Source organism: Desulfobulbus elongatus DSM 2908 (assembly GCF_000621145.1).
Classification (GTDB): domain Bacteria; phylum Desulfobacterota; class Desulfobulbia; order Desulfobulbales; family Desulfobulbaceae; genus Desulfobulbus; species Desulfobulbus elongatus.
This window is the reverse complement of the sequence record NZ_JHZB01000024.1, coordinates 1-57,671: the sequence shown is the minus strand read 5'-3', so window position 1 is coordinate 57,671 and position 57,671 is coordinate 1. Positions and strand designations below refer to the sequence as shown.

Genomic DNA, 57,671 nt, shown 5'->3' with positions numbered 1-57,671 from the left:
CGCCATCATCACCGGCAAGACCGAGCCGGTGGGCATGCTGGTGGCGGCCGGGCCCGGTATCGCCCCGAAACACTACCGCATCGGCGACCATTACCACATCATCTACGGCAGCCTCGATCACCTGGGCACGGAAACCTTGGCCCTGGACGAGCAGGATCTGGAAGAGGCCATCGCCGCCTGCCGGGAACAGGGCGTGACCTGCTTTGGCGTGGCCTCCAAGTTCTCGCCGCGCAACCCGGCCCACGAAAACCGGATGGTCGAGGCCCTGGCCGGCACGGCCGATTTCATCTCCTGCGGCCACCTGGTTTCCGGCCAGCTCAACTTCGGGCGCCGCATCCACACGCTCTACTACAACTCCGCGGTCTGGCGGACCTTCCGCGCCTTTACCGCCGCCCTGACCGCCAGCCTCAAGGGATTCCGGCTCGAGGCCGAAGTGAACATCCTCAAGGCCGATGGCGGCACCATGCCGCTGGCCCGGGCTCAGGAGATGCCGGTGCAGTCGATCTTTTCCGGCCCGGCGGCCTCGGTCATGGGCATCCTCGCCACCTGCCCGGCGGACCAGGACCTGCTCATGCTCGACATCGGCGGCACCACCTCGGATATCGCCCTCTTTGCCGGCGGCGAGCCGCTGCTGGAACGGGAGGGCATCGCCATCCAGGAGCGCCCCACCCTGGTGCGGGCCATCCACGTCGAATCGATCGGCATTGGCGGCGATTCCCTCATCCAGATCACGGACGGCCAAATCACCACCGGCCCGCAGCGGCTCGGCCCCTGCATGGCCGCCGGCGGGCCGGCACCGAGCCTGATGGATGCGCTCAATGTGGCGGGCATGGCCGCCTTCGGCGATGTCGACCGTTCCCGTCAGGGGCTGGCAGCCTTGGCCGCCGACAATCAGATGGCACCCGAACAGCTGGCCCAGCAGGCGATCGAGGCGGCCCTCGATGCCCTGACAACGAAGATCGATGCCCTGATCCGGACGGTCAACACCAAGCCGGTCTACACCATCCACGAAATTCTCACGGACCGGGCAATCGCCCCTGCCCGGTTGATCGCCATCGGCGGCCCGGCGGCGGTGTTCAGGGATCTGCTCGCCGACCGCCTGGGGATGGAGGTGATGGTACCGCCGCTGCACGGGGTGACCAACGCCATCGGCGCGGCCCTGACCCGCACCACCAGTCACCTCGCCCTCACCGCCGACACCGCCCGCGGCCGCCTGTCCGTGCCGATGCTCGGCATCTTCCGTCCGGTCGCCAGGGGATTCAGCCTCCAGGACGCCACCGCCGAAGCCAGGAAACTGCTCGCCGCCGATCTGGCCGAAACCGGCGTGACCATGGCTGCCGACGAAATCCAGATCACCCAGGCCGACGCCTTCAACATGGTGGACGGCGGCTACACCAGCGGCAAGAATATCCGGGTGGTGGCCCAGGTGCGGCCGGCGGTGATCGCCCGGCTGGACGACACGACGACGACGGTCCGGATTGCCGGTTCGCCGTGAATCCGGCCTCCTCCACCTCCGCATTTCCTCATCGCACAGGTCATCCCATGCTGAAAGCCACCACATCCCTCGGCGTCATCTTCTTTCCGGCCTTTGACTGGGCCATCTCGCCCACCCATCCCGAACGGGAGGAACGGCTGCTCTACACCCAGGACCAGTTCCGGGAGGAAGGGCTGTTCGACATCGAGGGCATCAGCGAACACCGCCCGCTGTTCGCCACCGACCAGGACATCATGCGGGCCCATTTCTGCTTTCCGTCCGTGGAGGCGATCTGCACCGAATCGCACCGCATCTCGGCCGGCGGCGCCATCCAGGCCGCCCGGCTGGTCCTGGAGGGGGAAACCCGGCGCGCCTTCGCCTTGGTCCGCCCACCCGGCCACCATGCCATGAAGGTGGTGCACGGCAACCGCGGCTTCTGCAACATCAACATCGAGGCAGTGATGATCGAGTGGATCCGCGAGCGCTACGGCCGCAAGCGGATCGCCATCGTCGACACCGACTGCCACCACGGCGACGGCACCCAGGACGTCTACTGGCACGACCCGGACGTGCTGTTCATCTCCCTGCACCAGGACGGCCGCACCCTCTACCCCGGCAGCGGCTTTCCCTACGAGAACGGCGGCCCCCGCGCCCTGGGCAAGACCATCAACCTGCCCCTGCCGCCGCGCACCTCGGACGAGGGCTATCTCTACGCCATCGAACAGGTTGTGCTGCCGATTCTGGCCGATTTCAAGCCCGACCTGGTCATCAATTCCGCCGGCCAGGACAACCACTACTCCGACCCGATCACCAACATGCAGTTCTCGGCCCAGGGCTACGCCCGGCTCAACGAGCTGCTCAAGCCGGACATCGCGGTGCTGGAAGGCGGCTATTCGATCAAGGGGGCCCTGCCCTACGTCAACCTGGGCATCTGCCTGGCCATGGCCGGCTGCGAGTATTCGGGGGTGCGCGAGCCGGACTACAACAGCGCCGCCCTGCGCGAATCGCCCGAGACCATGGAGACCATCAGGCAGACCTGCGGTTACGTGCTCGACACCTACTTCCACCCGCCCATGGGCGATTTCGAGAAAGAGGGCGACTCGTTCATCCGCGAGCGCAAGATCTACTACGACACCGACGGCATTCTGGAAAAGCAGCGGGAAGAACTGAAGGACTGCGACCAGTGCCGCGGCCTGCGGCTGATCAAGACCAGCTCCAGCCATCTCCTCCCCTGCCTGGGCGTCGAACTGCCCATCGACTGCTGCCCGGCCTGCGAGCGCGAAGGCTACGAGGCCTTTGCCCGTTCGGGCAAGGAGTTTCTCGTGAGCCAGCTTCTCGACCAGAAAAACAAGCAGTTCCGCTACCTGCCCAAGAAATGAGGGAGAATACCGAGATGCGTCCGGATTGAAGTCTGTTTTCTTGTTTTCCTTCGTTGCGCCAACGTCACCACTCTCGCCGCCCCTCGTTGATCCGCCATGTCGAAACCCCTGGACGCCGTCCTCAACCGTATCCTCACCTCCGCCCAACTGCCGACCCTGCCGGCCACGGCCGTCCGGCTGCTGGAGCTGACCGCCCGGGACGACACCACGTTTCCCGACATCGTCGACTGCATCACCCGGGACGTGGCGCTCTCCGCCAAGATCCTCAAGGCCGCCAACTCCTCCTTCTACAGTTTCCAGCGACGGATCGTCTCGATCAACCAGGCGGTGGCGCTGCTGGGCACCAATGCGGTGCGGAGCCTGGTGCTGAACTTCACCTTCCTGTCCCTGGGCGAACAGCCCGACAACAGCCTGTTCAACCTCGAACTGTTCTGGGAACGTTCCCTGGTGGGTGCCACCGCGGCCAAACTGCTCGCCGCCCAGGTGCCCGGGATCGATGCCGACGAGCTGTTCACCATCGGTCTCCTGCAAAACATCGGTCAACTGATTTTTGCCGTGACCATGCCGTCCCGCTACAACCACATTCTGGAGCAGTTGGCGGTCAACGGCCAGGACGCCGTCGAAACGGCGCTGGAAGAGGAGGTGCTTGCCCTGGCCCACACCGATTCGGGGGCCGAAGTGGCCAAGGTCTGGGGCCTGCCCCCCGCCATTCTGGCGGCCATCCGCCACCATCACGATCCCGACGCCTATGCCGACGGCAACCCGCACGAGCGGGTGATCGTCAACATTGTCTTCCTGTCCGACCTGGTCACCAGAATCTTCTACTCCTGCGCCCCCGAACGCCATTACAGAAAACTCCTCGACGCGGCCGGCCGCCTGCCCGGGCTCGACGATCCGGCACTCAAGAACATTCTCGCCGTCATCCACCGCGAGATCGACAGGGCGGCCCATTCCTTCGAGGTGCGGGTCAATCCGGTGCGGCCGGTCCCGGAAATCCTCCAGGAAGCCAACATCCGGCTCAGCCTGCTCCACCTCAGCTACGAGGAGATGAACCGGGAGCTGATCCGGGCCAAACAGGAACTGGAATCGGTCCGGCGGCGGTTGACCGAGAGAAACCTGCTCCTGGAACGACTGGCCAATATCGACGGTCTCACCGAAATTCACAATCACCGCTATTTCCAGACCTTTCTCCAATCCGAAATCAACCGCGCCCGCCGCAACCGGGGCTCCCTCTCCCTGCTGCTGGCGGACATCGACCACTTCAAGCAGTTCAACGACGTCTACGGCCATCAGACCGGCGACTTCATCCTCAAGGAACTGTGTCTGGTCGCCAAGAACATGCTCCGGGAATACGATCTGATGGCCCGGTACGGCGGCGAGGAATTCGCCTTCGTTCTGCCGGAAACCTCGGCCGACACGGCCATGGACGTGGCGAACCGCCTCCATCGCGCCATCGCCGACCACGATTTCTTCGACGGCCAACGCCATTACCGCGTGAGCATCAGTCTCGGCGTGACCAGCGCCGTGCCCGCCGGCGTCGACGGATTCAACCGGAACGACTTCATCGGCCAGGCCGATCAGGCGCTCTACACCGCGAAAAACAAGGGCAGAAACCAAGTGGTTCTGTACCAGCCCCGGACCCGGCCGGCGGCATGAACGCATGATGAGCGGTCAGGCGCCCGGCCACCAGTAAACCACCCCATCCGCGATGCGAACGATACTGACCCTTCTGGCTATCTTCCTGGCCGGCGCCGCCGGTGCGAGTCTCTCCTTCCACGGCCCTGTGCCCGGTCTTCTGGCCGGCGCGGTGGCCTATCTCCTGATCGAGGTGGTCGCCCTGCGCCGCCGGATCAACAGGCTGGAGACGTCGCTTGCGCAGATACCCCGGCCGGAGCGGCAAACGCCGCCGCCGGAATCGGCGCAGGCGTCCTGGCGAGAAGAGCGAGCCGACGATCGTGTCCAGCCGTCCGCCGTGTCCCTGGAACCGCTGCCCGGAGAGCAAACGGCGGCCCCGGCGGATGCCGCACCCGCGGCGGTCCCCCCGATGCCCCCCTCAGACCGCGTGCCCGACCTGCTTGCCCGGCTGTTGCATTGGCTTACCGGCGGCAATCCGGTCCTCAAGGCCGGCATCGTGGTGCTGTTTTTCGGCGTGGCCTTTCTTCTGAACTACGCGGCCCAGCGCAACCTGCTCCCCATCGAACTGCGGCTCGCCGGCGTGGCCGCCGGCGCCCTCGTCCTGCTGCTGCTCGGCTGGCGATTGCGGCACGGGCACGCCCTGTACGGCCTGGGTCTGGAGGGGGCCGGTATCGGCATTCTCTACCTGGTGGTCTTTGCCTCGGCCAAAGTCTACCACCTGCTGCCTCTTCCGCTGGCCCTGGCGGTGATGATCGGGCTGGTCGGACTGTCCTGCGCCCTGGCCGTCCTCCAGAATGCCAGGGGACTGGCCGTTGCCGGCTCGGTCGGCGGTTTTCTCGCGCCGGTTCTGATGTCCTCCGGCGGCGGCAGCCATGTGCTCCTCTTCTCGTACTATGCCTTCCTGAACGGCGGCATCCTCGCCATCGCCTGGTTCAAGGCCTGGCGGGAGCTGCATCTCACCGGCTTCGTCTTCACCTTCGGCGTGGCCGCCCTCTGGGGCACCTCGGCCTACATTCCCGCCCATTTCGCCACCACCGAACCCTTTCTCATCCTGTTTTTCGTGATGTACTGCCTGATCGCCGTGCTGTTCGCCCATCGTCACCCCCTACACCTGCGCGGCGTTATCGACGGCCCCTTGGTGTTCGGCCTGCCGATCGTGGCCAGCGGCCTCCAGGCCTGCCTGGTCATCGATGTCCGCCATGGCCCCGCGTTCAGCGCCCTGGCGCTGGGCGGCTGGTACCTCGGCCTGGCGCGCCTGCTGTGGAACCGGATGGGGGCGGGCATGCGGTTGCTGACCGAGGCCTTTCTCGCCCTGGGCGTGGTTTTCGCCAGCCTCGCCATTCCACTGGGGCTCGATCCCCATTGGACCACCGCGGCCTGGGCCCTCGAGGGCGCCGCCCTGGTGTGGGTCGGGATCCGGCAGCATCGGCGGTCGGCCCGGATCTTCGGCCTGCTGCTGCAACTGGGAGCGGCGCTCGCCTTCATCGACTCGCCGGCGAACTCCGGCGCCATTCTCTTCGCCAACCGGTTGTTCCTCGGCTGCGGCCTGCTGGCGGCGGCGGGGATACTCTCGGCGTACTGGCTGGACCGACATCAGGGACGGCCATTCGACTGGGAAGGGCCTGCAGCCCGGGTTATCCTGGCCTGGGGATTGGCCTGGTGGCATGTGGGCGGGTTCGCGGACCTGGACCGCCATGTCGACGGGCAGGCGCTCTTCCCGGTCTTTCTCCTGTTCTCGGGCACCACCGCGGCGGGCTTGGGCGCGGCTGCCCGCTGGTTCAGGTGGTCCCGGCTCTTCACCGCGCTCCTGCTCCTGCTGCCCCTCATGCTGCTCGCTTTCTGCGCCCAGGCCATGGACTGGCACGGCAATCCGCTGCTGACGGGCTGGGGCTGGCTGGCCTGGCCGCTGGCCATGGCGCTTCAGTACGGCCTGCTCTTCCGCTTTCAGGACGACCTGCCCCGGAATATCCTCCCCCTCTGGCACCAACTCACCCTGTGGCTGCTGCTGGCCGTTGTCACCGTGGAGGCCGCATGGCGGGTCGACCACCTGCCGGGCCTCGCCGGGACATGGTCGCTGGCCTGCTGGGGCCTTGTGCCGGTCGCGTTCCTTTCGCTCCTCGAATGGCAAGGAGACCGCCTCGTCTGGCCGGTGGCCCGTTTCGCCCGGGCCTACCACGGCATCGGCACCGACGTGCCCCTGGCGCTCCTGTTGCTGTGGCTGTTCGCCTCCCTTGCCGTGAGCGGCGATCCGGCCCCCCTGCCCTACCTGCCCCTGTGCAATCCGCTGGAGCTGGCCGAACTGGCCATTCTCCTGCTGGCCGCGTTCCGGGGCGTCCGGGCGGCCCGGAAAGGCAACGCACCGCACTGGTGGCTCCTGGTGGTGGCCGCCCTGGCGTTTTTCTGGCTGAACGCGGTCGTCGGCCGGAGCGTCCACTTCTTTGCCGGGGTGCCCTACCGTCTCGACGCCCTGTTCGCCTCGTCGATCATGCAGGCGGGCATCGCCGCGCTGTGGTCGGTGCTCGCCCTGGCCCTGACCATCCGGGGCGCCCGAAGGGGACACCGGCCCCTCTGGCTGGGCGGCGCCGGCCTGCTCGGCCTGACGGTGATCAAACTCTTTCTCGTCGATCTTTCGGGCACCGGCGCCATCGGCCGCATCGTCTCCTTCCTGGTGGTCGGCCTGCTGATGCTGGTGATCGGCTTTTTCGCCCCCCTGCCTCCCCGCGCCAAGGAACCGTCGCCATGAACCGTGCCGTGCCCGCTTGCCTGTGTCTTTTCGCCCTCGTTTGTCCGTCGTGGGCCGCCGCCCTCGTTCCGAACGACTTTGCCGCCGGTTTCGCGCTTCCGGGGGCCGATGGTACGGGCATCCACGTGGTCGAATTGCCGCCGGCCGTCTACGAGAAGGCGCAACGCCCGGATCTCGCCGATGTCCGGGTGTTCAACGGTGCCGGCGAGGCCGTGCCCCACGTGGTGCGCGGAGTTGCCGGGGAGGACCGGGCAATCCGGCGGGCCGTGCCCTTCTTTCCCTTGCCCGGCGTCCGCTCGGCGCAGACCGGCGACCTGTCGCTCCGGGTTGCCCTGCAGCCGGACGGCACGGTGCTCGCGGTGGACGCCGGCACCAGGACCCCGGCCCCTCCGGCCGGCTCGTATCTGCTCGACACCGCCCGATGGAACGGCACCGGCCCCTCGGCGCTCGAACTGCACTGGCGCAGCCCGTCCACCGGTCTCCTGACCCTGTCCCTGATGCACAGCAGCGACCTGGTGCACTGGTCGCCCCTGGTCGACCGGGTGGTGCTGGCCGATCTCAGCTACCAGGGCAGCCAGGTCGTTGCCCGCCGCATTTCGCTCCCCGGCAAGCCGCTACCGTATATTCGCCTGGATTGCATCGACTGCCGGGAGCCTTTGCTCCTGCGGGAGGTCGTCGGTCTCACCGGTCCGCCCGTTGCCGACGAAGAGTGGCAATGGGCGCGGCTTCGGGCGGACCGGGCCACGGAGGAGCAGGGGCAACGCATCATCGCCTATCGCCTGGAGGCAAAAATGGCGGTGACGGCCGTGCAACTGCGGTTTCCCACGGCCAATTCCCTGCTTCGGGCCGTCATCGAGGCCCGCTCCGCGAACGACGGTCCCTGGCGGCAGGTGGTCCGGGCCGACTTCTATCGTCTTGACCGGGAAGGCACGCCCCTGGTCAATCCACCGGCGACCTGCCCGCCGATCCCGGCTCCGGAGTGGCGCATCCGGGTCGTCGCCGACCATGCCGGCCTGGAGGGCAAGGGACCCCTGCCGGAACTGGACCTCGGTTGGCGCCGGCAAGAGATCCTTTTCCTCGGCCGGGGACAGGGACCGTACCTCCTGGCCTTCGGCAGCGCCAGGGCCGCCGGGGCCGATTCCGGCCAGGACACCCTGGTGCTGGCCGCGTTGCGGCAGACCGGCACCGAAGCCCATGTCCGGCGGATCGTGCCGGGCGCGCCGGTCTCCCTCGGCGGCGACCGGGCGTTACAGCCGGATGCCGCCGCCTCCTGGCAGCAGATCCTGCTGTGGCTGGTCCTCGTCGCCGGAGTGGGCCTTCTTGCCGTCATGGCGCGAAAACTCCTGCGCGAGTTGCCCGCCCGGACCGACTGAATGCCGCCGATCGCCGTAGACCCGCCCTATCCCTTCGCGTCCAGCACCTCCCGGATCTTGGCCGCCAGATCCTCCGTCGAGAAGGGTTTCGCCAGAAAACTGACGCCCTCGTCCAGGACATGCCGGTGCGCGATGACGTTGGCCGTATAGCCCGACACAAACAGCACCTTGACCGACGGACAGAAGAATTGGATCTCCCTCGCCAGCTCCCTGCCGTTCATCTCCGGCATGATGACGTCGGTGATCAGCAACCGGATGTCCCTGGCATGCCACCGGGCCAGTTGCAGGGCCTGTCTCGGTGAGGTTGCGGCCAGCACGGCGTAGCCCAGATATTCGAGGATGTTCCGGTTGAGCGTCAGAATCGTCTCGTCGTCCTCCACCACCAGGACCGTTTCGTTGCGCCCGGCGAGGTGCACGTCCGGCGGCGCGGTTTCGTCATCCCGTGCCGCCGATCCCTCGGCCCGCGGCAGATACAGGCGGAAGGTCGTGCCTTCGCCCGGTTCGCTGTACACATTGACGAACCCGTTGTTCTGCCTGACAATGCCGTACACGGTGGCCAGGCCGAGGCCGGTCCCCTCGCCCATGCCCTTGGTGGTGAAGAACGGCTCGAAAATCTTGTCGAGGATATCCTTTTCGATGCCGCAGCCGGTGTCGCTCACCGCCAGCAGGACGAAATCACCGGGGATGAAGCCGGCGCGTTCGGCGCAATAGGCGGCGTCAAAGGTCACCGTGCCCGTTTCGATGGTGATCTTGCCGCCGCGGTTCTTCATCGCATCGCGGGCATTGACGCACAAATTCGCCAGGAGCTGATCCACCTGCGACGGGTCCATGAGCACCGGCCACAGATCCTTCCCCGGCAGCCACTGCAACTCGATGTTTTCGCCGATGAGCCGTTGCAGCATTTTCAGCATGCCGCCCATGGTCCCGTTCAGGTCGAGCATCTTGGGGGCGATGGTCTGCTTGCGGGCAAAGGCGAGCAATTGCCGGGTGATCTCCGCCGAACGCCTGGCCGCCAAAACGATCTCCCGAAGGCTCGCATACACCGGGTCCGCCTGCCCCACCTTCCGGGAGGCGAGTTCCGCGTAACCGAGGATGACGCTGAGCATGTTGTTGAAATCGTGGGCAACTCCTCCGGCCAGCTGGCCCACGGACTCCATCTTCTGCGACTGGTTCAGCTGTTCGCGCAGCCTGTCCCGTTCCTCCTCGGCCGCTCTGCGCTCGGTGATGTCGCGGACCACGGCCGACATCCCCTCCGGGATTCCCTCGTTGTTCACGATGAGAAAGGTGCGCAGCTCGACGGGAAAGACCGTGCCGTCCCGGCGCCGGTACTCCTTTTCATAGAGGCTCGAGCAGCCCTCGTGCATGAGCTGCTTCCTGATGTGTTCCTTTTCAAAGGCCAGCCACTGCCCGGGGGTGATGTCGCGCACGTTCATCCGCTTGAGTTCGTCGACCGAATAGCCCAGCATGGCCCCGTAGGCATCGTTGCATTCCCGGAGGTTGCCGCGCAGGTCGGTGACCACGAAGGCATCCATCATGCTGCGGTACAGCGTCCGGTACCGCCGCTCGCTGGCCAGCAGCGCCTCCTCCACCGTTTTCTGCTCGGCGAGCCGCCAGATGTCCTCGGCGATCTGCACGATGATGTCGGCGTCCTTTTCCGTGAACGGCTCCTGCTTGTCCGCCGCCCCGAGAACCGCAACGACCCGGTTGTTTCTGAGCACGGGCGCCAGCACGTCCCGGACGGTCCCGAATCGGCGCGTCCCGCCGTTGGCCGCCCGGCTCGGTGCCGGCTGTTCGCGGATGACCGGCCGTTCGTGGTGGAGGATGTCCGGCCAGTGCCCGTCCGGCCCGCTGATGTCCTCGAATGCCGCCCATGAACCGGTATGGCCCGCTGCCGTTTCCTTCGGGGTCGGGAGCCGCCGGATGGCCAGCGTTCTCCGCTCCGGCTCGGCGGTCTGGAGGAACACCAGGGGGCTGGTCACCAACAGCGCCGTCTCGTGCAGGGCCTTGATCAGGAATTCGTCCAGGCTGTGCGTCTCGGCATATTCCCGCAGGTGCAACCGGGTACCGACAAGTCGATGCATCCTGCGCTCCTCCATCTGGTCGCGAAAAATCAGCACGGCGCCGATGGCCGCTCCCCGGGTATCGAACATCGACGCAATCGACACCATCACCGCCCGTTCGGCGCCGTTGCGGGTCCGCAACAGGACCTGGCTGTATCCCTCCACCAGGCCGCCCCCCTCCGGGACGAAAGGAACCTGTTCCTCCCGCGCCGGCAGGGTTGTCCCCGCCACCGTGGGAAAGACCTCGGCCAGGGGTCGGCCGCAGGCGGTCTCGTGCGTCCAGCCGGTGAGGGCCTCTGCCATGGCGTTGAACAGTTCGATCCGGCCGGAACCGTCGGTGACGATGATGCCGTCGCCGATGGCCTGCAAGGTGATCCGGTGGCGTTCCAGGCTGTGGCGCAGCCGGGCCTCGGTTTCGTACAGGGCCTTGTAGTACGCCTTCTGCCTGTATTGCCAGGCAAACAGGCCCAGGCCGCCGCCGCCCACCGTCAGGACGGCGAAGGCCAGCATGAGCAGGGCGGCCCGAAAGCGCCAGACGCCGAAGATCTCGGCCGCTTCTTCCCTGACGATGACCACCCAGTCGGAATCGGGAACCGGCGCGATGGCCGCCAGCGAGGCGATCCCGCGGTCGTCCGGTCCCTCGACGACACCGACATGGCCGGCGAGAGCCGTGGCCGCGAGCGAACCGGGTATAGCTGCCGGCGGGCCGCCGCCTTCGCCGCTCCGCCGCACCAGCAGCGCTTCCATGGTCGGGGTCGGCGTGACCCGGAACCTGAGCATGGAAGACACCCCCTGGGCACCCTCATAGACCATCACCGCCGCGCCCACGGGAAAACGGGGCGGGCGCTCCGCGCTGAACAACGGCACCACCAGCTCGATCCGGGGTTCCGGGACGGCGGGATCGGCGGGCACTTCCACCAGCACGGGCTGTTCCCGGTGAAAAGCCGCGGCAAGGGCGGCCCCCCGCTCCCGTCGTTCGTCGCCCCGGCCGCCGAGGCGGATGCGACCGTCGCCGTCGACCAGCAACAGATCGGCACAGACGCCCTGCTGCTGGATGGGACGCAGGAGACGCGACAGCGTTTCCGTCCGGCCCTGGTCCGGAGCGCTCAGCAGCCGCACGGCCTCTTCCCGCACGACAGGGTTTTCGGTCAGCAGAAGCGCGTCGCGCAGCCGAGTCGCCCGCCAATCCGCCAACTGGTTCGCCTTGAGAAGGGCGACGGCTTCCAGCTGCCGCTCCGCCCGCACCTTGGCGGAGTTCCTTTCGGCGTGATAAAACCACCAGCCGCAGGCCAGCAGGACGACCAGGGGCAGCAGGACCACCACCGCCCTGACGACGGCGGCCAGCATACGTTTCGGGACCGTCATCGGCAAAACCCCGATGCGTCAGATCTTGAACCCATCGACGATCTCCTTCAAGGTCGCCGCCAGCTTTTGCAGATCCGCGGCACTGGTCTTCACCAGTTGGCTGCTCGCGGAAATCTCGCTGGAGGCCGTGTTGACCGTGGTGATGTCCTTGGTGATCGAGGCCGCCACCGCCGAACTCTGGCTGACGTTTTCGTTCACCTCGCTCATGCCCTGCGATGCCTGGGCAATGTTATTGGCGATTTCCTGCGTTGCCGAACTCTGTTCGTCGACCGCAGTCGAGATCACGGTGACGATCTCGTTGATATTGTGAATGACCTGCGAGATGTGCTTGATTTCCTCGACCGTGGTGCCGGTGGTCGACTGCATCTCCCCGATCTGATTCTTGATGTCGAGGGTGGCGGCGGCGGTCTGCTTGGCCAGTTCCTTGATCTCGTTGGCCACCACGGCAAACCCCTTGCCGGCCTCCCCGGCCCTGGCGGCCTCGATGGTGGCATTGAGCGCCAGCAGGTTGGTCTGTTCGGAGATCTCGGTGATCGCCTCGGTGACCCTGCCGATCGCCTGGGCCGCCCTGCCCAGCTCCGCCATCTTAGCCGAGGTCGAATTGGCCTGTTCCACGGCGGCCAGGGAAATGGCGTGCGCCTTCTGGGCATTGTCGGCGATCTCGCTGATGGTCGCCGTCATCTCCTCGGCGGCGCTCGCCACCATGGAGGTGTTGGTGGTCGACTGTTCCATGGCGGCGGCCACGTTGTTGAGGTTGACGGTCATCTCCTCGGCGGCGGCGGCCACGCTGTCGGCCCGCCGGGACGTATCCTCGGAATTGGTGGAGAGATCGGCCGCCACCTTGGCCAGGTCGTTGGAGGAGGCGTCGATGGAGCGGGTGTTCTCGGCAATCCTGCCCACGATGTCCTGGAGTTTCTCGATGAAGAGGTTGAACCAGCGCGCCAGCTCGCCGATCTCGTCCCTGGAGTTGACGCGCAACCGCATGGTCAGGTCGCCCTCCCCCTCGGCGATGTCCTCCAGCCCGGCCACCGCCCGTTTCAGCGGCACGGTGATGCTGCGGGAGAACAGGAGCACCCCGCCGCAGACCAGGGCCACCGTGACCAGGGTGATCAGCAGGATGGAGGTGCGGATGGAACGGGTCGAGGCCAGGAACTCGGCCGCATCCTGGGTCACCGCGATGCTCCACCCCTTGATGGCGACCGGGGCGTATCCCGCGATCTTCGGCACGCCGGTGAACACGTAATCCTGGGCGCCCTTGCCGCCGGCCACCATCTCCCTGGTAATGGCCTCCATGCCGGCCAGGGTCTTGAGATCCAGCTTCTGCTCCAACTCCTTCTTGGGATGGGCGATGATGAGGCCGTTCTGGTCGCACATGAAGGCGTAGCCGGTGGAACCGACCTTCACCGACGACACGTGGCTGATCAGCGGCTGTGCCTTGAGCGACAGGCCGAAAACCCCGAGGAACTCGCCGGCATAGGAAAAGATGGGCGCGCAGAGGACGTAGATGACATCGCCGGTCACCTTGGAGAAGACGATGTCGCCGATCACCGCCTTGCCGCTGCTCTTGGCCTTCTGGAAATACGCCATGTCCGCCAGGTTGACGCCCTTGTACTCCTCGCCGCCCGCCAGTTCGCCGGTGTACATGTAGCCCTTGTCATCGGTGACGAATATGCCGAGATAGCTCTCGTCCAACTGCTTGAACTTGGCCTTCATCTGCTGCCGCAGGGTGGCGATGTCCGCGGCCGCGCCGCTCAGGCCCAACTCCTTCACCTTCTGCCCGATCAGCCGGACATTGGTGTCGACGGCGTGGGCGGAGGCGGTTTTTGCCTGGGCGTCGAGGGTCGAGGAGATGACCAGCGCCAGTTTTTCCGCCTGGGACGCGGCATTGTCGCGGGAAATGGCGGTCAGGGCGGTGGCCGATTTGGAGACCGCCAGGAAACCCACCACCATGAGTGGAATAACAACCGCAAGACACCCACCTGCAATCAGCCGAAAACCAATCGATCGAATGTTCATTGTTCCTCCTTGTTCGTGTTTATTCCTGCGTTCACTGCACGTCTCACATCCTTCCAGTTTCTTCCCCCGCCCCGGGAACCGGACCGGTGTCGACAAAGGCGAGAAAATCGTCGACCGGCAACGGCCCGCTGTAGACATACCCCTGGATCTGTTCGCAGCGGTACCGCCTGAGCCATTCGAGCTGCGCCTCGGACTCGACCCCCTCGGCCACCACGTCGATGCCGAGATTGTGCGCCATGAGCATGATCGTCTCCACCAACTGGGCGTCGCTGGGATCGTCCGGCAGGTCGCGGATGAAGGAGCGGTCTATCTTCAAGGTCCGGATCGGGAACCGCTTGAGATAGGAGAGCGAGGAATAGCCGGTGCCGAAATCGTCGATGGCGATGCCGATGCCGATCTGCACCAATCTGTTGAGGGTTTTCACCGTGTTCGCCAGGTTGGTCATCATGGCGGTCTCGGTGATTTCCAGTTCGAGCCGCGATCCCGCGATTCCGTATTTCAGCAGCATGGCGGCAATCCGCTCCACCAGGTTGCCCTGGATGAATTGGAGCGGCGACAGGTTGACCGCGATGGTGAGATCCGCGCGCCCGCGGGCGCCGAGGGCGTTGAGCACCTGGCAGGCGTATTCCAGGATCTGTTCGCCCAGGGGAACGATCAGGCCGGTCTCCTCCGCCAGGGGAATGAATTCGTTCGGGTTGACGATGCTGCCGTCCTTTTTCCGCCAGCGCACCAGGGCCTCGGCCCCGACGACCGTGTTGGCGGAGGGGTTGCATTTCGGCTGGAAGAACACGATGAACTCCCGGTCCAGCACGGCCTGGCGGAGATCGTGTTCCATCTGCTGCCGCGTGGAGATGCGCTCGCTCAGTTCGGAGGTGAACAGGCAGTAGTTGTTTTTGCCCCGGGCCTTGGCCTGATACATGGCGATGTCGGCATGCTTGGTCAGGGTGCCGGGGTCGCCGCCGTCATCGGGATAGAACGCCACCCCTATGCTCACGGTGACGAACAGGTCGCTGCCGGCAACGGTGAACGGCAGGGCGAAACTGTGGAGCAGCCGCTTGACCAGCTCGATCACCACCGACTCCGAGGCCACCGCGGCCACCAGGACGAGGAACTCGTCGCCTCCCAGGCGGGCCACGGTGTCTTCCTCCCGCAGGTTCGCCGCCAGGCGGTTGGCCACCTGCAAAAGAAGCCTGTCGCCCCACTCGTGGCCCAGCGTGTCGTTCACGTTCTTGAAATTGTCGAGATCCAGGAACAGCACCGCCAGCTTGGTGCCGCCCCGCTTGACATGGGCGATGGAGACCTTGATCCGGTCAAAGGCCAGCAGGCGGTTGGGCAAGCCGGTGAGGGCGTCGTGATAGGCCTGGTGGGCGATGTGCTCCTCCTGCCGTTTCATCTCGGTGACGTCGTGAAAAACGCCCACGTAATGGCTGCGCCCCCCCGCCTGATCGTCGATGGCACTGATGCTGAGAACCTGTGGATACACCTCGCCCGACTTGCGCCGGTTCCACATCTCGCCGGTCCACCGCCCCTTGTCCAGCAGGGCCTGCCAAAGGTACTCGTAGAACTCCCGGCCATGCCGCCCCGACTGCAACACCCGGCAGTTGCTCCCCCGGACCTCGTCGGCGGCATAGCCGGTGATTTCGGTGAAGGCGCGATTGACGGCGAGAATGTTCGCATCCGCGTCGGTGATGACGATCCCCTCCAGGGCATGCTCGACCGCCTGGCGGTAGATGAGCAACTGCTGCTCGGTCTGGATCCGCTCCCTGATCTCGGCGAGCACCTTGAGATTCGATTGCCGGAGCCGGTCGAGGTGGGCGTTGAAGTGGCGACCGAGAAGACCGATTTCGCCCAGGGCTTGCTCGTCGGCGACCACATCGACTCTGTCCTCGGTGGCGCCTTGCATCTGCCGGGTCAGGCGGGAAAGGGGGGCGGTGATCATCGAGCCGAGGGAGAGACTCAACCAGACCGTGCAGACCAGGGCACCCGCGACCGTCAGGCAGATGATCCAGCCGAGCCTGACCAGGGGCGCGAGCATTTCATCGACGTAGACCGTCGAGGCCACGATCCACTGCAGGGCGGGGATGTAGTCGAAGAAGACTATTTTTTTCTTGCGCTCGCTGGTTTCCTGATCCTCCCACTCATAAAAGAACGCGCCTTTTTTCAGCGCGACAATGCGCGCGAACACCGACGTGATCATCTCGTTCTCAAAGGTGCGGACATTGCCCTTGAGCCAGGGGTGCAGGAGAAGCTCGCCGCCGGTGCTGACGATGAAGGCGTAGCCGGTTTCGCCGAACCGGTGCGATTTCAGGCCCAGGCGGAGGTCGTTGACCAGAAAGCCCAGGTCCTGCCGGTCGCACGAGACCGAAACGATCCAGTCCCACGGGGCGAAATGCAGCATGTACAGGGCTCTCGGCCGGGGCCGGGGGTCGCCCGCGTCCTGCCATTCGTCTTCGAGATAGCCGTTTTTCCGCAGCATCTGCTGCCGGACGACCCGGTGTGCCGACAGATCGGCCCGCCGAAGGGCCGGTTCGGGATGGACCTGCACGATGCCCCGGCTCGACAGGGCGGAGACGACGACATGGCCGCCACCGCCGGACTGCCGGAGCAGCAGTTCCTCGCCCCGCGTCCGTGCCTCGGCGGCGTCGAGCCGGCCCGACCGCACCTGTTGTTCCAGGCCGTCCAGCAAGGCGAGGTTGACCTCGGCCAGCGTCCGCAGGTGGTTGCGGACCGCCATGGCGGCGGCGTGTTCGACGACATCCCTGACCGAGGTGGTGGCGATGGCCAGCTTGTCCATCATGGTGCGCTGCACCATGTCGGCAACAAGGGCGTAAATGACCGCGCCGGACACGATGAGGGTCATTGCGACGGCCGCGGAAAAAACGCCGGCCAGGTGGTATTTGATGGACCAACGCCGGGGCAGGATCGACATCGGCGGAATCCGTCAGTACGGGCAGGCGGGGAAAATGCCGGCAACGGCGGAACGGCCGGGGGCAGCGGCTTGCCGGTTCACGTCAACGCCGCGTCCAACCGCGCCGAACGCGGCGGCAGGGACGCCGGGAGAACGGTCGGCATCGGCCGGCCGCGTACCCGTGCCGCTCTGTCCCCCTGGTCCGCTACCGGCATGCATCACACCCTTGCCCTCCCCTCGGAACATTCGGCCGCCCTGTGCCGTTGCGGACAAGACCGCCGACAAAAACGAATAATCGTACCCGTATAGCAGAAAGCGTGCCGATAAAATAAACAATGATTCCGGATCATTGATAAGCAGGGGCAGCGGAAGTTGTCCATAGAAGGACACCATGTCCAAATCCGGACAAAATCCAAACCTCAGTAAAACAGCTTTCGCGTGGTCCTGAGCAGCCGGGCGGCTGCCGATTTGTTGTTGCCGGTCCGTTGCAGCGCCCACTCCAGCAGCCGGTGCACCACCGCTTCATGGGAGAATTCATCGGCGGTGAATTCGAAATGCAGGGTGATTGTGTCGGAGGCGGCACCGGCAGGCGGGGCGGCCTGCTGCTGGAGACGGAGCTGTTCGGGCTGAATCGGGCCGCCGTTGTTGACAATCGTGGCATATTCCAGGCAGTTGCGCAGTTCACGCACATTCCCCGGCCAGTCGTGCCGCATGAGCAGGTCAATGGCCGCGTTGGACAGTCCGGCCGGGGTCTTGCCCTGGTCATGGCGAAAGGCGTCGAGAAAATGGTCGACCAGGCCGGGAATGTCCGCCCTGCGCTGGCGCAAGGGGGGCAAGGTCAGGGGAAAGACATTGAGCCGGTAAAAGAGGTCGGTGCGGAACCGCCCCTGCCGGGACAGCTCCTTCAAGTCGCGATGGGTGGCCACGATGATCCTGAAGTCCGCGGCCTGCGGCAGATCGGATCCCACGCTTTCAAACACCTTTTCTTCAAGCACCCGGAGCAGTTTCGCCTGGAGGGCAAGGGGCATGTCGCCGATCTCGTCGAGGAACAGGGTGCCGCCGAGCGCGCGGCGGCACTTGCCTTCCCGCGGACTGTCCGCGCCGGTGAACGCCCCCTTGACATGGCCGAACAGCTCGCTTTCGAGAAACGGCTCGGGAATGGCGGCGCAGTTCACGGGAATGAAGGCGGCGGCAGCGCAGCCGGAAGCGATGTGGATGGCCCTGGCCAGCACCTCCTTGCCGGTGCCGCTTTCGCCGTAAATGGCCACCGTGGTCCGCGGGAAGGAGGCCACCTGATGGGCGGCGTTCAGCACGGCGCCCATGGCCGGCGTGACCGATTTGATGTTCTGAAAGCTGAACTGCTCGTTGAACAGGCTCTCCATCTGGTCGCAGCGTTGCCGCAGGCGGAGGCTTTCCAGATGCCGGCCGATGGTCAGCAGCAGCTCGTCGCGGTGGATCGGCTTGAGCAGGTAGTCGTCCGCGCCCTCCTTCATGGCGGCCACGGCGGTTTCGACGCTCCCGTGGGCGGTGAGCACCAGAAAGGGGAGCCGGGGCACGCGGCGGTGCACCTCGCGCAGCAGGGTCACCCCATCCATCTCCGGCATGACCAGATCGGAAAGCACCAGGTCGATGCCGGTCCGCTCCAGCATTGCCAGCGCTTCCCCGCCGTTGGCGGCGCTGTGGACCGCATAGCCGGCATCCCTGAGGTACGTCTCCAGCAGGAAACGGAAACTGGGCTTGTCGTCGACAATCAGAATGGTGGCCGCGGGCGCCTTCACGGTGATCCTCCCCGTCAGACGCCGGCTTCGGCGCAGCGGCCGGCGGCCCGCAATCGCGCCACCAGGGCGCGGAGTTCCGAAAACGGAAGAAACGGCGCTTGAACGTACAGACTCGCGGCGAGTTCGGCCGGGCGCTTGTCCTGCAGTGAGCCGCAAAGACCCTTCAGGCTGTGGGCCACCGCCTGGCAGAGATCGCGGTCCTCGGCCAGGAGCGCCCGGTCGAGGCGGTCGAGTTCCCGGACCATGTCTTCGCGGAGCAGGCCGAGATACATGTTCATCCGCACCGGATCGGGACCGAGACCGGCACGCACGTTGTCGGCCGGCGCCGGCGGGGATCCTTCCTCCGGGGTAGCCGGCAGCCCTTGGGGCGGCTCCGGTTTGCGGCAATGGGTCTCCAGGCTGCGCGCGAGCAGCCGGGGATCGAGCGGCTTGAACAGGACGGCCTGCATGCCGGCCGCCAGGCACCGCTCCGTGGTCGTCGTCTCGGTATCGGCGGTGAAGGCGACGACCGGCGTCCGCTCCCGGTGCGACGACCGTTCCTCCTCCCGCAGGCGGCGGGTCAGCTCGATTCCGTCCATATCCGGCATCCGGATGTCGAGCACCACGGCGTCATAGCGGTGCCGGCTCAGCAGATCCAGGGCGTGTCGGGCCGTTGCCGCCTCGGTGACCGCATGCCCCCACAGCCGGAGCGTATCGCGGAGGTGGAGCCGGTTGTAGACATTGTCTTCCACCACCAGCAGGGCGAGCGACCCCACCGATGCGACCTCGACTTCCCGGCCCTGCGGCGGCACGGCCGGCAGGAAGGGGAGTTCCACCGTGAAGCAGCTGCCCCGGCCGAACCGGCTGGCCACCTCGATGCGGCCGTGCATCAGTTCCACCAGCCGCCGGACGATCGCCAGCCCCAGCCCGCTGCCGCCATATTTGCGGGCCGTGCCCGGATCGAGCTGCAGAAAGGGCTGAAACAGCAGTTCATGACCGGACTCGTCGATGCCGATGCCGGTGTCCCTGACCTCCAGGCGGACCATCAGGCCGCCCTCCTGCTCCGCCGGCCCCGCCCCCCGCACGGTCAGGCACACCTCCCCGGTTTCGGTGAACTTGATGGCGTTGCTGAGCAGGTTGGCCACGACCTGGCGGAAGCGGATGGGATCGCCACTGACCCAGGCCGGCACACTGGCCTCCCTGTGCACCAGGAAAGCGAGCTGCTTGCGGGCGGCGATCGGCGCGTACTGCCAATGCAGCAGGTCGATGGCGTCCGGCAAGTTGAACGGAATGCTCTCGAGATGGAGCTGGCCGGCCTCGGCCTTGGACGTGTCGAGGATATTGTTGACCAGATCCATCAGCAACCGGGAGGACTGGTCGAGGATGTCGACGTATTCCTTCAGCCGGGCGACATCGGTTGTCTGCCGCGCCAGGGCGCTGAAGCCGACCATCGCATTCAGCGGCGTGCGGATCTCGTGGCTGATCATGGCCAAAAACTCGGATTTGGCCTTGTTCGCCTTTTCCGCCGCCTCGCGGGCCGCGTCCAGTTCGACCTGGTACCGCTTGAGTTCGGTGATGTCGATGGCGTTGCCGACGAACCATTCGATGGAACCGGCTTCGTTGTGGCAGGGATTCAGACTGGAAAAGTGCCAGCGGACGGAGCCGTCCCGATGGATGACGCGATTCTCGATGCCGCCGGCAACCTCGGCGTCCGTCAGCAGTTTCCGCTGAAAGGCCGCGCATGCCGGCACGTCCTCCGGATGGACGATCACCCGGAAATGCTTGCCGACAATGAACTCGGGCGCATAGCCGAGCAGTCTGGTGAAGCTGGGCGACACATAGGTCACCACCCCGTCGGGCCGGATGGTGTAGATGATGCCGTGGCTGTCGCGCACCAGGGAACGGTACATTTCCCGCGTTGCCCGCAACTCCCGTTCGGCGCGCTTTTCCTCGGTGATATCCTGGACAATGAAGACGGTGGCTTCGGGGAGGCCGACCCGGTCAAACAGCGGCGCCGCCATGATCCGGCAGTCGCTGCCGAAGGGAAGAAACCGCGTCTCGCGGGTGCACGGTTTCTCCTGGTTGAGAAGGTCGTGCAGGAAATCCGTGTCAGGGGACAGGGCGGTACCGCAGAGCAGTTCGCAGCAGCGGCGGCCGAGCGCTTGCCGCCGGGTGATGCCGAGGCAGTCGACAAAGGTCTGGTTGACCCGGGTGATGCGCTGTTGGGTATCCACCACGAACAGCATGCTGGGCGAGGCGTCGATGATCCTCTCCAAGTTCCGTTCCGAGGCCTCGGCGGCGAGCCATCCTTCCTCGGCCTGCCGATACCATTGCGCCAGCAGCCGGTTGGCGCAAAAGGATTCCCGGCGGGAGCGCTGCCAGTTGGTGGAGACCACCCAGCCGATCAGGTTGGCGAAGCTGTAGGCGCTCACCACCGACAGGGACGTCATAGACCCCACGGCCACTTTCTTGGCAAAGAATATGGTCAGGCTGCCCAGGCTGAACAGCAGGGGCGGCACGGCCCGCAACAGGGCCCGGCTCGGCTGGAGGGCGTACAGGCCGATGATGACCACCGGTTCGACGATTACATGTCCGATATAGGTCTCGGGCCGGGAAAGGGTGATCAGGTTACCGGCGATGGCGCAGGCGATCGCCCAGAGAAAGGACCAGCGGTCGAATCGGGCGGGATCGTCGGTCCGCCGGACAACCGCGATGGTCCACAGCGACAGGCCGATCAGCGCAAACCGCAGGCCGAGAATCCAGGGAAAGGCGGCGGTGCCCCGCAGAAACAGGTGATCGGCCCGCAGCCAGAGCAGATTGAAGCCCACCCCCACGCTGAGCAGGAGCACCAGTATCCGGACATCGGTCCGGAGGAAATGGAGTCGGCACTGCCTGCCGTCTCCCGGGGAGGCGGAGTCGAGCAGGGGGGAGAACCTGGCGATTTCGTTCTTCAAACCATTCACTCGGGCAAACTCCGACCGTTGTGCTCTCGGCGATGGGCATCCGCACGTCCCTTGGGCCACCGCGCCAGCGGCAAATGGCCTAAAATAGTCGGGCCAAGCAACAATGCAAGGACTTATTTCGTCCCGATCCATTGCGGGCAATCCCGGAATTTTATCGGGATACCCCGCTCGGTTGCGCACACTCCCACCCCGTTCCACTCCCGACCGCACCGATACCGCGGCCGGCCGGCGGCCATGGCATGGATACGCATTTGTAATAACAAAAAATCATTACGAACAAAAATGAAATGCGCTGCCAGAACCGTTGCAATCACTGACTTCTTGACTTTGGTTGCCAAGCCGCCGACCGAGCGTCACTCCGGCGGGGTCCGGCGCCAAAGGGACATTGTGGTACGACAATTGCTTCAGGGGCGAGATGAACACATACTCCCTTCAGGTTCTCTCGACATATCGATCCAGCATGCATACCAACGATGCCGCAACGAGACAGAATGCCGCAACCGTGTACCGGCACCTTTTCGACAACGCGGTGGAGGGGATTTTCCTCACCACGCCGGACGGTCGCTACCTCGATGTCAATCCGGCCCTGGCCAGGATTTACGGCTTCACCTCGACCAACGACCTGGTCGCGCATTTCAAGGACATCAAGCGGCAGCTCTATGTCGAGCCCAAGCGCCGCGACGAGTTTGTCCGCCTGCTGGAGCGGGACGACAAGGTGATCGGCTTTGAATCCAGGGTGCGCAAAAAGGACGGCGAGGTGATCTGGATCACCGAGAATGCCCGCGCCGTGTACGGCGACAACGGCCTTGTCAGCTACTACGAGGGCACGGTGATGGACATCACCGACCGCAAGCGGACCGAGTCCGATCTCGAAGTGCAACGGGCCTATTTCTCGCAGCTTTTCGCCAATTCCCCCCAGGCCATCGTCATCATCGACACCCGCCGCAACGTGGTGAACTGCAACCGGGGCTTCGAGAAACTGTTCGGATACCGGGCCGTGGACATCATCGGCTTCGGCATGCGCGCCCTGATCGTCCCCGAGGAACTGCTGGCCGAATGCGAAACCCTGCGCAACGCGATCCTTGCCGGCGAAACCGTCCAGTGCGAGACCGGCCGCCGCCACCGCGACGGTACCCTGATCCCGGTGGACATGATCGGTTTTCCCATCCGGGTCGGCGGGACGATCAACGGCATCATCTACATCTATCAGGACATTTCCGAACGGAAATCGTTCGAGGCCCAGATCACCCACCAGGCCTTCCACGACGCCCTCACCGGCCTGCCCAACCGCACCCTGTTCGGCGAGCGGCTCGAACGGGCCCTGGAACGGTCGCGGCGGCGGCCGGAACTGTTCTATGCGGTGCTGATGATCGATCTCAACAAATTCAAGGCGGTCAACGACCACCTGGGGCATGCGGCCGGCGACCAGTTGCTGATCGAGGTCGGCAAGCGGCTGTCGGGCTGCGTCCGCGCCGTCGACACCGTGGCCCGCCTGGGGGGCGACGAGTTCGCCATCATCCTGGAAGAATTTTCCACCGCCACCGAGGTGCGCAAGGTGACGCGGCGCATGCACACCATCCTCTGCCGCCCCTTCTCGCTGCTGGGCAACGATGTCACCCCCGGCGCCTCCATCGGCATCGTGCCCAGAATCGACGGCTACACCTCGGCCGAGGACGTGCTCCGCGACGCCGACATCGCCATGTACAAGGCCAAGCAGCAGGGCAAGGGCATGGTGCTGTTCGACAAGCGCATGCACCAGGAACTGGTCGAGTCGATCAACCTCGAAGCCGAGCTGCGGGAGCTGCTGACCAAGAACAACTGCGCCGACCTCACGCTTCATTATCAGCCCATCGTCAATGTGGCCGACGAGCGGCTGGTGGGCTTCGAGGCCCTGATCCGCTGGGACCATCCCCTGCGCGGCATGATCCCGCCCGACCGCTTCATCCCGCTGGCCGAGGAAACGGGACTGATCGTCGACCTGGGCAAATGGGTGATCAGCGAGGCCTGCAGTCAACTGAAAAAGTGGCAGGAATCCCTGATCGCCGCCCGCGACCTGACCATGAGCGTCAACGTTTCCTGCCGCCAGTTCGTCAAACCCGGCCTGGTCGAGCACGTGGCCGAGATGCTGCAACAGAACCGGCTGACGCCCTCCTGCCTCAAGATCGAGGTCACCGAATCGGTGCTCATGCACGATGTCAGCCGCACGGTCACCGAACTCAACCGGCTGCGCGGCCTCGGAGTGCAGATCGCCATCGACGATTTCGGCACCGGCTATTCCTCCCTTTCCTATCTGCGCCGCATGCCGATCGATCATCTCAAGATCGACCGTTCCTTCATCAGCGGTTTCGACCACACCCGGGAAAACGACCAGATCGTGCAATCGATCATCTCCCTGGCCCGCAGCCTGGGCTTGACCGTCATCGCCGAGGGGGTGGAAAACCGCGAGCAGCTCGACCGGCTGCGGGCGCTCAACTGCGACAAGGCCCAGGGATTCATGTTTTCCCGGCCCGTGGACGACCGACGGGCCCTGGAACTGATTCGGCAATTCCGCCTCGACTGACACTCGTCCCATCCCGGAACACCCATCCCATGTTCAATATCCTGCGTACTGCTGAAAAAAAACGGCGGGCGGAATGCGCCCGCGCCATCGCCGACGATCTGGCCGGCCGTTGGGATCTGGCCCGCTCCTTCACCCTGCCGGGAACCGGGCCGGCCAATCTGCTGGCCGACGCGCTCGACCGGATGTTCGGCCGGCTTCGGTCCTTCGTGCTCGACCTCACCCGCCGCAACATCGAAACAGCGACCGTAGCCCCGCTGACCCATGCCATTGCCGGCAAGGTCAAGCATTCCTCGGAAGCGCTCTCCCGCAGGGCCGAACAGATCGAAGGCACCTGCCGCCGGCTGGCCGAGGGCATCGGCGCCTCCGCCGACAGCGCCAATCACGCCCTGGACCAATCGGCCCTGATCGTCGACGAGATCGGCCGGAGCGGCACTCTCACCGATCAGGCCCTGGAGCGGATGCATACCATGGAGCAGGACGTCGACCGGCTGACCGAGGCCATCGCCCAGTTGGACCGGCAGTCGCGTTCCATCGGTTCGATCATCGAAACCATTTCCGACATCGCCGACCACACCGGCCTGCTTTCCCTCAACGCCTTCATCGAGGCGGCACGGGCCGGGGCGCACGGCGCCGGCTTCGGGGTCATCGCCCACGAAATCCGGCAGCTTTCCCAGGAGACCTCCAGGGCGGCCCAGGAGGTCAAGGATTCGCTGCTGGCGATCAGCGAGCTGATCGGGGAAACCGTCGGCGCGGTGGCACGGGTGCAGGATGGCGTCGCCTCGAGCGTGCAGGGCAACCGCGACGCCTCGGCCGCCCTGCAGCAGGTCAGCCGGGAACACCGGCGGTTCCACCATCAATTGGAATCGGTGATCAGCGCAGTGGCGGACCAGAAACAGGCGGTGGCCCTGTTCGCCGACGATCTGGCGCGGATCACCGCCATCGGCAGGGAGGGGGAAAGCGACAGCGGCAAGCTGGCGGAACTGGCGGAAAAGGTCAAAACCCTCACCGAACAGCAACTGTTGGCCACCGGCCTCTTCATTCTGCCCCAGTACCGCAAGGCCGAGGCCGCCGTGATCGCCGCGGCCGAGGATGCGGATATCCGCGCCCCCGGCGGTCGCACCGATCAGGCCCTGCAGCGCCATCTGCAGCGCCTGTCGTACCTCGAACTGATGTACCTGACCGACGCCGCCGGCGTGCAGATTTCAAGCAACGTCCAGCGCCGGGGCACGGCCGCCGCCTGCGATCAGGGTTCCAGGGGAAAAAACTGGAGCCGCAAGGATTGGTTCCGCAAGGTGCGGGACACGGGGACGTCCTATATCTCGGACATCTACAAATCGGACGCCACCAACACCTTCTGCCTCACCATCTCGGTGCCGGTGTACCGGGACGGCACATGGGTCGGCGTCCTCGGCGCGGACATCAACTTCGAGGATCTGCTCACCATTTAACTCCCGCCGCTTGCCATTTCTCGCCGACACGGGCGACCGTGACCGTCAAGCCATCACCCTATCTGGTGCCGCACCTCTGCCCGGCTGATCGGGATCGACCGATTCCCGGCTTTTCCGCCATCCGCTGTGCGGCAATCGCCCCCCAGCCGCCCGCCCTGGCCTCGTGCGAACCCATCGCCGCGATCATCTTCCGCCGGGTCCTGTTCCGGCAATCCCCGTCATGACTGTAACTCGGCGGCTGTCCGCCGATCATCGCCGCCGACGTGCCCTTCGCCATGACACCCCCTCCGGCGGTGTGAAGTACCGGCCAATCTGCGGCGTTCCGCGTGCCACCGACGTCGATCCCGTTGGGTGTCCGCCTGTTTTGTCTATTCTTTTTCCAGGGCTAGACGTTGACGGTCTGTTGCCCCGATGATAGGGTAGGTTCTCCAAGGGCTTTTCTTTTCAGGGCCTGCTCGTACTCCTTGCGCTTCCGTACAATCTCCTGCTTGATCAGTCGCCGCAGGGGGCTGCGTGAAGCCGGCCCGAAACACTCGTCAACCCGAAGACCGAGATATCCGGCGATGCCTTCGCGTATATGCCGGTTTTCCCTCGTTCCCTTGACGGTCTTCTGTACCGAGTGCATGTTGCAGCCGAGTTGCTCCGCAAGTTCGCGCATGAGGACACCGCGCAGCTTGAAAAGGTGTTGCAGGTCGTTCATGGAAATCGCCCTTTACTGATGCAATCAAAACAGTTGGAAATGCGGTCAGGGAGAGAGTGTCGACCATCCCGTCGCCGTGGTCCTGGTGACGGCCCCCAACCCGGTGCTCGTTGCCGTCGGTTCAGCCATCGAGCATATCGTTCGACTCCTCGGCGGGGACGACTTGGTCACACGTTCCGCGCCACGGGCGACGGGGGCGGAACCATGCGTTGGAAGGGGGCGCCTCTTCTTGTCCGTGTTGCTCACATTGCGGAAAAACAGGACTCGCTCGCCTGCATGCTGAAAAAGACGAGCCGTTTGATGCGAGGAACATCCTCCTTGTGTCCGGCGCTTTTCAAAAGACGGAAACAGGGGCGACATTGGTGCGGATACGCCCATCGGACAGGGATTGACGGTAACCTGCCGAGCAGTTGCCAACTGCCACAATGCAGTCCTTTTTCACCCTGCTCCGGCTAAATTTTCAGTTTTGATAGCCATTTGATACATCTGCCATGAATTATTTGCAAGGAAAAATTAAGTTGCCGTGACAAGAATAGACCTTGGTATCGACTTCTCTCGAGTGAGGGAACGAATCGAATGTGAAATGAAGGGGTTGAAGCCATCAAAATGGGCTGAGAAAGTCGGGGTCTCGCGGAACGTCGTGGCAAATATCCATGGGGGCACCCAGCAGAAGCCCTCGCTCGAATACATAGCAGCTGTATCGAGGTCGACCGGCCGGTCAATGAATTATCTGCTCTGGGGGGAGGAAGAAGAGGAGGAAGGGAGCGGCGTGGGGGTGATGCCCGCCGTGGCGTCAGCACGCACGGCAACCGTCCTCGATCCGCTTGGCATAGCGCGGAGCATGGAACTGCTCGCAAAAATCTATGCGGCCGACGACGCGGTGTACATCAGGGCGATCAGCGCCAATCTCATGGCCTTTGCCGATGCCGTGGAAACCAAGGCCAGGGCCAACGATCTGGAAAACAGGATGCGGGAAATGGAAAAGGACCTGGCCGACATGAAAGGCTTCCTCGCCAAACTGAAACAGGAGGAGGCGAGTGAAAAAGCCCGCCTCAGGGGACAGTCATCCGGAAAGAGGGCCGCGTGATCTATGTCCGCTTCTAACACTCTGTCGACGAACCGCCAGAGGATGTCCGGGGCGGTCGGCGCGGCTTCCGTTCCCCTGCGGGCGGGGCGGGCTCCATCTGTTTTCCCGCATGGCGGCACCGGCCGCGACACATCCGCCGGCGCAGGAGAACGGTCGGAAACAACCATCAGGCATACGTCCGTGGGGCGGACGCATGCTTAGAAATACACATCCCGGGTTTTGCCGCTCCGGATGGCATTGACGTTGCGCCGGGCCTTTTCGCGGTGTTCCGCCTTGGGCACCTTGTCCAGTTCCCGGTCCACGAGGGCATACCCGACCTCCTTGACCGCGGGCGAGGCGTAATCCTCCAGGTACTCCGAGAGGGTCATCAGGGCGTTGGGGTGGCAGACGTTTTTGATCTGGCCGCTTTTGGCCAGGGCCATGAAGCGATCACCGGTGCGGCCGGAACGGTAGCAGGCCGTGCACCAGGAGGGAACCAGCCCCTCAGACATGAGCCAGGCGATGATTTCATCGGCCGAACGCTCGTCGTTCTTGGCAAACTGGGCGGTCAGGTTCGGGTCCGTCTCGCCGGTTTCACGGCGGCGCTTTTCCGCCATGTAGCCACCGACCCCGACGGCGCTGCAGGCGCTCATCTGGGTGACGCCGCAGTCGAGCAGGTCTTTGCGCATGGCGGCGCTCTCGCGGGTGGAGATGATGATACCGGTGTAGGGCACGGCCAGGCGAAGCACGGCGACGATTTTCCTGAAGGTCGCATCGTCGGGGATGTTGGGGTAGACCGTGCTCAGGTCCACTCCTTCCGCCGGGCGGATTCGCGGCACCGAAATGGTGTGAAAGCCGACGCCGTAGGTCTGCTCGAGATGCTCGTTGTGAATCACCATGGCCAGGGCCTCGAACAGCGGGTCGTGCAGGCCGAAGAGCACCCCTGCGCCGACATCGTCGATGCCGGCACTCATGGCCCGGTCAAACGCGGTGGTGTGATACCAGTAGTCCCGTTTGGGGCCGGCCAGGTGAAACTTCTCGTAGGTCGGCTGGTGGTAGGTTTCCTGGAAAAGGATATAGGTTCCGATCCCCACCTCCTTGAGCTTGCGGTAATTTTCCACCGTGGTCGCGGCAATGTTGACGTTGACCCGCCGGATTTCGCCGGACAGGTCCGCCTGGGTCCGGTAGATGGTGCGCAGGCAGTCGAGGATATAGTCGATGGGGCAGTTGACATCGTCCTCGCCGGCCTCGAGCGCAATCCGCTTATGGCCCATGGACACGATCTCGATGATCTCGTCGCGGACCTCGTCCTGGGTCAACTTACGGCGCCGGAAACCGTGGCAGTCGTTGTAGGCGCAGTAGGCGCAGCGATTGACGCAGTAATCGCTGACATAGAGCGGCGCAAACATGACGATGCGGTTGCCGTATATGGCCTCCTTGATGGTCCGGGCCACCCGGAACAGCCGGGGCAGGTGCCTGTTGTCCATCTTGAGCAGACTGGCCACCTCGAGGTGGCTCAGACCGGCAAAGCGGGATGCCTTGTCGAGAATGGCATCGATGGCTCTGTCCGGTGTGGCGGCCGCCTGGGAGAGGATGGCATCGATTGCCGTCGGTCGGATGAATTCGGTTGTATTCAAGGTGATTTTCGACATGGTGGACCTCCCGCTGACCGGCAGGCGGCCATGTCGACCGCCTGCCGTTAAAAACATCTGCAAACAATAGGCCCGGAACCCCCTGCCGACAAGAGGCCGGGACACGAAGCGTACCCGGGGGCTCGGCCCCGCTTCTAGGACGCGCTTGTCGCGGCCTGCCGGTCGTGGGCCGGGAAAACATCGAAATTTTCCACGATGAAGAGGTAGAGCAGGATGCCTGCCGAAATCAGCCCCAGACTCAGGAACAACTCGGCCATCGAGGGGAAATAACCGGTACCGGCCGCCTCGGCCATGCCGGTGAAGACCACGTTGCCCCGGTTCAGCGCCACCCCCAGCACCATGAGCACGGCGTTGCGCACGATCATGGTCTTGGTCATCTCCCTGCCGCGCAGCTTGCAGCTCCAGAAGAAGAACAACGGCAGGAGACAGCCGACCACCAGTTCCAGCAGGCACATCAGGCTGACCGTGTCCAGGGCGAACAGGGCGGACAGCTGTCCCCGGATCGTCAGATCCGCGATCCGGAGGACCGCGTAGAAGGTCATCACGTAGCCCGACCATTTGGCGAGGAAGGTCATGGCCGGGGCATCCCAGTCGTGGCGGAAGAAGCGGCCGGCCAGGGCGGTCTCGCAGGTCACCATCGCAGGGCCGACGGCCACCGCGGAAGAGTAGTAGAGGATCGGCAGGAGCATGGTCCACCACAGCTCGTTGAGCTTGCCCAGGGTCAGCACGTACATCGAGCCGAGCGAACTCTGGTGCATGGTCGACAGGGCGATGCCGCCGATGACCAGCGGTGCGGTCAGGCGGGTGAAGAAAGAGGAAATCTTTTGCATGCCCAGCCCCTTGAACAGCACCGGCGCGAATTCGCAGGTGAGCACGATGGTGTAGAGCAGCACGCACATGTACAGCTCGAACATCACCGAATGCTCGCCCCAACTGAAGATGGGATGCCACCAGCCGTACCAGCGGCCGAGATCCATGAGCAGGCCGAAGCCGACCAGGCAGTACCCCAGCCAGGCGGTGAGGATGGCGGGCTTGACCACGGACTTGACCTTTTTCACGCCGAGCACGTAGTAGATGCCGGCGGTAGTGAAGCCGCCGGCGGCCAGGGCCACGCCCAGCTTGACGTCGATGAAGATCCACAGCCCCCAGGGCCAGGCGTCGGTGAGATTGGTCATCTGCAGCCCGTTCACCAGGCGATAGGCGACGATACCGAGGAAGATCACGGAAAAACCGATCAAAACCAGCCGGAACGGGGTCATGCGGAAAGTGATTCGAGTACCGTTGATTGTCATGCCTGCGGCCCTCCCGTGGTGTCCTGTTTGCCCTCAGCCGCGGCGTTGCGGCGCTTGTTGATGAAATAGATGCCGGAGAGAATCGCGGTCCAGCCGAGCAGAATGGCCGGCAGCTTGCTCAGGATCTGCCAGGTGTAGGCCGGCAGTGATTCCTGCGGCACCGAGGTTTTGAAACCGAGCCTGTCGAACGGCTGGTCCGAAAGGTACAGCCAGGCCGTGCCGCCGACCTCGGTTTCGCCAAAGACATGGTTGACATACAGCTGGCCGTTGTCGGCTATCCGCCGATGGGCTTCCCGGACCAGGGCATCGCGGTCGCCGAACTGCATCACCTGGTTCGGGCAGACCGCGATACAGGCGGGCTGCTCGCCCGCGACCACCCGGGTGAAGCACATCTGGCACTTGGAAACCTTGGGAAAGCTCTTGTCCCATTCGTACTTGGGGATGTTGAACGGGCAGGCCACCATGCAGTAACGGCAGCCGACGCAGAGATCGGGATGATAGACCACGGGGCCTTCCGGGGTCCGGCGCAGCGCCCCGACCAGGCAGGAGGAGGCGCAGGCCGGATCGACGCAGTGCAGGCACTGCTTCTTGGCAAAACGCCAGGCCGCGTCGCCGTTTCCGTCGGTGACGTCGTGCTTGCTGACCACGGTCCAGTTGATGTCCACCAGTTGGGCGGCCTCGCCCACGGTGGGTTTGTTGACTTCATCGTATTTTTTTTCGTTCCACAGCTTGCAGGCCACGGTGCAGGCCCCGCAGCCGAAGCATTTGGTCATGTCGACCAGCACTCCCTTGGACATATTCGTCTCCTCGCGATCCGGCTTACGCTTTGTTTTTTGCGGTCAGTTGGCCGCTACGATCGGTGTAGGTGGTGTGCAGCAGACGGTGCGCCATATCGCCGTTGGGCTTGCCCAGATAATCGGCGTAGAGATCCGCCACCTCCTTGTTCTCGTGGCTCAGCCGCTTCTTGGCGAGTTTGGCGTCAATGGTGTAGATGGAGTGCAATCGTTCCTTGCGGACCCAATCGCTGGGCGGCACCGACGTTTTGGGCTGGCCGCCGCCGCTGAGGCAGCCGCCGGGACAGGCCATGAATTCGATGAAATGGTAGCGCGGCGACCGGCCGGCCTGCTTGTCGGCCCGAATCTGGTCGAGCAGTTGGCGGGCGTTGGCCAGGCCCTGGGAGACCGCGACCCGGAGTTCGCCGAATCCGGGCACCGTGAGCGACGCCTCCTTGACGCCCTGGAGACCGCGCACGGCGCTGAGATTGTACAGGGACTCGGGCGGATTCTCTCCGGTCAGCAGGAAGTAGCCGGACCGTATGGCCGCTTCCATGACCCCGCCGGAAGCGGCGAAGATCACCGCGGCGCCGGTCCCCTCGCCCATGAGCGAATCGTAGGGCTGGGGATCGAGCTTGACGAAGTCTATCCCCTTGCCCTTGATCATCCGGGCCAGTTCCCGGGTGGTGAGCACAAAGTCGACGTCCCGCATTCCGGGGTCGCCGGCCATCACCCCGGCACTGTTCATCTCGCTGCGCGATGCCTCGAATTTCTTGGCGGTACAGGGCATGATCGCCACGCTGACGATCTGCCTGGGATCGATCCCCTTCTTTTTGGCATAATACGTTTTGGCCACCGCCCCGAGCATCTGCTGCGGTGATTTGCAGGTGGACATGTTTTCCAACAGGTCCGGATAGAAATACTCGCAGAATTTGACCCACCCCGGCGAGCAGGAGGAAAACTGCGGCAGGGCGGTCGGAGCGTGACCGTGGCCGCTTTCGCCGTGCCCGCCGGCAGCCGCCCTGATCCGGTTGACCAGTTCGGTGCCCTCCTCCATGATGGTGAGGTCTGCACTGAAATTGGTGTCGAACACCCGGTCGAATCCCAGCAGCTTGAGGGCCGCCACCATCTTGCCCTCGACGATGGAACCGGCGGGCATGCCGAATTCCTCGCCGATGGCGATACGGGTGGCCGGCGCGGTCTGGACGATCACATGCAGCCTGGTATCGCCGATCACCCGCAGGACCTTGGCGATGTCGTCGCGCTCGCTGATGGCGCCGGTGGGACACCACAGGGCGCACTGGCCGCAGTTGATGCAGGTGATGTCGTTCTTGATCGGCAGGCCGTAGAAGCCTTCCACGCTCTGAACATGTTTGCAGGCCTCGGTGCACTGGCCGCAGAGGATGCACTTGCGGTCGTCCCGGACGATCGAGGGGTTGTGCGGGTCGATGGGAACCCGGCCGCGCACCTGCACCGGCCAGGAACCGGGGGCGTTGTACTGCTGCGGGGTCCACCCTTCCCCGCCGGAGGGCTTGCCCGCGTCCTTGCAGCCCGACAGCGTCGTCAGGGCGCCGGCCATACCGGCCGCGCCCAGCCCTTTGAGAAAAAACCGCCGGGAACACGACGGCCCGTTCTTGCTCTTGGTCTTCATATCGTCCATATCCTTCGCTGAAATGATCCCATGGTCGTCCGGGCCGTGCCGGCTTTTGCCTTTTCCCGCCTCCCGTCCGCGCGACAGGTTGTGCTCTGATCGCAGCGAGACAGGAATCGGCACCGAACGATCCCCCCTTCCTCCGCACGCCCTTTTCACCCCACCGGCCTTCCGGTTTTTCAGGAAACCGATACTGATTCATCCTGCGCCCGCGGTACCACACAATACCTATATAGAGAATTAATTCTCTATATATATTTTAGAAAAATCTCATTGATTTGTCAATTTTATTTAAAGATTCAATTTGAGAATTTTTAGGAAATTTTTTGCAAAACCAGGCGGGTAAAAATCGGGTGCGACGAGGGGATGTCGTCAGCGGCGAGTACCGACGATCCGACCAAGGGGCGCGGGGTCGTTGCCGACCGGTCGGTCAGCGGTACGACGGATTGGCAAGAGGGGCGGAAGGAGCGATTGCGGTCAGATGAACCGGACCGAGGTGGCGTTCAGGTATTTTTCTTCGAGTAGGGAGACGATACGGCGCACAATGTTGCGCCGCAGATCGAGTTCCTGGGGGGTGTTGGGGTCCTGGTGCGCTTCGTTGATCCTGGTGCCGACGATGAAATGGATGATGTCGCTGCGCAACATCAGCCGCACGATATCGCCCGCCGGATTGGCCGGCAACCGGTCGACCGTGGTCCCGGCCGCCAGGAGTTGGGCCACATGGGCCAGGGTGAGCGCGCCCTCGGTGATCAGGTCGACCCCCTCCATGGTGGCCGGAGGGGGCATGCCGGTATCGGCCCGGCTGAGATCGACGGTGATCGGCCGGTGCAGAACGCGGCCGACGATGGTGGCGGTGGTGCCGCCGCAAATAATTTTCCGGCCGGGAAAGGTCAGGGCGGCCTGGGCGAGTTCGAAATCGCGCTGGGGCACGAAGGGCGGTCCGGTCATGATCAGCAACTGCCGCGGGACCCGGAAATGCATCACGACGCAACTGATGTCGTCGCGGGCGCAACCGCCGTCGTTGGCCAGGGCCCGGTCCATCAGTGTTTTGGCCAGCCGGCGGGAAGAGATTTCGGGGGCGGTTTTGATCAGCTCCCGGATATACGCCACGGTCTGCTCGCGGGTCCAGCCCAAGGGCATGGCGGCTTGCCCCATGCCCGACTGGGTGATCCCGTCGGAACAACAGACGAGCCGGTCGCCGATTTCCAGAACCAGCCGGCCGTGGTAGATCAACCGCTCCTTCCATCGCTCCAGCGTGATCACCGAGCGCTCCAGCTCGATTTCCTCCGCGCCCCGGAGCAGCGCCAGGGCCGGATTGCCGTGTTCGATGAAGCGCAGGGAACCGTGTTCGTCGAGATCGAGCAGGGTGAACGTCGAGTAGCTGATCTTGCGCACCTCGCAGATGGGCAGGGTGTCCATGATCGAATGGGCCCAACTGCGGGTATCCGTGCGGGTGGAGGCGAATTTGAGGGCCATGGCGGCCGTGAGATTGGCCAGCACCGATGCCTTGACCCCGGATCCCAATCCGTCGGAGAGAACCGCCAGAACCCGCCCCTCCTCCTTGATCCGATGGGACAGGACCACATCGCCGCAAATCGATTGGCGATGCTTGCTGCACTGGGCATGGTCGACATCGATGAAGGCGTTGTCAGTCACCCTCCCCTCCCCCCTCCCCGTCGTCGATCTTGGCCGGGGAGAACGATTCGATGATGCTGTTCAGGGTCACCTCGGATTCGGCGGCGTTCTCCCCCAGGAGATAGGCGATCTTCTGCACCGTGGCCAGATTCTTCTGGATGACCTCGCGCGCCCTCCGGATCACCTGTTCCTTCTGGACCGACGGCCGGGTGATGTCCTGGAGGATGGCGCCGACAACGGCATGCGGTTCGATGGTGAAGATCGACAGATGGAGGATGGTGTCGAGGAAGCGGATATCCCGGTCAAGGATATCCATGTCGTTCTTCAGCACGTTGGCGAACAGGGAATGAAAGGGCAGGAGTTCCACCAGGGAGCGTCCTTCCGGTTCCGCCGGGGATGCGGCCGGATGCTGGTGATTGACGATGGCGATGAAGGCCTCGTTGCATTCGAGCACCCGCAGGTCGCTGTCGACGATCACCACCGCCGAAGGCATCTTGTGCATGAGTACATTGGCCTTCTTGAAGGCCAACTGCCGCATCCAGGAAACGCACATCGACCGCTCCGCCCGCTGCGCGATCAGGGCTTTGCCGAATTCCCGGCAGGAATCGTAACCGCAGCCGCCGCAGTTCAGCTCGTCTTCACGCGACCGCTTGCCGATCGAGCGCAGCACCTCGGTGATCCGGGTCTCCGAAATCTCCGGCCGGCGGTGGGTCAGCGGTTCGATCCGCCTGCGTATGTCGAACATGGGCTGGCGGGGTACCGGTTGCCCTTCCGGAAAGCGGGCGGAGCGCAGCACCCGGTGGCGCTTGCCCACGGTGTTCCCCCGTTGGCTGACCTTGGGGCCGTTGATGCAGCCGCCTTCGCAGGCAAGAAGTTCGAGAAACAGGCCCTGCTCCGAGACGAGATCCTCCAAACCATCCAGGGCGTTTCCCACCGCGGCCAGGCCGGAGAAACTCATGAAGGCGGCGTCATCGATGCCGCAGTGGGCCCGGATGCCGGCGATCATGCCGCCATCCACCGGATACAGCACCCCTTCCTCAGCCGCAGAGGGGACGAAGCGATCCTCCTCGCCCGGCGCCAAGGTTCCGGGATCGATCCGCTCGGCCGCGAACCAGAGGCGCAGATCCTCGAAGGTCAGGGCGATGTCGAGCAGGTCGGGATGGTCGTCGGCCTCCACTTTCTTGGCAATACAGGGACCTATGAACACGATGGCGATGGCCGGGCCGAAATGGCGGCGAAGCAGCGCGCAATGGGCCAGGAGCGGCGAAAGCAGGCCGGTGACCGCCTCGGCCAGGTGCGGCCGGTGTTTCTGGATGAAGGCCACCACGGTCGGACAGGCCGAACTGATGAGGATTTGCCCCGGCTGCTGACGCAGGCTCTGGCCGACATGGGCGCTGACCTGCTGGGCGCCGAGGGCGGTTTCCGAGACCCCGGCGAAACCGAGCCGACGGAGGGCGGCAGTCAGTTGGCCGGCGCTGAGATCGGGAAACTCGGTCACCCAGGAAGGGGCGAGGGAGACGTAGGTCCGGGGCGGCAGCGTCACGAGTTGGCGGGCCCGGGCCAGGTCGTTGCGCACATGCTTGGCGGCATTGGGGCAGATCGAGACGCAGGCCCCGCAGTACACGCACATTTCCGGGACGATGGTGGCATAGGCATCCTGCACCCGGATGGCCTTGACCGGGCAATGGCGCACACATTTATAGCAGTCCTGGCACTCGTGCTTCTCGGTATAGATCGGCGGGCGTTTATCCATGGGGCTCCTCCCGGAGGACCGCCAGATGGTGGCGGAGCAATTCGTCGAAGCAGGAGGCCTGCACATTGGAATAGAGGGTGGTGCCGATGGTGACGTGCGGCCCCCGGGTGCATTGATTCTCGCAGAGATGGCCGGAAATGTCGGGGATCAGGCCGGCGGCCTCGACGCATTGGCGCATGGTCTCGATGGCCGGGCCGTTGTTGCCGCGGCTGTAGCAGGAACTGCCCATGCAGACGGCGATCTTCAGGGTGGCCGGATGTTCCCGCGAGGGCGCTGCCGGCCGTCGCCTCCTGCCGCCCTGGCCGCTGCCGACGAATCGCCCCAGGGAGGCGATCTGGGACCGGATCTGGCGATCGCACGCCTCGGCGACCTCGATCCGGTCGGCCTTGCCGGGGTAGATGGCGTACATTTCGCGATACTGCGGCGGCGTCAGATTCGGCATGATCACATTGGCGCCCCGCCGCAGCGCCAGTTCGCGGCCCAGACCGGCATGCATCACCGCCACCGCGGTAGTGGCGGGAATATGGGCATCCGGGCGGAGGATGCGGGCCAGGGCCACGACCTTGCAGGTCATCTCGACGGTCGGCGGTACCTGGTTGTCGGTCGGCAGGGGCGACCGTGCCCGCCAGAGCGGCGTCTCCGGGTGGGCGATGAAGGGACCGATGCCGATCATGTCGAGGTCGAGGTCGCGAAACAGCAGGATATCGTCGGCCAGGCTCTCGTAGCTTTGCCCGGGAATGCCGACCATGACGCCGCCGCCGGTTTCATAGCCCAGGGCCCGCAGGCGGCGGAGGATGGCGATCCGGTCGGACACCGTGCCGCCGTGATCGGGATGGATGACCTGGTACAGCGCCCGATCCGACGTTTCGAAACGCAGCAGATAGCGGTCCGCGCCGGCCTCCCGCCAGGCAGCCAGCTCGTTCTCGGTACGCTCTCCCAGGCTGAGGGTCAGGGCCAACGGCGTCGCCGCCTTGATCCGGCGAATGAGCCCGGCCAGCCAGTGGCCCTCGACGCCGTAGTCCTCGCCGGACTGGAGCACCAGGGTGCCGTAGCCCATCTGGACCGCCTGGAGCGCGCAACGATAGATGTCCTCCTCGGTCAGCCGGTAGCGGCGGACCGTCCGGTTGGCGGCGCGCAGCCCGCAGTAGTGGCAGGAGCGGGCGCAATGGTTGGAGATCTCCACCAGGCCGCGCAGGTGAACGGCATCGCCCACCCACTCTTCCCGCGTCCGGTCCGCCCGTTGCCAGAGTTCGCTCAGCTCAAGGGCATCGTCGCAGCGCAGCCAATGGAGCAGTTCCCGCCGGTCCATGCTCACCTGCCTCCGTTGTGTGCGGGCGCCAGTGAACGGAGCAGTTCCAGGGCCGCGGGAAAGGGACTGAGCGCGCGGGCGAAAATGCCCAGGCTGTAGGCGATGGCCAGGCCGTAATTGGTGACCGGCACCCCTGCTTCGCGGCAGCGGGCGATGCGGCCGAGCACTTCGCGGCGGTTGAGCATGCAGGAGCCGCATTGGATCGCCAACCGGTACTCGTGCAGATCGTCGGGAAAATCATGGCCCTGGACATGGGTGAACGCCAGTTGCCCGCCAACGAATTGGGTGAGCCAGCGGGGGATCTTGACCCGGCCGATGTCCTCGCCAATGGGATGATGGGTGCAGGCCTCGGCGATCAGCACCCGGTCGCCGGGCTGAAGCCGCTCGATGGCCAGCGCGCCGGCCACCTGGGTGAGCAAATCGCCCTTGCTGCGGGAAAACAGGATGGAAAAGCTGGTGAGCCGCACGTCGGCGGGCACATCGGCGACCACCTTGAGAAAGGCCTGCGAGTCGGTCACCACCAGCTTGGGCGGACGGGCGAGCGCAGAGAGGGCGTGGCGCAACTCCCGTTCCTTCACCACCAGGCACAGGGAATCGCCGTCGAGGAGGTCGCGGATGGTCTGCACCTGGGGCAGGATCAACCGCCCCCTGGGCGCCTCCTTGTCGATGGGCACCACCAGCACCGCGGTCTCCCCGGGGCCGACCAGATCGGAGACGATGGCCGGGTTGTCGATGAAATCGGCCGGTGCCCGCTCGACGATCCGTTGCTGCACCGCGCCGATTCCCGTCCCGTTGACGGCGGCGGTGTGCACCAGCGGGATCGATCTGGCCGCCAGGTCGGCGACCAGCGCATCGGACGCACGCCCCTGGTCGGCCTTGTTCATCACCACCACCACCGGAATCAGGCGCCGGGTCAGTTCCTCCAGCAAATCGGCCTCGAAGCCGCCCCATTCGCCGCAGGCACTGACGATGATGCCCAGATCGGTCCGCTCGAAGACCGCCCTGGTCCGGGCGATGCGCATCGCTCCCAGGGCGCCGGTATCGTCGATTCCGGCGGTATCGATGAAGAGCACCGGCCCGAGCGGCAGCAGCTCCATCGGTTTTTCCACCGGGTCGGTGGTGGTGCCGGCACAGGCCGAAACAATGGCCACCTGCTGGCGGGTCATGGCGTTGAGCAGGCTCGACTTGCCAACGTTGCGGCGACCGAACAGGCCGATGTGCAGGCGCAGGCCCTTGGGTGCGGATTGACTCATATCATTGATCCGGGTCAGACGGGGAAGGGACGAAACCGAGGCGGCAGACGGCGGTGGCGCTGGTGCATTGGTCAAACTGCTCATCGCTGATCCCGGCCTCGACCCGGGCCAGTTCGCGGATGGAGACGCCGGTGCGGGCAGCCGTTGCCGCCAGTTCGGCCGCCCGCTCGTGGCCGATGACCGGCACCAGGGCGGTGACCGTGGCCGTGGCATTGGCGACCTGCCGGGCGCAGCGGGCCGCATCCACCTCGATGCCCTCGATGCAATGGCGGCAGAGAATGTCGTCGGCCCGTCCCAGCAGATCGAGATTGTCCAGGAGGGTCCGGGCCACCAGCGGCAGGAAGGGGTTCAGATCGAGATTGCCCGAAGCGCAGGCCAGGGTCAGGGCCGCATCGTTGCCGATCGCCAGCATCGCGACTTGGCTGACGGCCTCGGGAATCACCGGATTGACCTTGCCGGGCATGATCGACGAACCGGCCTGGCGCCGGGGCAGGCGCAGCTCGGCAATCCCGGCGTCCGGGCCGGAACCGAGGAACCGCAGGTCCGTGCAGATCTTGAGCAGATTGGAGGCGTGGGCCTTGAGTATCCCCGACACCTCGACAAAGACATCGGCGTTCTGGGTGGCTTCCACCAGGTTCTCCGCCCGGGCCAGGCCCAGTCCGGTCAGTTGACGCAGCGTTTCGGTGACTTCGAAGATGTAGCGGCGCGGCGCGGCCAGGCCGGTGCCGACGGCGGTGCCGCCGAGATTGACCACCCGCAGCCGTTCGTGGCACTTGGCGATGCGCCAACGGTCGCGGTTGATCGCCTCGGCATAGGCGCCGAAGGTGCGGCCGGCGGTGGTCAGCACCGCGTCCTGCAGCTCGGTCCGGGCCACCTTGACCACATGGGCCCAGCGCTGTTCCTGCCGCTGGAAGGCCTCCTGGAGGGCCAGCACCCGCTGTTCCAAACGGGCCAGCAGGTGCAGCGCGGCAACCCGCAGGGCGGTGGGAAAGACATCGTTGGTCGACTGGTGCCGGTTGAGGTCGTCCAGGGGACTGACCCGTCCGTAGTCGCCCCTGTCGCGGCCGAGCAGCTCCAAGGCCCGGTTGGCCAACACCTCGTTGACATTCATGTTGGCGCTGGTGCCGGCCCCGCCCTGCAGGTCGTCTACGATCAGCCACTCGCCAAGCCCGCCCTCGGCCATCTCCCGGCAGGCGGCCAGGATGGCGTCGGCCTTTGCCGGATCGTCGCGCCACGCGCCCAACCGCTGGTTGGTTTGGGCAGCCGCCAGCTTGACCAGTCCGAGGGCGCGGATCAGGGCGGGATGGAGCGGCCGGCCGGACAGGGGGAAATTCTCCACCGCCCGCAGGGTGTGGATGCCCCACAGGCTGTCGCCGGGAACCTCGCGCTGGCCGAGGCTATCGGACTCCGTTCGGGTCTGGCACATAAGGCTTCCTCTGGATAGAAGCGGAAAGGGAGAAAAAAACGACCGATACGATCAGGGTACTGTATGTCCGTTGGGATTCGCGGCCAAGGGAAAAGAAACCGTCTTGCTGTCGATGCCATGCAAACGTTGCTCCGTGGCACGGCAGTCTGTCGCGAGAACCGCCATGCCCCGGAGCAACGGGAAAGGAAAATGCTCCCGCCGGTAACAGGGACGCAAACCGGCGGGAGCGGGGGATGCCTCGTTCAGCGGGCGCCGGCCTCGACCGACGGAGACGACACCTGGGCCAGTTCGGCGTGGATGGCCTGCACGACCGTGTCGAGCGTCGCCTGGGAAATGATCGTTTCGCCGACCGCCACATTGGGTCCTTCGCCGCAGCGTTCGAAGCAGAAGGAGGCCTGGACCTGGACCCTGTCGTCGAGATCGTTGGCCTCTACATGCTTCATCAGGCCCTGGATGATCGCCTGCGAGTTGCGCAAAAAACAGCCTGTTCCCGCGCACACCCGGACAATCAACGGCCCTTCGCCCGATTCCTTGGCCCTGGCAAGGGCATGGTCTTCCGCGCCGGCGCGCCGGCGATGATGATAATGGGTGTGGAGCAGCCGATGCGATTCGCGGCTGGCCGGCTCGCCGAGGAATTTCTGATAGCATTCGGTGACGAAGTGGTTCTCCTGGGAACAGTGGAGATCGAGCAGCCGGTCGGTGTTGTACAGCGCCTCGGCGCGGGCCCGGCGGCGCTGGGCGATATCGCGTCCCACCGGTTGGCCGGCGCCGCCGATACAGCCGCCGGGGCAGGCCATGACCTCAACCAGATCAACCAGCAGGGTGCCGGCAAGGATGCGCTGCATCGTCTCGCGCGCCTTGCCCAGGCCGTGGACAATGGCCAGCTTCAGCTCGATGCCGCCGACCTCCGTCCGGATCACGCGCAGGGAATCCTCGCCACGTATTTCCTCACATTCCGGATCCACCGGATTCTGGCCGGTGAGTTTGCCCACCGCGTAGCGCAGCACCGCCTCGGTGACCCCGCCGGAGTTGCCGAAGATCACCCCGGCGCCGGTTTTGAAACCCATGGGCATATCGAAGCTCGCCGGGTTGAGCTTGTTCAGGCTCAGGCCCGATTCTTCGATCATCCGGGCCAACTCCTGGGTGGTGAGCACGTAATCCACGTCCGGGATGCCGGCTGTCCGAAACTCCGGCCTTCTCGCCTCGAACTTCTTCGCCGTGCAGGGCATGATCGACACCATGACGATGTCCTTGCGCTCCCGGCCCAGCTGGGCCGGCAACGTGTGCTTGACCATGGAGCCCATCATCTGCTGCGGCGACCGGCAGGAACTGAGATTGCCCAGGAGTTGCGGGAAATACTGCTCGGCGAACTTGACCCAGCCCGGACAGCAACTGGTGAACAGCGGCAGTCGCTCGCCATTGCTTTTGCGGGCAATGAACTCGTTCGCCTCCTCAACCACGGTGAGATCGGCGGTAAAACTGGTGTCGTAGACGATGTCGAACCCCATCCGCTTCATCGCCGCCACCACCTGACCGGTGGTGTTGAGACCGTATTCGCTGCCGAACTGCTCGCCGATGGCGACCCGGACCGCCGGAGCGATCTGGGCGACCACCACGGTGCCGGGATCGTAGATCGCCTGCCATACCGCCTCGATCTCCGAGGCCGGAGCCAGGGCGCCCGTGGGACAGACCGAGGCGCACTGGCCGCAGTTGACGCATTCGCCGGCTCCCAGATCCCGGCCGAAGGCGGGAAGCACCGCGGCATCATGGCCCCGATGGGCGAAATCGATAGCGCCCACGGACTGGATTTCGTCGCAGAAGCGCACGCAATCGCCGCAAAGCACGCACTTGTTGGGATCGCGGATCAGGGACGGACTCGAGGCATCGACCGGTTTCGGCTGGTGGATGGAACGGTAGCGGATGGTGGTAATGCCCAGCCGACGGGCGATATCCTGGAGCTGGCACGAGCCGCTGCGCACGCAACTGGTGCATTCCCGGTCGTGGTTGGCCAGGAGCAGTTCAACGGCAATCTTGCGGATTTCCCGCAGTTCCTGGGTGTTCGTGCGGACCACCAGCCCCGGCTCGGGCGGCGTGGAGCACGCGCCGAGAATGCCGCGCCCGTCGACATCGACCAGGCAGAGGCGGCAGGCGCCGTAGACACTCAGGTCGGAATGGTAACAGAAGGTGGGCAAATCGATACCGACCTTGCGGACCAGTTCCAGCAGGTTCTTCTCGCCGTCGATCGCCACGGGGCGGCCATCGATGGTCAATGTGGCGGCTTGTCGCTTGATCATGCGCGTCCTCCCGGCAGTCCCTCGACGGCGCCGAATTTGCAGGACTGTGCACACGCCCCGCATTTGATGCATTTTTCCTGATCGATCACATGCGGCTGCTTCAACGCACCGTCAATGGCCTCAACCGGGCATTTTTTGGCGCACTTGCCGCAGCCCTTGCACTTTTCCGCGTTGATCCACGGCTTGAGCAGGGCCGTGCACTGGCCGGCCGGACAGACCTTGTCCCGGACGTGCGCCTCGTATTCCTCCGGAAAATGGCGCAGGGTCGACAGGACCGGGTTGGGCGCGGTCTTGCCCAGGCCGCAAAGCGAACCCTTCTGCACCGCCAGGGCGAGTTCCTTCAAAAGCGGCAGGGTCCTCTCGTCCGCCCGGCCCTCGATGATGTCGTCCATCAGGACGAGCATCTGCCGGGTGCCCTCGCGACAGAGCACGCACTTGCCGCAACTTTCGCGCTGGGTGAACTCCATGAAAAACCGGGCCACCGACACCATGCAGGTATCCCGGTTCATGGCCACGAGACCGCCGCTCCCCACCATGGCGCCGACACCGCGCAACGAGTCGAAATCCATGGGCAGGTCGAGGTGTTCCCGGGTCAGGCAGCCGCCGGACGGGCCGCCGATCTGGACCGCCTTGAACCCGGCCGGATCGATGCTGCCATCGCTCCCGGTGATCCCGCCGCCAATGTTGTGGACAATCTCCCGCAACGTGGTACCAAAAGGCACCTCGATCAGGCCGGTGTTGGCGACGTGGCCGGTGAGGGCAAAGGTCTTGGTGCCGGGGGAACCGGCGGTGCCCAGTGCACGGAAGCGCGCCGCCCCCTGCCGGATGATGCGAACCGCATGGGCCAGGGTCTCGACGTTGTTGATGATGGTCGGCTTCCCCCAGAGGCCGCTTTGGGCGGGAAACGGCGGCTTGGGCCGGGGCATGCCCCGCTGGCCCTCGATCGAGGCGATCATCGCCGTTTCCTCGCCGCAGACAAAGGCCCCCGCCCCCTCCATGATCTCGCAACTGAGGGAGCATCCCGTCCCGAAGACGTTCGCGCCCAACAGGCCGCGTTCAGTGGCGTCCCTGACCGCGCGGCGCATCCGCTGCACGGCCAGGGGGTACTCTGCCCGCACGTACACCAGCGTTTCGTCGGCACCGATGGCCCGGGCGGCGATCATCAGTCCTTCGATGACGCTGTGGGGATTGCCTTCCATGACGCTGCGGTTCATGAAGGCGCCGGGATCGCCCTCGTCGGCGTTGCAGATGACGTATTTCTTTTCGCCGGCCTGCCGCCGGGCCGCCTCCCATTTACGGCCGGTGGGAAAACCGCCGCCGCCCCTGCCCCTCAAGCCGGATTCGACCATCTCCGCACAGATCGATTCGGGGCTCATCTCCAGAAACGCCTTTCTTGCCGCCCGGTAGCCGCCATTGCGGATGTATTCGTCGATGTTTTCCGGGTCGATGGTGCCGCAGTCGCCGAGGACGAATCGCTGCTGGCGCGTATAAAACGGTATGTCGTCCGTGCCCCTGCAGGCATGGCCGTTGCCCGGTTCCGTATAGAGCAGCCGTTCGACCACACCGTCCGCAACCAGGCTGGTCGTGATGATGTCGTCGACATCGGCCGGCTTGACCCGGGTGTAGAGAATATTCTCCGGAAAAATTGTCACCAGCGGACCCATCTGGCAAAATCCCTGGCAGCCGCTGCGCGTGACGGCGGTTTTGCCGTGATTGTCGTTTTCCGCCCGCAACTCGAGAACGACGGGTAGATTTTTGTCCGCCATCTCCTGCTGAAACGCGGCATAGACCTTCATCGCCCCATTGGCCATGCAACCGGTGCCCGCACAGATGACGACCCGACGCTGCGCCCCCATCAGCATATTTGCAACGGGCAGTTCATGTGGCTGCGTGTTCATGCCTGCACCTTTTCCTGTTGCTCGATCTCGTCGATGAGGCGGATGGCCGCCTCGGGGGTCATCTGACCATGCACCTCTTCGTTGATGACCACCACCGGCGCCAGGCCGCAGGCGCCGAGGCAGGCGACGGTTTCCACGGTGAAGAGCATGTCTTCCGTTGTCATGCGTTTGGCGGACAGGCCCAAGCGCCGGTAAATCGCCTCGAGAATGGGGATCGAACGCTTGACATGGCAGGCGGTGCCGTCGCACAGCCGGATGCAGTATTTGCCTTTGGGTTCGAGGGCAAAGTGGGAATAAAAGGTGGCGACGCCGAACACCCGGGCCGGAGGGATGTCGAGGCCGGTGGCGACGTAGGTGAGCACATCTTCGGGCAGATACCGGTATTCCTCCTGGACGGCCTGAAGGATCGGGATCAATCGCTGCGGCTGCCTGCCGTTCTGCTCAAGGATGACGCCGACCTTGTCATAGCGGCGGGCCGGGGATTGCAGGTGCGTTGCTGCCAGTTCACATGCATTCATGGTTTGGATACTCCTTTCGCCCGGGATTGGGCCAGTTTTCGTGTCATCTTCTGCGATAGCACCGCAAGCGAGCAATACAAATCCTCATTGGTCACAAGAACGCGCTCCGGCACCTCGATCTTTGCCGGCGCAAAATTCCAGATGGCCAAAACGCCGCCCTCGACGAGCAGGTTTGCCGCCTGTTGGGCTTCGGAGGCGGGAACGGTGATGATGCCGAAGCGAACCTTCATGCGCCGCATCAAGTTGGGCAACTTGCTGACATGGCGAACATGCTTGTCGTGAATGACCCGATGGCACTTATTGGGATCGACATCGAAGGCGGCAACGATCTGCAGGCCGCACTCGGCAAAACCGGCATACCCCATCAACGCCTCGCCCAGGCTGCCGGCACCGACGAGAAATGCCTCGATGGTGTTATCCCAGCCGAGAAAGCGCTCGATGGCGCAGATCAGGTCGTGAACGTCATAGCCGATCTTGGGTCTGCCCACGGTCCCGGTCATTTCAATATCCTTGCGGATCTGAGTGGGATCGAGCTTCAATTCGGTCCCGATCATGGTACAGGACACACCGGTGCGACCGCCGTCACGCAACTGTTTCAACAGGCGATAATAGAGAGGCAAACGACGCAGGGTCGGCTCCGGGATGCTTCTGGCCGGTTCCTTGACGGAGTGCACCTCTGGCTCATTCATACCCCTCCCCCCTTCGGATCGTTAGCGAGAATCGAATATCGATTAAACGGACGACGAAACATACCGAGCAACTCCTTATCGAGAATTAATTCTCGATATTTATTATCCTACAATGTTCTTTACATGTCAACATATATAAACGATAGGCGACAGGCTGATTTATAATTTTCATAATAAATAACAATAAGTTGTGCATAAATCAAAATGTCTTCGACAATGCCCGAGCAAAAAAGAAGCGATAAAAAAGAAAGCCCAACGTGTAATGATGGGCATGCGTAGAAATTGGCATGGACTGACCGGTGGGGTCCGCAAACTGCCGCCGGAGTCGATGGGATATTGCGCCCGGCCGGTCAGCAGTCTGGCGGATGCGGATTGGTCCCGGAGACGTTGTCGGGAAAATCGGTGAAGATGCCAGTTGTGCCGGCCGCGAACAACTGGCGCTGGCGGACCGGATCGTTGATTGTGAAAACATTGACGTGCAAGCCGGCAGCACGCACGGCCCGGATGACGGCAGAGTCGGCGAGCGCGTCGGATGGATGGTAGGCGCAGACTCCAAGGGAGCGGAGCGAGTCGATCAGGTCGGACGGATGCCGCCCCTCCTGCAGGGCGGCGGTGGCGATTGCCGGGGCGAGCCCGCGGCAGAAACGCAGCAGGGAATGGTTGAACGAGGAAAGGAGCACCAGCGCCCCTGCCCGCGCCCGCGCGACCTCGCGCACCACCGCGGTCGCCAGTTGCTCGTTGAGACGGGCATTCTCCAAGTCCTTCAGCTCGATATTCAGCGGCATCCGGTGGAACACGGCCCAGGCCAGGACCTCCCGCAGGCTGGCAATGCGCTGGGGCAGCATGGTACGCAGGCGGCCGCGATCCGCGATGCCGTCCGTGAGCGTGCCAAAGGGATCGGCCTGCAGAAACCATGAGCCCGCATCGAGCCGCCGCAACTGGTCCAGGCGCCAGTCGCAGACCGCCAGGCTGGTCAGCCCCAATCCGGCTGCCACCTGCGCGGCATTGCTGATTCGGGTCAGCAAGCGGTCGTGAACAACCACGGCCACTCCGTCGCGGCTCAGACGGACATCGAGTTCGATCATGCCGCAGCGGCCCAGGCTGGCACCGAACGCGGCCAGGGTATTTTCCGGAAAACAGGCGCGAAAGCCCCGATGGGCGATGATGAGCGGGCCGGGGGCAAGCCGGTCGAAGAATCGGCAAGATGAATCGGGTTGCCCGGTCATCGCAACTGGCCTTTTCCGGTGGGCGATTACTGCACGATCAGGGTGCGCCGGGCCAAGGCGCCGTCCTCGCCGGCAATCAGCAGATTGGCCAGTTCGTTGCGGTCATCGGCCCTGGGCGGGAAATGGGCATGGAGCAGGGCGCCGACCTCCTCGATCACCTGGCACAGGGCCTCGCCGGCGCGATCTTCCCTGATCCCGGTCACCAGGGTATCGACGAACCCCTGCCAGACCTGCGGCTCGAGCCGCTCGTTGATGCCCCGATCCCCCAAAATCCAGACGCGGCGTTCCAGCACCGAGACGTAGATCAGCACGCCGGTCGCATCGCGGGTGTCCTGCAATCCTTCGCGGTAAAACCGGTTGACGGCCGCCCGTTCCACCTCGGCCGCCGCCCGCCGCTCGCTGATGAACGGCCGCAGCAGAAACGGCAGGCGCATCAGCAGCCGGGCCAGGGGAAAAAACAACAGGAGAAAGGCCAGGAAAAGCCAGAGAAACTGGTCCTGCCACCACAGCAGGGACCCGGTGGTCACGGCGGCGATCAGGGCGGCAGGCAGCGAAAGGACGGCAGCGCCGGTGAGAACCGCCTCGGGGTAGGCGTGGCTGGCCGAGACCACCATGGGTACGATCTCGCCGGTGGTGCGCCGCTCCGCCTCCTCGACCGTCCGGGCAATCCGTTCCTGCTCGTCTGCGGTCAGAAACCGTTGGGCCAATGTCTGCATGGTCACCATCCTCCCGAGGCACCGCCGCCGCCAAAGCCGCCACCCCCGCCACTGAAGCCGCCGCCGCCGAAACCACCGCCTCCGCCAAAACCGCCGCCGAAGCCCGGATCGGAAAAGATCCCGCCGGAAGAAGAGCCGCGCCGGCCGCCGCCGGCAGCCAAAAGACTGGCCACCAGGGCGCCCAGCACGCCGACCGGCACCAGAACCAGCAGCATCAGCCCGCTGAAAAGCCCGGCAAAGAGCGTTGCCCCCAGGAGAGGGGCGAAGGCGCCGCCCAGGCCGGCTGCCAGCGGCTTGACCCGGTGGAAGAGATTGCCGATCATCATCAGGCCGAAGAGCAGAATCAGCAGAAAGGGCCCGTAATCACGATCGCCGCCCCGCTGCTCCAGGCCGCCCTTGCCGGCATATTCGCCCCTGACCGCCGCCACCATGGCCGTGACCCCGTCGATCACCCCCTGGTCGAAATCGCCCCGCTTGAAAGCGGGCACGATCCTCTCCCGGATGATCCGGCCGGCCACCAGATCGGTCAGGCTGCCTTCCAGGCCATAGCCCGTCTCGATCCGAATCTTGCGGTCGCCCGCCGCGATCAGCAGCAGGGCGCCGTTGTCCAGCCCCTTCTGGCCGATCTTCCAGGTCTCGGCCACCTTGAGCGAGTAGTCCTCCAGCGCCTCGTCCTCCAGGCTGGGGATGGTGAGCACCACGATCTGGGTCGATTCGCTGCGGGCCAACTCCTGCAGCGACTGTTCGAGCAGTTGGACCGTGCCGGCGGAAAGGATCCGGGCGGTATCGTTGACCCTGGCGGCCAGCGGCGGCACTTCCAGCGCCCTGGCCGGGGCAGCGGCACCGCCCGCCAGCAGCAGCACCAGCGCCCACACGGCCGGAAGCAGGCCGAACAAACGCGCCATCATCCCGGTCACCGGGTCTGGAAATCGACCTTGGGCACTTCCCTGGCCTCAGGAGCGGCCTTGTAATACTCCTTGCGCTCCAGATGGAGGAGCAGGCGGTTGGTCAGGCTCTCGGGAAAGGCGCGGATGGCGCTGTTGAAAACTTCCACCGCCTGATTGTAGCGCTGGCGGGCCACGTTGATCCGGTTTTCCGTGCCTTCGAGCTGGTTCTGCAGGTCGAGGAAGTTCTGGTTGGCCTTGAGATCCGGATACTGTTCCGCCACCACCATCAACCGGGCCAGGGCGGAACCCACGCTCCCCTGTGCCTCCTGGAACTGCTGCATGGCCGCCGCATTCCCCAGATCCTTGGTGGACAGCTGAATGGATGTGGCCTTGGCGCGGGCATTGATCACCGCCTCCAGGGTCTCCCGCTCATGGCTGGCATACCCCTTGACGGTTGCCACCAGGTTGGGGATCAGATCGGCCCGGCGCTGCAGGTTGGACTCGATATCGCCCCAGGCCTTGAACACCGCCTCTTCCTTGCTCTGCAAGGCGTTGTAGCCGCAGCCGGACACCAGAACCAGAAGTGAAAAAATGGCCACCAGTTGGTGCAGTCGTGTTGTCATACTCCCCTCCTTGACAAGAAGTTAGAGAAAACTCACATGGTTTGTGCCGTGCGCCGGCGCTCCCGTTCGAGAATCCACTGCACGGCCGCGGCGAGATCCTCGGCCACATGGGCGGGCTGGATCGCCTGGCCGGGACCGATATAGCAAAGATCGCCCCGACCATAGCCGGTCAGCACCAGCAGGGAGGTCGCCCCGACGGCAGCGCCGCAGCGCAGGTCCGACCAGCGATCGCCGACCATGTAGGAACGGGCGAGATCGAGCCCCAGTTCGCGGGCCGCCTGTTCGAGCAGGCCGGCCTTGGGCTTGCGGCAGGAACAGTTCAAACGATAGCGCTCGTCCTTGGCCTCGGGATGGTGCGGGCACACGTACAGTCCGTCGAGCCGGGCACCGGCCAGGGCCAGCAGGCGATGCATTTCCGCGTGAACTGCATCGAGCAGCGATTCGGGAAAGTAGCCACGGGCAAGGCCCGACTGATTGGTGACCACCACCACCGGCAAATCGTGCTCGTTGAGGCGGCGGATCGCCTCGCCCACCCCCGGCAGCAGGTGGAAGCGGCTCAGATGGTTGATATAGCCCATCTGCTCGTTGATGGTGCCGTCCCGGTCGAGGAAGATGGCCGGCCGCAGGCGGCGCTGCCGTTCCTCCTGCCGCCCGGCCATCACGCCTCCTCCAGGATGCGCAGAACGGCCCGGCCGACCTCGTCGCTGTCGATCAGCTTCATGCAGCGGAAGTGCTTTTCCGGGCACTGGCTTTTCTTGCAGGGACTGCACGGCAGCGGCTTGCGGATCACCACCGCGTTGTCCGCAAGCGGCCCGGTGGCGATGTGGTCGGTGGAGCCGAAAATGGCCACCAGCGGCGTGTGCAGGGCCGCGGCCACGTGCATCAGGCCGGAATCGTTGGTGACAAAGGCATCGCACTCGCCGATCAGGGCCATGGCTTCGATCAGGCTGGTGGCACCGGTGAGGTCGATCATCCGCGCGGCCGCCTCGGCGCCGGCAAACCCCTTGACCGCCACGGCGGTCTCGCGGTCGGCCATGCTGCCGAAAATCAGGATGCGGCAGCCGCTCCGGCGGCAGAGTATGCGGGCCAATTCGCCGAATTTGTCCGCCGGCCATCGTTTGGCCGGGCCAAAGGCCGCGCCGGGATTGAAGCCGATCACCGGCATGCTGCCCGTCTGCGTGCCGGTGAGTTCGCTGATCCGGTGTTTGGCCGCATCGACCTCCTCGCCGGGGATGAACAGCTCCAGTTCGTTTCCCCCGGTCTGCAACCCCAGGCCGAGCAGGATCCGCTGGTAATAATTTACCTCATGTTTTTTATTCAACTCGTTGATTTTATGAACTCCATGGGTAAGCAGCAGACCGCGGCCGTCGGTGGTGTAACCGCCACGCACCGGAATGCCGGCCAGCATGGTGATCAGGGCCGCCTCAAAGGCGTTCTGCAGGAGGATGGCGCAGTCGAACTGCTCCTGGCGCAGTTCGCCCGCCAATTGCAGCATGCCCTTCACCCCCTGGTGGCGTCCCTTCTTGTCGTAGAGGATCAGCCGGTCCACCCGAGGGCTGTAGCGGAACACATCGCCCACCCAGGGATGGACCAGCATGGCGATCTCGCTCTCCGGAAAATTCTCGCGGATGCTGCGCACCGCCGGCGTGGTCATCACCCCATCGCCGATCCAGTTGGTCGAGCGGACCAGAATCTTTTGCGGATGCTGCGGCCAGGGCTTCACGACATCTTTCCTCCGGCATCTACTGCGGCCAGCAGACCGGCCAGCCGCTCCATGGCAAAGCCGATGGTCGCATCCTGGCTCAGGGCGATCTCATAGTTGGCGATGGCCGCCTCGCGTTCGCCCAGTTGCTCCAGGTTGAGGGCAAGGTTGGCATAGTCGATGGCCGAGGCCGGATTGAGCTCGGTCGCCCGGCGAAATGCATGGACCGCCTCGCCATGGCGGCCGGTCTTGTAGCAGCAGACCCCCAGGGTGTTGTGAATGTCCGGCCGCTCCTCGTCGCAGTCCAGCCCCTGCCTGAGCACCGCGATGGCCTCGTCGTACCGGGCGAGGTCGCGCAGGCAGGAGCCCTGGTACGAGTAGAGGTAGGGCAGATCTTCCGGCGCCGGCTGCAAACCCATGGCCTGGTCGAAGCAGGCCAGGGCCGCGTCCGCCCTTCCCTGTTCGTACAGGTGGCGGCCCCGGTAGAAATGGAGATAGTAGGCATCCGGCAGCACCGCCTGCATGGCGGCCAGCTTGGCGTCCAGCTCCTCGCCTGCGAGGAGGTCGGCCGCCAGCTTGGCGGCGAACAGGGCCGCGTTGCCGCCCATGGCCCGTTCGCGGAAATGGGCGCCGGGGATGATGGTGTACACCGCCGGGATGCCCAGTTCCGGATGGGTGGTGTCGACCACCAGCACGTCCAGGTTCTGGCGGCGGAGCGCGGCCACGCAGTTGTTCACCTCCCGAAAGATGTCGTCATCCTGGAGATCGGCCATCTCATTCAGGCCGATGGTGCGGTCGCTTGCCACCACATAGTCGACCTCGTCCAGGCTGAGCGGTTTGGGCAGGCCGCTGGCCACGTAGTTGGAGCCGCTGTTGAAATCGCCGGCCAGTTGCGCCACCTCGGTGAGGGCGCGGATCAGGGCCTTGGTGGCGCCGGGCGTGGTGCCGGCGGTGTAGACGATCTCGCTCAACCGGGGAAAAGTGGCCGGGTCCCAAGCCAGGGCACCGACGGTGGGGATACCGGTGTCGAGGGAGAAATCGCGGAGATGAACCTCGATGCCGTTGCGGCGGAACTTGGCCAGCAACTCCTGGGCCACCGGATCGGCGATCGAGGCGGGATCGATGGCCGGGGTCACGATCCGGTCGCGGGTGATCAGGGCGCAGACATGGCGCTCCACCACCTCACTGATGCCCTGCAGCACCGCCTCCTCGTAGGTATTGCCGGCCGACGGTCCGTTGAATTCGTTGATGGCATAAAACCAGGAAAAGGGCACCAAAAGCGGGGTGGCGTCGGCCAGCCGCAGGGCCCAGGTCCAGCGCAGGGGCAGACCGGCCAGCAGTTGCCGCAACCGTTCGGGCGGCAGCGAGGCGTCGTGCACCGACTGCAACAAAGACTCGATCGGCAAAACCGGATACCCCTCCGATTCCATGGCAGCGTAGTCGCCGATGAGGAAATTGTCCGCCTCGCGGAGAAAACTGAAAAAGCTGAACCGCTCCCCCAACTCCATGCAGGCGCTGGCCCGCGACTGCTCGGGAGTCGAGCCCTTGCCCATCTGTTTCTTGTTGCCGATGATCCGCAACGCATCCTCGCCGCACATGGAAAAATACACGGGAATGTCGAGCCGGCCGTTGTCGATACGCCGGATCTCCTTGAGCACGTCGAGACGGCTGGCCCGCAGCCGGTTCTGGAATCGGGCCACGGTCTCCTCAGGGGTGCAGGCCTTGTCCTGATCGTAAGTGTAGTGTTTCGGGCATGGCCCCAAGGCGATGATCTTCTTCTGCATAACTCCTGTCCTATAAAAAAACGGTGGAACAATCTCCGTTCCTTGCCGCCTGTCTTCCCGCTTGCTCTTCTCCGATGTCATGCGGCCAAACGTGCGGCCACGCGGTCCAGCCGCTGCCGCCACGACATCCCCTGCGGCACGAGCGTCAACCGTCTGGCCGCGGGCGGTTCCTGCTCGATCCGGATCTCCAGCCGCTCGGTCGGGGCTAGCGTACCGAGCAACTCCGGCCATTCGACCACGCAGACGCCCGGCCGGTCGAAAAAATCAAGCAGACCGACATCCTCGACATCCTCCTGGCGGTCGAGCCGGTACAGATCCATGTGCACCATCGGCAGCCGGCCCGTGTACTCGTGCACCAGCGCGAACGACGGACTGGACACGTACTGGTCGTCACCGACATCGAGAGCCCGGGCGAGCGCCTGCATCAGGGTGGTCTTGCCGGCCCCGAGGTCTCCCGACAGCAGCAGCACGTCTCCGGGAGCCAGCACCTCGGCCAGGGCAGCAGCTAGGGGGGCAAGGTCCTCAGGCTCGGCGCAGGTCAGCACCAGCGTCCCGGCCTCGCCCCGTATCTCGCCGTGTTGTCCGTCGTGCTCTGAGCTCATCATTCGATGGTCATATCCCACGTTGTATCCCTGGCCGCCCTTCTCTACCACAGGCCGGGCCCATTATGAAGCCGAAAGTGCAGAAAGCGCCACCGGCACCCGCGCCCCGGCAATGCGGCTCCATGGGAACAACCAGACCGCCGCGGCTATTTGTGATACTTTTGCCCGGCCCTGATGGTGCAGGCCCGGTACAACTGCTCCAGCAGGATCAGCCGGGTCATCTCGTGGGTGAAGGTCAGCCTTGAGAGCGACACCACCAGGTCGGCCCTAGTCAGCACCGAATCATGCAGGCCCAGATGCCCGCCGATCAGGAAACAAATGGTCGCAATTCCCCGTTCCTCCCACCGGGTCAGCAAAACGGCCAACTCCTCGGAATCAAGCGATGTTCCACCCGGATCGAGCGCCACGCACAAACCGGCTGCGGCGGCCTGTTCCAGGAGCTGCGCTGCCTCGGCCGCCTTGATCACCTCGTCCGCATCGCGGCGGCCATGCCGCTCCCGCAGTACCGGCAGGGCCACCGGAATGAAGCGGCCGAGCCGGTTGGCATAGTCGCGGATGCCGGCATCGAGGTACGGCTCCCTGGTTTTGCCGACCAGGGGGATGAGCAGTTTCATGCCGCGAATTTCTCCGCATCGCCCTGGGCCTGCAATGCCCGGAATATCCGGCAGAAGTCGACGTATTCCATCCCTTGGACGAATCCTGGGCAGGAGGCGGTGATTGTCCGGTAGTTGTCCTCGTCGGCCAGCATGCTCGGATGGAGCGGCCATTGCCGGCATCGCCAGGGGCGGCCTTCATGCACGGTGCAGCCGCGCTCCGCATGGTAGAAGATGCAGTGCCCGTCACGGACCTGCATCTGCACCACCGAACCGGTGATCCGCCAATAGCGCTCGGCCACCTCCTCGCGGCTCATCCTCAGGGCTGCGATCATCCGTTCCTGGTCTTGCTGGTCGAGGGACACCGTGGTTTCGCCGTGACAGCAAAAACCGCAGCAGGTGCAGGCGAAGATATCGCTCACCTGGAATGGTTGTTGTCTTTCTTCATTCATGGCTCAAGTTTAGGGGTTGGTCTTGCCACGAAAGGATCGAAAGCCAACCTCTTGGAATAATATCATTTTAACGTGAAAAGCCTTTTGCTTTCCGATACATTGGATTTGCGAAAATCATTAATGATATCAAAAAGAAAAGGCTCAAATGGACCATACTCAATACTACCAGGAGCAACAAGAGGCAAAACGACTGCATGACCGGATTTCTTCCTTTCTGGACGACTTCAAGGTCGGCACCCTGCTGGCTGGCAGCGGTATCCGCAAATTGCGGGGAGCAAAGCCCCTGGCGGTGTTCACTGCCATCTTTGTTTTGCCGTTTGGCGGGTTCAACTTTTCCCGAGGCATAGTCCAGAACCGGGAGTTGGGCTTCCAGAAGGACAGTGCCTACGAGTTCCTGAAGAATCCCCGGTACAACTGGCGAACATTTCTGCTGGGCCTGGTGACGGTGGTGGTCCGGTTCATGGACGTGCTGACCAGCGAGCAGCGGGAGAAGGTATTGATTATCGATGACAGCACCTATGACCGGTCCCGTTCCAAGGTTGTTGAGTTGCTCGCCTGGGTGCACGACCACAACGCTAATCGGAGCTTGAAGGGATTCAAGCTCATGACCCTGGGCTGGTCGGATGGGGTGAGTTTCCTCCCGCTTGATTTCATCCTCTGCTCCTCGGCCAAGGCAAGCAAGCGGCTGCAAGGGATCAGGAAAAAGGTGGACAAGCGGTGCTGCGGCTACAAACGCAGACTGGAGGCCATGGCCAAATCCACCCAGCACCTGGAAACCATGGTGAAACGGGTGCTGGCGCGGGGCATTCGGGCCGACTACCTCCTGATGGACAGCTGGTTTGCGTTCCCCGCCCTGCTCGCCACCCTGGGCAGGCATCTGCCGGTGATCTGCATGGGCAAGGACATGCCCAAGGTGTTTTACCAGCATCAGGGACAATGGCTGACGCTGCGCCGGCTGTTCACCAAGCTGAAGAAGCGGCCGGGTAAGGCCAGGATTCTGGCCAGCGTGACAGTGGCAACCAAAAAGGAACAGAAGGTCAGGATCGTTTTTATCCGTCACCGCCATAAACGCCAGTGGCTGGCCATCCTCTCCACCAAGATCGATCTGGCCGACGAGGAAATCGTCCGCATCTACGGCAAGCGGTGGGATATCGAGGTGTTCTTCAAGATGACGAAACACTACCTCAACCTCGAACGGGAGACCCAACTGCGGGATTTTGACGGGATCATCGGCCATGTCACCATTGTCATGAGCCGTTATGTCTTCCTGGCCTTCGAGCAACGCTGTCATGATGATCCCCGTACCCTTGGCTCGCTCTTTTACGCCTGCAGCGAAGAGCAACGGGATCTGAGCCTGGTTGGGGCCATGCAGCGGCTCCTGAGCTTGGCATTGGACAAAGTCAGGGCTGCCGGCGTCGTTGTCGAAGATGCAGTCCTCGCCATTGTTGATGCTGCCATGGGCTTTGCCGTTGATATGCTGCAGACAGGAAAAAGATTGACCCACGTAACAAACCTAATAACGGCACGTTAAAGCAAGTGTAGAGTAGAGCGCTAATGAACAACACTTTTCAGACCTTATACAGGCGCCCCGCCGCACGCGGCTACTACGCGTCTGAAAAGTCGCTTGCTCCATCAGCGCCCCCTCGTCAAACCGGACGTGCGATTTTCCCGCATCCGGCTTACCTGCTCTCTTCACATCAACACTATCGCGGGGGGAGCCAATATTCACAGTCGGATCAGCCCCAAGTGCTTATAGAGAAATCCGTACCATGTCATCCCATTCGGTGGACGAACAGGACGCTGGCTCCTACGTTTCAGATGCTTAACCAACCGGTGACGCAGAAAATAGTTGAGGCCTTGAAACCGCGCCCCCTGATGGAAGCGACCAAAATAGGTACCCCATCCTTTCACCTGCCTGTTGACCCTGGTCACCAACTCCGCTATCGGGACATACGTCCTCTGGGCATTGATCAATCCGCGAAGGGCCTCACGCTCTCGGGCACAAGCCTTCCTGCTCGGTTCAACGCTGAGATACCTCTTCGTTTCATCATACAAACCCGTTTTATAGCGGAAGGTATAGCCCAGAAAGTCAAAGCTTTCCCCGTCTCGCCCAAGATTACGGATGCTGGTTTTGTCACGATTGATCGTCAACCCCAGCCACCCTTCCACCGTATCCTCGACCCAACGGACAAGGCGAGGCCCGATGAATTTCGCCAGAATGACGAAATCATCCGCATAGCGGATGATATGCGCCCTGGCAAACCAGGCTGGGCCATCCAGTGCGAAGAACCTCTTTTCAAGCCAATGCAGGTACAGGTTCGCAAGCAGAGGAGAGATGACTCCCCCTTGTGGCGTTCCCTCTTTGCGTTTCCCCTGTGGCAGATTGCTCGAGCCACTGGATTCTTGAATCGGTGCCTTCAACCACATGCGGATCAATCGGAGAACACTCCGGTCGGACACCCGCATTTCGACGCATGCCAGCAACTTATCGTGCGGAATCGTGTCGAAGTAGGCCTTCAGGTCAGCATCATAAACGGCGGTATTCCCTTTGCTGACCAGCCCTTTGATGGCCGCCAATGCATCATGGGCAGATCGTTTCGGACGGAATCCATAGGAACTCTCCAGGAAATCGGCCTCAAAGATCGGCTCCAAAATCAGCTTTGCTGCCGTCTGGACCACTCGGTCGCGAATCGTTGGAATGCCCAAAGGGCGCTCCCCGCCATTCGCTTTGGGGATCATCACCCGCCGTACCGCCTGCGGTTTGTAGCGCTTCTCTTTCAGGGCCTTTTGAATCTCTTCAAGAAACACGCGTTCGCCATTGGGAGCAGTTCGTATCTCGCCGATACTCACTCCGTCCACACCTGGTGCGCCCCCGTTACGGACCACCAGAGCCCAGGCCGCCGCAAGCACGTCCTGCCGATAGATTCGGTCATACAATGCATAAAACCGAAACTTCGGCTCCCGCTTCGCTTTGATGTACAGCTTCTTCCTCAGTATGAAGAGAGGTTCGGGAAACCCTTGCCAGTTTTCCTCAAATGCAGGGGGCAACAACAGGGCTTTCTCTTCCGTAGTGGTCTTCATCAGACAAGCGGATCTCCTCTTCCAAGTACAAAGCATGACAACAGTAAGGCCCCTTCACTCCACGGGCGTTACCCCGCTTCATCATTACTATGGGCCTCTCCGACTCCCGCCGTCCCAGCATCAAGGTTATGTATTCCCTCTGAGCTGTCAGAGTACGACTCTCAGGACGACGGGCCTCCCAGGTTCCTGGCTGATCTTTCCCCACGTGCCGTCCTCAAACACCCCGGAGAGCCATGCCGCTGCAAACGTCGGTTGCTTCACGGCATGTGCGGGCTTCACCATTTCGGGCAGGCTGGCCGCTCCCATGGAATTTACGAGGCCGAATCAGGTTCATTTGCATTACGGCTCATGGATTTGGTAACCGGGGCTCCAACTGCGCTGTTACCAGACACAGTTGCCCGGGTCCCTACATAGT

Annotated in this window: 41 protein-coding genes (1 of these 41 running past the window's edge); 10 read left to right on the top strand and 31 right to left on the bottom strand. The window is 64.1% G+C overall.

What is annotated here, in order from left to right; all coding sequences use genetic code 11:
* The 5 genes from Q362_RS0112355 to Q362_RS0112335 form a co-directional block, all read left to right on the top strand.
* A protein-coding gene (locus tag Q362_RS0112355) for a hydantoinase/oxoprolinase family protein (RefSeq protein WP_028318946.1) crosses the window boundary here: on the top strand, positions 1 to 1,495 show its 3' portion. 200 nt of this gene lie to the left of the window's left edge; only the last 1,495 of its 1,695 coding nucleotides appear in the window; its start codon lies off the left edge, out of view; the stop codon is at positions 1,493 to 1,495.
* 47 nt (positions 1,496 to 1,542) lie between these two features.
* Positions 1,543 to 2,853 carry a histone deacetylase family protein gene (locus tag Q362_RS0112350; protein ID WP_028318945.1) on the top strand — a complete coding sequence of 437 codons (1,311 nt, stop codon included), beginning with the start codon at positions 1,543 to 1,545 and terminating at the stop codon, positions 2,851 to 2,853.
* A 96-nt stretch (positions 2,854 to 2,949) separates the two neighbouring features.
* Positions 2,950 to 4,509 (top strand): sensor domain-containing diguanylate cyclase, encoded by a 1,560-nt coding sequence (locus Q362_RS0112345; RefSeq protein ID WP_028318944.1) that lies wholly within the window; start codon positions 2,950 to 2,952, stop codon positions 4,507 to 4,509.
* A gap of 52 nt (positions 4,510 to 4,561) precedes the next feature.
* The gene (locus tag Q362_RS0112340) at positions 4,562 to 7,231 is read left to right on the top strand and encodes a DUF2339 domain-containing protein (RefSeq protein WP_028318943.1); all 2,670 of its coding nucleotides are present in this window, start codon (positions 4,562 to 4,564) and stop codon (positions 7,229 to 7,231) included.
* The gene (locus tag Q362_RS0112335; RefSeq protein ID WP_028318942.1) at positions 7,228 to 8,604 is read left to right on the top strand and encodes a DUF3999 family protein; all 1,377 of its coding nucleotides are present in this window, start codon (positions 7,228 to 7,230) and stop codon (positions 8,602 to 8,604) included. The genes Q362_RS0112340 and Q362_RS0112335 overlap by 4 nt, the downstream gene beginning before the upstream one ends.
* 26 nt (positions 8,605 to 8,630) lie before the next feature.
* Here the strand turns inward: Q362_RS0112335 and Q362_RS22880 are convergent, their stop codons facing one another.
* The 6 genes from Q362_RS22880 to Q362_RS0112305 are packed head-to-tail and all read right to left on the bottom strand — an operon-like array spanning position 8,631 to position 21,673.
* On the bottom strand, positions 8,631 to 12,029 hold the full coding sequence (locus Q362_RS22880) for a PAS domain S-box protein (RefSeq protein ID WP_084312659.1): 3,399 nt from the start codon (positions 12,027 to 12,029) through the stop codon (positions 8,631 to 8,633).
* Between the two features lie 18 nt (positions 12,030 to 12,047).
* Entirely contained in the window at positions 12,048 to 14,045 is a 1,998-nt protein-coding gene (locus Q362_RS0112325) for a methyl-accepting chemotaxis protein (protein WP_028318941.1), read from the bottom strand.
* 43 nt (positions 14,046 to 14,088) lie between these two features.
* Positions 14,089 to 16,974 (bottom strand): bifunctional diguanylate cyclase/phosphodiesterase, encoded by a 2,886-nt coding sequence (locus Q362_RS20460; protein WP_051554241.1) that lies wholly within the window; start codon positions 16,972 to 16,974, stop codon positions 14,089 to 14,091.
* 12 nt (positions 16,975 to 16,986) lie between these two features.
* Positions 16,987 to 17,346 carry a hypothetical protein gene (locus Q362_RS0112315; RefSeq protein ID WP_028318940.1) on the bottom strand — a complete coding sequence of 120 codons (360 nt, stop codon included), beginning with the start codon at positions 17,344 to 17,346 and terminating at the stop codon, positions 16,987 to 16,989.
* Between the two features lie 26 nt (positions 17,347 to 17,372).
* On the bottom strand, positions 17,373 to 18,731 hold the full coding sequence (locus tag Q362_RS0112310) for a sigma-54-dependent transcriptional regulator (RefSeq protein WP_035216593.1): 1,359 nt from the start codon (positions 18,729 to 18,731) through the stop codon (positions 17,373 to 17,375).
* A gap of 14 nt (positions 18,732 to 18,745) precedes the next feature.
* A complete protein-coding gene (locus Q362_RS0112305) occupies positions 18,746 to 21,673 on the bottom strand; it encodes a PAS domain S-box protein (protein WP_169737419.1) in 2,928 nt (975 codons plus the stop codon).
* Between the two features lie 460 nt (positions 21,674 to 22,133).
* Here Q362_RS0112305 and Q362_RS20455 point away from each other — a divergent pair, with 460 nt between their 5' ends.
* From Q362_RS20455 to Q362_RS23630, 3 genes are read left to right on the top strand one after another with little or no spacing between them, the layout of a single operon-like run.
* Positions 22,134 to 24,233: a sensor domain-containing protein gene (locus Q362_RS20455; RefSeq protein ID WP_245590220.1), complete on the top strand. Its 2,100-nt coding sequence runs from the start codon at positions 22,134 to 22,136 to the stop codon at positions 24,231 to 24,233.
* Between the two features lie 29 nt (positions 24,234 to 24,262).
* On the top strand, positions 24,263 to 25,681 hold the full coding sequence (locus tag Q362_RS0112295; protein WP_028318937.1) for a methyl-accepting chemotaxis protein: 1,419 nt from the start codon (positions 24,263 to 24,265) through the stop codon (positions 25,679 to 25,681).
* Positions 25,682 to 25,719: 38 nt separating this feature from the next.
* Complete coding sequence (locus Q362_RS23630) at positions 25,720 to 25,905, top strand: hypothetical protein (protein WP_157470084.1); 186 nt, start codon at positions 25,720 to 25,722, stop codon at positions 25,903 to 25,905.
* Positions 25,906 to 26,066: 161 nt separating this feature from the next.
* On the opposite strand, the gene Q362_RS0112285 is transcribed toward Q362_RS23630, so the two are convergent.
* Complete coding sequence (locus Q362_RS0112285; RefSeq protein ID WP_028318935.1) at positions 26,067 to 26,381, bottom strand: hypothetical protein; 315 nt, start codon at positions 26,379 to 26,381, stop codon at positions 26,067 to 26,069.
* Positions 26,382 to 27,102: 721 nt separating this feature from the next.
* On the opposite strand from Q362_RS0112285, the gene Q362_RS0112280 reads away from it, so the two are divergent.
* Positions 27,103 to 27,468: a hypothetical protein gene (locus Q362_RS0112280; protein ID WP_157470082.1), complete on the top strand. Its 366-nt coding sequence runs from the start codon at positions 27,103 to 27,105 to the stop codon at positions 27,466 to 27,468.
* A 197-nt stretch (positions 27,469 to 27,665) separates the two neighbouring features.
* Here the strand turns inward: Q362_RS0112280 and hydG are convergent, their stop codons facing one another.
* The 23 genes from hydG to Q362_RS0112165 all read right to left on the bottom strand — a co-directional run bounded on the left by hydG (position 27,666) and on the right by Q362_RS0112165 (position 54,175).
* On the bottom strand, positions 27,666 to 29,099 hold the full coding sequence (hydG, locus tag Q362_RS0112275) for a [FeFe] hydrogenase H-cluster radical SAM maturase HydG (RefSeq protein ID WP_051554238.1): 1,434 nt from the start codon (positions 29,097 to 29,099) through the stop codon (positions 27,666 to 27,668).
* A gap of 134 nt (positions 29,100 to 29,233) precedes the next feature.
* Positions 29,234 to 30,391 (bottom strand): polysulfide reductase NrfD family protein, encoded by a 1,158-nt coding sequence (locus Q362_RS0112270; RefSeq protein WP_028318932.1) that lies wholly within the window; start codon positions 30,389 to 30,391, stop codon positions 29,234 to 29,236.
* Positions 30,388 to 31,188, bottom strand: coding sequence for a 4Fe-4S dicluster domain-containing protein (locus Q362_RS0112265; RefSeq protein WP_028318931.1), 801 nt, complete (start codon positions 31,186 to 31,188; stop codon positions 30,388 to 30,390). Before Q362_RS0112265 ends, Q362_RS0112270 begins: the two co-directional genes overlap by 4 nt.
* A 22-nt stretch (positions 31,189 to 31,210) precedes the next feature.
* Positions 31,211 to 32,815: a [FeFe] hydrogenase, group A gene (locus Q362_RS0112260; protein ID WP_028318930.1), complete on the bottom strand. Its 1,605-nt coding sequence runs from the start codon at positions 32,813 to 32,815 to the stop codon at positions 31,211 to 31,213.
* Between the two features lie 477 nt (positions 32,816 to 33,292).
* A complete protein-coding gene (locus Q362_RS0112255) occupies positions 33,293 to 34,471 on the bottom strand; it encodes a SpoIIE family protein phosphatase (RefSeq protein WP_028318929.1) in 1,179 nt (392 codons plus the stop codon).
* A complete protein-coding gene (locus Q362_RS20450; RefSeq protein WP_035216590.1) occupies positions 34,464 to 36,203 on the bottom strand; it encodes a [Fe-Fe] hydrogenase large subunit C-terminal domain-containing protein in 1,740 nt (579 codons plus the stop codon). The genes Q362_RS0112255 and Q362_RS20450 overlap by 8 nt, the downstream gene beginning before the upstream one ends.
* On the bottom strand, positions 36,196 to 37,512 hold the full coding sequence (gene hydE / locus Q362_RS0112245) for a [FeFe] hydrogenase H-cluster radical SAM maturase HydE (protein WP_035216587.1): 1,317 nt from the start codon (positions 37,510 to 37,512) through the stop codon (positions 36,196 to 36,198). The genes Q362_RS20450 and hydE overlap by 8 nt, the downstream gene beginning before the upstream one ends.
* Positions 37,513 to 37,514: 2 nt before the next feature.
* Positions 37,515 to 38,765 carry a [FeFe] hydrogenase H-cluster maturation GTPase HydF gene (hydF, locus tag Q362_RS0112240; RefSeq protein WP_028318927.1) on the bottom strand — a complete coding sequence of 417 codons (1,251 nt, stop codon included), beginning with the start codon at positions 38,763 to 38,765 and terminating at the stop codon, positions 37,515 to 37,517.
* A gap of 1 nt (position 38,766) precedes the next feature.
* Positions 38,767 to 40,191 (bottom strand): aspartate ammonia-lyase, encoded by a 1,425-nt coding sequence (locus Q362_RS0112235; protein ID WP_028318926.1) that lies wholly within the window; start codon positions 40,189 to 40,191, stop codon positions 38,767 to 38,769.
* Between the two features lie 242 nt (positions 40,192 to 40,433).
* The gene (locus Q362_RS0112230; protein ID WP_028318925.1) at positions 40,434 to 42,485 is read right to left on the bottom strand and encodes a [FeFe] hydrogenase, group A; all 2,052 of its coding nucleotides are present in this window, start codon (positions 42,483 to 42,485) and stop codon (positions 40,434 to 40,436) included.
* Positions 42,482 to 44,383, bottom strand: coding sequence for an NADH-ubiquinone oxidoreductase-F iron-sulfur binding region domain-containing protein (locus Q362_RS0112225; protein WP_051554235.1), 1,902 nt, complete (start codon positions 44,381 to 44,383; stop codon positions 42,482 to 42,484). The genes Q362_RS0112230 and Q362_RS0112225 overlap by 4 nt, the downstream gene beginning before the upstream one ends.
* On the bottom strand, positions 44,380 to 44,901 hold the full coding sequence (locus Q362_RS0112220; RefSeq protein ID WP_051554233.1) for an NADH-quinone oxidoreductase subunit NuoE family protein: 522 nt from the start codon (positions 44,899 to 44,901) through the stop codon (positions 44,380 to 44,382). Before Q362_RS0112220 ends, Q362_RS0112225 begins: the two co-directional genes overlap by 4 nt.
* The gene (locus tag Q362_RS0112215; protein ID WP_028318922.1) at positions 44,898 to 45,590 is read right to left on the bottom strand and encodes a redox-sensing transcriptional repressor Rex; all 693 of its coding nucleotides are present in this window, start codon (positions 45,588 to 45,590) and stop codon (positions 44,898 to 44,900) included. Before Q362_RS0112215 ends, Q362_RS0112220 begins: the two co-directional genes overlap by 4 nt.
* A 350-nt stretch (positions 45,591 to 45,940) precedes the next feature.
* Positions 45,941 to 46,816 (bottom strand): glycerophosphodiester phosphodiesterase, encoded by an 876-nt coding sequence (locus Q362_RS20445; RefSeq protein WP_051554231.1) that lies wholly within the window; start codon positions 46,814 to 46,816, stop codon positions 45,941 to 45,943.
* Between the two features lie 26 nt (positions 46,817 to 46,842).
* A complete protein-coding gene (locus tag Q362_RS20440; protein ID WP_051554229.1) occupies positions 46,843 to 47,532 on the bottom strand; it encodes a TPM domain-containing protein in 690 nt (229 codons plus the stop codon).
* A 2-nt stretch (positions 47,533 to 47,534) separates the two neighbouring features.
* Positions 47,535 to 48,440 carry a TPM domain-containing protein gene (locus Q362_RS0112200; RefSeq protein ID WP_211248488.1) on the bottom strand — a complete coding sequence of 302 codons (906 nt, stop codon included), beginning with the start codon at positions 48,438 to 48,440 and terminating at the stop codon, positions 47,535 to 47,537.
* A 5-nt stretch (positions 48,441 to 48,445) separates the two neighbouring features.
* Complete coding sequence (locus Q362_RS0112195; RefSeq protein WP_028318920.1) at positions 48,446 to 49,042, bottom strand: LemA family protein; 597 nt, start codon at positions 49,040 to 49,042, stop codon at positions 48,446 to 48,448.
* Positions 49,043 to 49,074: 32 nt separating this feature from the next.
* Positions 49,075 to 49,701: a D-glycero-beta-D-manno-heptose 1,7-bisphosphate 7-phosphatase gene (gmhB, locus tag Q362_RS20435; RefSeq protein ID WP_051554227.1), complete on the bottom strand. Its 627-nt coding sequence runs from the start codon at positions 49,699 to 49,701 to the stop codon at positions 49,075 to 49,077.
* Entirely contained in the window at positions 49,701 to 50,765 is a 1,065-nt protein-coding gene (waaF, locus tag Q362_RS0112185; protein ID WP_028318919.1) for a lipopolysaccharide heptosyltransferase II, read from the bottom strand. Before waaF ends, gmhB begins: the two co-directional genes overlap by 1 nt.
* Positions 50,762 to 52,528 carry a YcaO-like family protein gene (locus Q362_RS0112180; RefSeq protein ID WP_028318918.1) on the bottom strand — a complete coding sequence of 589 codons (1,767 nt, stop codon included), beginning with the start codon at positions 52,526 to 52,528 and terminating at the stop codon, positions 50,762 to 50,764. The genes waaF and Q362_RS0112180 overlap by 4 nt, the downstream gene beginning before the upstream one ends.
* A 77-nt stretch (positions 52,529 to 52,605) precedes the next feature.
* Positions 52,606 to 53,133, bottom strand: coding sequence for a tRNA (adenosine(37)-N6)-threonylcarbamoyltransferase complex ATPase subunit type 1 TsaE (gene tsaE / locus Q362_RS0112175; RefSeq protein WP_245590219.1), 528 nt, complete (start codon positions 53,131 to 53,133; stop codon positions 52,606 to 52,608).
* A gap of 143 nt (positions 53,134 to 53,276) precedes the next feature.
* Entirely contained in the window at positions 53,277 to 53,744 is a 468-nt protein-coding gene (locus Q362_RS0112170; protein ID WP_028318916.1) for a 23S rRNA (pseudouridine(1915)-N(3))-methyltransferase RlmH, read from the bottom strand.
* The gene (locus Q362_RS0112165; protein ID WP_028318915.1) at positions 53,741 to 54,175 is read right to left on the bottom strand and encodes a YkgJ family cysteine cluster protein; all 435 of its coding nucleotides are present in this window, start codon (positions 54,173 to 54,175) and stop codon (positions 53,741 to 53,743) included. Before Q362_RS0112165 ends, Q362_RS0112170 begins: the two co-directional genes overlap by 4 nt.
* Positions 54,176 to 54,320: 145 nt before the next feature.
* Between Q362_RS0112165 and Q362_RS0112160 the strand changes: the two genes are divergently transcribed.
* Positions 54,321 to 55,706, top strand: a complete 1,386-nt coding sequence (locus Q362_RS0112160) for an IS4 family transposase (protein ID WP_028318914.1) — start codon at positions 54,321 to 54,323, stop codon at positions 55,704 to 55,706.
* 194 nt (positions 55,707 to 55,900) lie between these two features.
* On the opposite strand, the gene ltrA is transcribed toward Q362_RS0112160, so the two are convergent.
* Positions 55,901 to 57,256, bottom strand: coding sequence for a group II intron reverse transcriptase/maturase (gene ltrA, locus Q362_RS0112155; RefSeq protein WP_051554225.1), 1,356 nt, complete (start codon positions 57,254 to 57,256; stop codon positions 55,901 to 55,903).
* Positions 57,257 to 57,671 lie beyond the last annotated feature (415 nt).

Excerpts from the sequence above, each read along its gene's own strand:
- Q362_RS0112350 (WP_028318945.1), top strand. The coding sequence starts at position 1,543 with ATGCTGAAAGCCACCACATCCCTCGGCGTCATCTTCTTTCCGGCCTTT.
- Q362_RS0112345 (WP_028318944.1), top strand. The coding sequence starts at position 2,950 with ATGTCGAAACCCCTGGACGCCGTCCTCAACCGTATCCTCACCTCCGCC.
- Q362_RS0112340 (WP_028318943.1), top strand. The coding sequence starts at position 4,562 with ATGCGAACGATACTGACCCTTCTGGCTATCTTCCTGGCCGGCGCCGCC.
- Q362_RS0112335 (WP_028318942.1), top strand. The coding sequence starts at position 7,228 with ATGAACCGTGCCGTGCCCGCTTGCCTGTGTCTTTTCGCCCTCGTTTGT.
- Q362_RS22880 (WP_084312659.1), bottom strand. The coding sequence starts at position 12,029 with ATGACGGTCCCGAAACGTATGCTGGCCGCCGTCGTCAGGGCGGTGGTG.
- Q362_RS0112325 (WP_028318941.1), bottom strand. The coding sequence starts at position 14,045 with ATGAACATTCGATCGATTGGTTTTCGGCTGATTGCAGGTGGGTGTCTT.
- Q362_RS20460 (WP_051554241.1), bottom strand. The coding sequence starts at position 16,974 with ATGTCGATCCTGCCCCGGCGTTGGTCCATCAAATACCACCTGGCCGGC.
- Q362_RS0112315 (WP_028318940.1), bottom strand. The coding sequence starts at position 17,346 with ATGGTGTCCTTCTATGGACAACTTCCGCTGCCCCTGCTTATCAATGAT.
- Q362_RS20455 (WP_245590220.1), top strand. The coding sequence starts at position 22,134 with ATGCATACCAACGATGCCGCAACGAGACAGAATGCCGCAACCGTGTAC.
- Q362_RS0112295 (WP_028318937.1), top strand. The coding sequence starts at position 24,263 with ATGTTCAATATCCTGCGTACTGCTGAAAAAAAACGGCGGGCGGAATGC.
- Q362_RS0112285 (WP_028318935.1), bottom strand. The coding sequence starts at position 26,381 with ATGAACGACCTGCAACACCTTTTCAAGCTGCGCGGTGTCCTCATGCGC.
- Q362_RS0112280 (WP_157470082.1), top strand. The coding sequence starts at position 27,103 with ATGAATTATCTGCTCTGGGGGGAGGAAGAAGAGGAGGAAGGGAGCGGC.
- hydG (WP_051554238.1), bottom strand. The coding sequence starts at position 29,099 with ATGTCGAAAATCACCTTGAATACAACCGAATTCATCCGACCGACGGCA.
- Q362_RS0112270 (WP_028318932.1), bottom strand. The coding sequence starts at position 30,391 with ATGACAATCAACGGTACTCGAATCACTTTCCGCATGACCCCGTTCCGG.
- Q362_RS0112265 (WP_028318931.1), bottom strand. The coding sequence starts at position 31,188 with ATGTCCAAGGGAGTGCTGGTCGACATGACCAAATGCTTCGGCTGCGGG.
- Q362_RS0112260 (WP_028318930.1), bottom strand. The coding sequence starts at position 32,815 with ATGAAGACCAAGAGCAAGAACGGGCCGTCGTGTTCCCGGCGGTTTTTT.
- Q362_RS20450 (WP_035216590.1), bottom strand. The coding sequence starts at position 36,203 with ATGGATAAACGCCCGCCGATCTATACCGAGAAGCACGAGTGCCAGGAC.
- hydE (WP_035216587.1), bottom strand. The coding sequence starts at position 37,512 with ATGGACCGGCGGGAACTGCTCCATTGGCTGCGCTGCGACGATGCCCTT.
- hydF (WP_028318927.1), bottom strand. The coding sequence starts at position 38,765 with ATGAGTCAATCCGCACCCAAGGGCCTGCGCCTGCACATCGGCCTGTTC.
- Q362_RS0112235 (WP_028318926.1), bottom strand. The coding sequence starts at position 40,191 with ATGTGCCAGACCCGAACGGAGTCCGATAGCCTCGGCCAGCGCGAGGTT.
- Q362_RS0112230 (WP_028318925.1), bottom strand. The coding sequence starts at position 42,485 with ATGATCAAGCGACAAGCCGCCACATTGACCATCGATGGCCGCCCCGTG.
- Q362_RS0112225 (WP_051554235.1), bottom strand. The coding sequence starts at position 44,383 with ATGAACACGCAGCCACATGAACTGCCCGTTGCAAATATGCTGATGGGG.
- Q362_RS0112220 (WP_051554233.1), bottom strand. The coding sequence starts at position 44,901 with ATGAATGCATGTGAACTGGCAGCAACGCACCTGCAATCCCCGGCCCGC.
- Q362_RS0112215 (WP_028318922.1), bottom strand. The coding sequence starts at position 45,590 with ATGAATGAGCCAGAGGTGCACTCCGTCAAGGAACCGGCCAGAAGCATC.
- Q362_RS20445 (WP_051554231.1), bottom strand. The coding sequence starts at position 46,816 with ATGACCGGGCAACCCGATTCATCTTGCCGATTCTTCGACCGGCTTGCC.
- Q362_RS20440 (WP_051554229.1), bottom strand. The coding sequence starts at position 47,532 with ATGCAGACATTGGCCCAACGGTTTCTGACCGCAGACGAGCAGGAACGG.
- Q362_RS0112200 (WP_211248488.1), bottom strand. The coding sequence starts at position 48,440 with ATGATGGCGCGTTTGTTCGGCCTGCTTCCGGCCGTGTGGGCGCTGGTG.
- Q362_RS0112195 (WP_028318920.1), bottom strand. The coding sequence starts at position 49,042 with ATGACAACACGACTGCACCAACTGGTGGCCATTTTTTCACTTCTGGTT.
- gmhB (WP_051554227.1), bottom strand. The coding sequence starts at position 49,701 with ATGGCCGGGCGGCAGGAGGAACGGCAGCGCCGCCTGCGGCCGGCCATC.
- Q362_RS0112180 (WP_028318918.1), bottom strand. The coding sequence starts at position 52,528 with ATGCAGAAGAAGATCATCGCCTTGGGGCCATGCCCGAAACACTACACT.
- tsaE (WP_245590219.1), bottom strand. The coding sequence starts at position 53,133 with ATGATGAGCTCAGAGCACGACGGACAACACGGCGAGATACGGGGCGAG.
- Q362_RS0112170 (WP_028318916.1), bottom strand. The coding sequence starts at position 53,744 with ATGAAACTGCTCATCCCCCTGGTCGGCAAAACCAGGGAGCCGTACCTC.
- Q362_RS0112165 (WP_028318915.1), bottom strand. The coding sequence starts at position 54,175 with ATGAATGAAGAAAGACAACAACCATTCCAGGTGAGCGATATCTTCGCC.
- Q362_RS0112160 (WP_028318914.1), top strand. The coding sequence starts at position 54,321 with ATGGACCATACTCAATACTACCAGGAGCAACAAGAGGCAAAACGACTG.
- ltrA (WP_051554225.1), bottom strand. The coding sequence starts at position 57,256 with ATGAAGACCACTACGGAAGAGAAAGCCCTGTTGTTGCCCCCTGCATTT.